We start from the raw sequence: 56289 nt of genomic DNA on the forward strand, positions 1-56289 counted from the left end.
AAACGGGCTACGCGCAAACAGTATTCGGCTGAAGAGAAGATCCGGATTGTACTGGATGGGTTGCGCGGCGAGGACAGTATTGATGAGCTGTGCCGTCGTGAGAGAACATCTCAGGGCCTTTATTATAAATGGTTCAAGGACTTCATGGAAGCTGGAAAGTAACGGCATGCCGGTGACACAGCGCGTGCAGCGACAAGCGACAAGGTTAAAAACCTTCGCCGCGAAGCCCGTGACCTGAAGGAGGTTGTGGCAGAGTAAACGCTTGAGCTTCGGCTGCTCAAAAAAAGCATGGTTGGAGATGGGGCGACGACGAATGAGATACCCCGCATCTGAGAAGCTGGAGATCATTCGGTTGGTCGAAGAAAGTCATCTCTCGGCACGCCGGACATTGGCCAAGCTGGGTATCCCCCGCACCACATTCTATCGCTGGTATGATCGGTATCTACAGCGTGGCGAGGCCGGTCTGCATGACCAATCTCCCAAACCTAAGCATGTCTGGAACCGGGTGCTCATCGAAGTGAAGCGCAAGGTCGTGGATCTTGCTCTGAAAGAAACGGAACTGTCACCGCGCGAGCTGACTGTCACGTTCACCGACCAAGAGCGCAGCTTTGTGTCGGAATCCACAGTGTACCGCACGCTAAAGGCGCATGACTTGATTACCAGCCCTGCTTTCATCGTGCTGAAAGCCGCGAATGAATTTGAGCATAAGACAACGGCCATCAACCAGCTTTGGCAAACCGATTTTACCTATCTGAAGGTTCTGGGTTGGTGCTGGTTCTATCTCAGTATTGTTCTGGACGATTTCAGATTCATGTCGCCCATAAACCACGCCTACTTAGCGACAATGGGTCCAGCTATGTCTCGAGCAATTTAGCTGAATGGCTACAAGGCAAGGGTATGAAGCAATCACGCGGTGCGCCATATCATTTTCAGACTCAAGGCAAAATTGAACGATGGCATCGAACCTTGAAGAACCGGATCTTGCTGGAGAACTACTTCCTGCCGGGCGATCTCAAAGCCCAGATTGAAGCCTTCGTCGATCACTACAACCATCAGCGCTACCACGGGAGTCTCAACAACGTCACACCTACTGACATCTACTTCGGACGGGACAAGGCCATTCTGAAGCAACGAGAAAGGATCAAACAGAAGACCTTCGAAACGCGATGCTTGCGTCAAAGAAAACGCGCCGCATAATCACACCAACCAGATGAGCAGAACACTCTCTTAGGTTAGGAAGCTCTTGGTTCCAATAATTTTGACGACGGACACGTTATGGATGAATCGAAAGAAAAGAGTATCGGGGGGAGCGCTGCCTTTTGGATTACCAAGAGAGTGGCTGATCTTTTTGTTTCTTTCGCTTTGCTACCGTTGGGGTGCTTTGCATGCTTAATTCTGCTTATTCTTAACCCATTTCTGAACCCGGGTTCGTTGTTCTTTTCTCAAACGCGTGTTGGTAAGCGAGGGCAACTGTTTAACATATACAAATTCCGTACGATGATAGGCGATGCCGCTGAGTACAAATTTGCCGTTGATGAGACGAATCGGATCACGCCTTTTGGGCGCTTTATGAGGCAGTTTCGGATCGATGAACTGCCTCAGGCCTTGAATGTCCTGAAAGGTGAAATGAGCTTCATCGGGCCAAGACCTGAACAGCCAAATTTCGTTGAGCAATATAGAGTGCAGATCAAATCCTATGATCATCGGCATCTCATTCGGCCTGGAATTACTGGATTGGCGCAAGTTGAAATGGGCTACACCTATGATGAACACGGCACCAAAGGAAAACTGAAGTACGACCTTCAGTACTTGAAAAAAAGCGGATTTCGGATGGAATTCTATATAATTTGGGAAACCTTGATTACGATTTTTACTGGGTTTGGTGCAAAATGACCTCCGATAAGGCGCGGATTCTATTGACTGGTGGACTCGGCTATATAGGGTCTCATACCTACCTGGCACTTCTCGAAGCCGGATATGAAGTAACCATCATTGACAACTTTCATAATTCAAGTCGGTTGGTTCTAGAACGGCTCGCACATTTGGGTGGCGAATCTGTAGATTTTGTCGAATGCGACGTGCGGAACAAACAGCACATCACACAGTTATTCAAAGATCGTAACTTCAAGGCGGTCGTGCATTTCGCGGCTTGGAAGGCTGTCGGAGAATCCGTCGAGCAATCGATCGCTTACTTTGGAAATAACATTGGAGGTTTACTCAACCTTCTAGATGTCATGGCACAATTTGATGTGAAACGTATGGTTTTCTCTTCCAGTGCTACTGTTTATGGAGAGCCTCAGTATTTGCCGATCGATGAAGCACATCCAACAAGCTCGACCAATCCATATGGCTATACGAAGAAGTCATCTGAAGAAATTTTGGGTCAGGTCAAAGACAGTAATCCTGAATGGAATTTTGGTATCTTGAGATATTTTAATCCTGTTGGAGCTCATCGGAGTGGTGAAATTGGTGAAAGCCCATTGGGGAAACCGGCAAATTTAGTTCCGTTCGTTGGTGACGTTGCGGTTGGCAAGCGGGACAAAGTGGTCGTTTTTGGCAGTGATTTTGATACTCCCGATGGAACGGGTGTAAGGGACTACATCCACATTGAAGATTTGGCAGAAGGTCATGTCGCTTCGCTAAATTTGCTTCTTCACAAAGATCAATCACACACAGTGAATCTCGGAACGGGAAAGGGGCTCTCTGTTCTTGAAGTGATCGAAACCTACAGCCGTGTTAGCGGTCAAGAAATTCCATTTACTATTGGTGATCGAAGGGCTGGCGATATTGCCCAATGTTACGCCAATTGTGATGCAGCTAAATCAGTCCTCGGTTTCGAGGCAAAACGATCTATTGAAGAGATGTGTCGTTCGAGCTGGCAATGGGTTTCCAAAAACTACGTTGCAGTTGGAAATACAACAGAAGATACAATCTAGTATGTTTTCAAAGACGCAAAACCATTTTAGATCAAGATATCCGTACGCTTATTCTATGGCTAAGTCGGCCATAAAAGTCAGCGGAGCGGTGTTTTCTCGTCCCCGAACATTACCATCAGATACATTTGTATTCGGCTCAAGCTTTGATGAGAGCTTTTTTGGCTATCACGATAGCCTGCCACGCAACGACAAGGGCGTGCTTTTTTCAAGGGATAAGGGATGGACAATCGTTTGTCGTAGCGGCTGAAGTCTCCGAGACAATCTGTGAAATTCAAACGAGCGCAACGAACTGGCAGCAAGGCAACCGATGTCAATGGGTCTCCGATACCCGCTTTGTTTTTAACGATATCAAGTCGGACCGGAACATTTCTGGTTTTCCGCATAATTTAGAAGCAGAGGCTACTTTAGAACTTGCGTCGCCCGTATTGTCCAAACTGTCCGTCGTCAGAATTATTGGAACCAAGAGTGGCGTAAGCTAAGAGAGTTTTCTGTCCATATGGTGTGATACCTTAAGTTGCCTCTATTCAGCCGCCTCCAGGTAATCCTCCATTGGTGGGCAAGTACAGACCAAATTCCGATCGCCGTAGACGTTGTCGACGCGGTTGACGGGCGGCCAGTATTTGTCGACGCGGAACGCACCAGCGGGGAAGCAGCCTTGTTCGCGCGTATAGGGGCGGTCCCAATCGCCGACGAGGTCTTCGACTGTATGCGGGGCATTCTTGAGCGCGTTGTTCTCCCCGTCGATATTGCCCTCTTCGATTTCGGCAATCTCTGCACGGATCGACAGCATCGCATCGCAAAAGCGATCAAGCTCTGCTTTATTCTCGGATTCCGTCGGCTCCACCATCAGGGTGCCCGCCACGGGCCAGCTCATCGTAGGCGCGTGGAATCCGCTGTCGATCAAGCGTTTGGCGATATCGTCGACTGTCACGTGAGCGCTGTCGGCGAAGGGACGCGTGTCCAAAATGCACTCATGCGCGATGCGGCCCGTCGGTCCGGTGAACATGATGTCGAATGCGCCTTCGAGCCGCTTCGCGATGTAGTTGGCGTTCAAGATTGCGATGCGTGTGGCTTGGGTCAGCCCCTCCCCGCCCATCATTAAGCAATAGGCCCAGCTGATCGGCAACAAAGACGGTGAACCAAAGGCCGCAGCCGAGACCGCCCCTTCACCACCGTTCGGATCACCGGGCAAATGCGCAATCAAGTGGTCTTTCACCCCAATCGGACCCATGCCGGGGCCACCACCGCCGTGCGGGATGCAGAAGGTTTTATGCAGATTGAGGTGGCTCACGTCGCCGCCCAGATCGCCAGGGCGCGACAAGCCAACCATTGCGTTCATGTTCGCGCCATCAATGTACACCTGACCGCCGTGGTCATGGGTGATCTTTGTCACCTCGGTCGCGGTTTCCTCAAACACGCCGTGGGTCGAGGGGTATGTAATCATGCAGCCAGCAAGGTTCTCTGAATGCATCTCAGCCTTCGCGCGGAAATCGTCCAGATCAATGTCGCCATTTTCAGCCGATTTGATTGGGACAACTTTCCAACCCACCATTTGAGCCGAAGCGGGGTTGGTCCCATGTGCAGACATCGGGATCAGGCAAACGTTTCGATGCCCCTGCCCCTGCGCCTGGTGATAAGACGCAATCGTCAAAAGCCCCGCATATTCACCCTGCGCGCCAGAGTTCGGCTGCATCGAAATCGCGTCATAACCTGTGATGTCACAAAGCTTCACCGACAGATCATCGATCATCTCATGATACCCTGCGGCCTGATCTTTGGGCGCATAAGGGTGAAGTAGCGAAAACTCACGCCAACTCACCGGCATCATTTCAGCGGCGGAGTTCAACTTCATCGTGCAGGAGCCTAACGGGATCATCGCGCGGTCCAGCGCAAGATCACGATCCGCCAAGCGCCGCATGTAGCGCATCATCTCTGTTTCCGCGCGGTTCATGTGGAAGACCTCGTGGGTCAGGTAATCCGACGTCCGGATGAGCTTTTCGGGCATGGAATAATGCGGCGTGTAGTCCTTATCCTCACGATCCACACCGAACGCCCGCCAAACAGCCTCCAAAGTTGCTGGCCGTGTCCGTTCGTCCAAGGTGATGCCCACCTTCGTCTTGCCGACCGCGCGCAGGTTGATCCCCTCATCCACGGCAGATTTCATCACCGCTTGCTGGAGCGGGCCAACCTCGACCGTGATGGTGTCAAAGAACACCTTGGGTCGAACGTCAAAACCTGCGTTCTTCAAGCCCTCGGCCAGCCGTGCGGTTTTCCGATGGATACGCTGCGCGATAGCCTTGAGGCCTTGAGGTCCGTGGAAGACCGCATAGAATCCGGCCATCACCGCCAACAGCGCCTGTGCGGTGCAGACGTTCGACGTCGCCTTTTCGCGGCGGATGTGCTGTTCGCGGGTTTGCAGCGACAGACGGTAGGCGCGGTTGCCATGTGCATCAATCGACACGCCGACAATCCGCCCAGGCATATTGCGGCCATAGGCAGATTTCGTCGCCATGTACGCCGCGTGCGGTCCGCCGTATCCAATCGGAACACCAAAGCGCTGCGTGCTGCCTACTGCAATATCAGCCCCCATCGCGCCCGGCTCTTTCAACAGCGTAAGCGACAGAGGATCGGCGGAGATGATACCAATCGCCTTTTGCTCTTGCAGGGCTGCCATCTCATCGGTGAAATCGCGCAGGTGCCCGTAGGTCCCGGGATATTGGAAGATCGCGCCAAAGACCGCGCTGGCGTCCAGATCGTCCGGCGCCCCGACGATGATTTCTATCCCCAACGGGGCCGCGCGGGTTTTCATCACCGCGATGTTTTGCGGATGGCAGTTCTCATCAACGAAGAAGGCTTTAACCTTTGATTTCGACACCCGCTGGGCCATCGTCATTGCTTCCGCGCAAGCGGTTGCTTCGTCGAGAAGGGAAGCGTTGGCAATCTCCAACCCTGTCAGATCACACACCATTGTCTGGAAGTTCAAAAGCGCCTCCAAACGCCCCTGCGAAATCTCCGGCTGATACGGCGTGTAGGCCGTGTACCACGCGGGGTTTTCGAGGATGTTCCGCTGGATCGCGGGCGGCGTGACTGTGCCGTGATACCCCTGCCCGATGAGCGAGGTAAGAACCTTGTTCTTGGACGCTGTGACACGCATGTGGTGCAGCAATTCCCGCTCTGACTTTGCCTTGCCAAAATCCAGCGGCTCTTTCTGCCGGATTTGCTTCGGCAACGTGTCATCGATCAGTGCGTCCAGACTTTCTGCACCGACCACTTTCAACATCTCCTCCATCTCCGCAGGGGATGGGCCGATGTGACGGCGGTTGGCAAAGTCGTAGGGCAGATAATTTGTTGGCTCAAATGTCATGACACGTCTCCCGAATGCGCGTTATTCGACCATTGCTTTGTAAGCGGCTTCATCCATGTACTCGTCCATTTGAGACGGGTCGGACGGCTTGATTTTGAAGAACCAGCCTTCTTCCATCGGATCGTCGTTCACCTTCGCAGGTTCATCGGCCAAGGCTTCGTTAACTTCGACGATCTCACCATCGAGTGGCGCCAAAATGTCGGAGGCAGCTTTGACCGATTCGATCACCACAACCTCATCGTCTTTCGACACTTCGGTGCCGGTTTCTGGCAGTTCAACAAAAACAATGTCGCCCAGCTGCGTTGCCGCGTGTTCTGTGATCCCGACGATGATCAGATCGCCGTCGTGCTTCAGCCATTCGTGCTCTTCTGTGAATTTCATGGGGGTCCCCTCCTGTCTTATCGTTTGAAATTTGCAGGTGTGAACGGCAGCGCCGTCACGGTGAGCGGAAGGCGTTTGCCCCTCAGCTCACCATATACTGTTGTGCCAATCGCAGATTGCGCCTTGGGAACGTATCCCATCGCAACGGGCCGCTCGACCGTGGGGCCAAACCCGCCGGAGGTGATCTGACCGATCTGATCTGTGCTGTCTGCGCTGGCAAAAAGTGGAACGCCTTCGCGCATCGGAGCGCGGCCTTCGGGCAACAAGCCGACGCGCTTGCGCGCAGGCCCGTCGTCAAACTCTCTCAAGATGCGGTTCGCACCGGGGAAGCCCTCTGCCCGCACACCACCCGTACGGCGGACCTTCTGAATGGCCCAGGTCAGCCCAGCCTCAACTGGCGACGTCCCTTCATCAATGTCGTGACCATAAAGGCAAAGCCCCGCCTCCAGCCGCAAGGAATCCCGCGCGCCAAGGCCAATCGCCTCCACATCCTCTTGCGCCAGCAACGCTGCGGTCAGTTGTACCGCCTGCGCCTCTGGCACCGAAATCTCATAACCATCCTCGCCTGTATAGCCAGAACGGGACACCCAGCACTCTACGCCCACCAACTCCACAGTCGCCACATCCATGAAGGCCATATCAGCGACCACTGGGCTGAGACAGCTCAAAGCTGCCTCAGCCGATGGCCCTTGCACCGCAATCAGCGCTCGATTCGTGATTGGTGTGACGGTCAAAGCTGGCTCCAACGCCGCTTTCAACCGCGCAATGTCGGCGTCTTTGCAGGCAGCGTTCAACACCATGAACATGTGGTCGCCGCGGTTGGCGAACATCAGATCGTCTTCGATCCCGCCCGCCTCATTCGTGAAGAACCCATAACGCTGACGCCCTTCGGCCAAATCGATTGCATTCACGGGGATCAGCGCCTCAATAGCTTCGGCCACCACAGAATAGGGCGCACCATCTATTCGGACTTGTCCCATATGGCTGACATCAAAAAGACCGGCCTTCGTTCGCGTCTGGACATGCTCTTTCATCACGCCAAGGCTGTACTGAACGGGCATCTCATAACCCGCAAACGGCACCATCTTGGCGCCCAACCCGACATGCAGGTCAAAAAGCGGTGTGCGCAACAGATCAGACATCTGTCTCTCCTAATTCGCTCGCAGTGACCTGAGATCGGGGCGAGGCATCCATTTGCGCAAGTAGCCTTGCGCAGCGATGCCCCCTCTGTCCTTTTGCCTGAGATCGTTATCCCTTCGGCGCGCGCTTTTGCGTCTCTCCAGAGTCTTACGTCACCGCACCGGTCCATTGGCCTGAGAGATTACCGGGGCGGTTGCTCCTTCGGCACGGACGATTCCGTTCTCCCGATGCGATAAACGTTTCGTATCGGAAACATATTTCCCAAGCAAGTCACCTTTGATTGAACCGCACCAATTTTCCATCAAAGTTTCCCTAAGGGAAGGACCTAGAAATCATCAACAATCCAAGACCCATCCGGCTTTTTCCTTTGAAAACAGAAGACTTAGAAAAAAAACGTTGTGCAATTCAAAAATCGGGGGAACACTGCTCGTATCAATAAATGCGAGTCTCTTGGGTGGGATGACAGCGTTCGATTAGAAACCGAACCACCGATCAACAGCACGACAGACGTTTCAACGTCCCGGGCCGTCTTGGCCAGTAAGCTGTTTATTCTTACCTTTCCAGACCAACGCATACGTAAAAACAGAGAGGGTATAATGACTAAACTTACCGGTATTCTGGCTGTTGCGGCGCTGATGTCGTCCACAGCTATTGTGAATGCGGAAACGCTCCGTTGGGCGCGCGCTGGTGACGCGCTGACGCTGGACCCACATTCCCAGAACGAAGGCCCATCCCATACGATGCGCCACCAGATGTATGAGCCGCTGATCATCCGTGACACAGCAGGCAACTTCGTTCCAACACTGGCCACAGACTGGGCACCAAGTCCTGATGATCCGAACGTCTGGGTCTTCAACCTGCGCCAAGGCGTAAAATTCCACGACGGTGCTGACTTCAACTCCGAAGACGTGGTGTTCAGCATCAACCGTGCGAAACAGCCAAACTCCGACATGAAAGAGCTTTTGAACTCGATTGTCGAAGTGCGTGCAACAGGCGACTATCAGGTTGAGTTCGTCACAGATGGCCCGAACCCGATCCTACCATCCAACCTTACAAACCTCTTCATGATGGACAAAGGTTGGACTGAAGCGAATAACACCGTGAACGTGCAGGACTTTGAAGGTGGTGAGATCACCTATGCCACAACAAACGTCAACGGCACGGGTGCGTACACCCTCGTCAGCCGCGAACCAGACGTGAAAACCGTCATGGCGCGCAATGAGAACTATTGGGGCATTGATGAGTACCCAATGGAAGTCAGCGAAATCGTCTACACCCCTATTCAGAACGCAGCGACCCGTGTTGCAGCACTTCTGTCCGGTGAGGTGAATTTCCTGCAGGACATGCCAGTGCAAGACTTGGCACGTGTTGATGAAGCCGACGGACTGGTAGTCAAAAAGGCCCCTCAAAACCGCGTCATCTTCTTTGGTATGAACCAAGGTGCTGCGGATCTTGAGGCTGACGACGTGGAGGGTGCAAACCCACTCGCAGATCTGCGCGTGCGCAAAGCAATGTCCATGGCCATCAACCGCGATGCGATCCAGCAAGTCGTGATGCGCGGCCAGTCAGAGCCTGCAGGCATGATCGCACCGCCATTCGTTAACGGCTGGACTGCTGAGATGGACGGAGAAAGCTCCACTGATGTTGAAGGCGCAAAGGCGCTGATGGCTGAAGCAGGTTATGGTGATGGTTTCTCCATCCGTCTCGACTGCCCGAACGACCGCTACATCAACGATGAAGCCATCTGTCAGGCGGCTGTTGGTATGCTAGGTCAAATCGGGATCACAGTGAACTTGGAAGCCATTCCAAAGGCGCAGCACTTCCCGAAGATCACAGACAGCAAGACAGACTTCTACATGCTGGGCTGGGGTGTTCCGACATACGACTCCGAATACATCTTCAACTTCCTCGTTCATGGTCGTGAAGAAAGCATCGGGTCTTGGAACGGCACAGGCTACGACAACGACGAGATCGACGTTTTGATCGAGTCACTGGCCTCCAACACCGATCTCGATCAGCGGAACGCAGATATTGCCACGATCTGGCGTGCGGTTCAGGACGATCAGCTTTACATCCCAATCCACCACCAGGTGTTGAACTGGGGTATGGCTGAAAACGTCGGCGTCGAAGTTGACGCAGAAGACCAGCCGCGCGTGAAGTTCTTCACTATGAACTAAAACAAGACCGTTGGCCGCATCATTAATGGTGCGGCCAGCGTTTTCTATTGGCTTGACGGGGCCCTGCCCCCCACGGACAATGAAGGGCGACGTTGCTTTCATTCATCCTTAAACGCATCGGCCAGTCTGTCTTGGTGTTAATCATCACAGGCGCCATCGCCTTTTCTATGTTCCGATTTGTGGGCGACCCGATCGACAACATGCTGGGCCAAGAACGTACCCTTGAAGACGTAGAGCGATTGCGCGCACAGCTCGGGCTCGATCAGTCCGTCTTCGTCCAATATTTCAAGTTTTTGCAGGGGGCCATCCAAGGCAATTTTGGCGTCAGCTATCGTCAGGGGCGCGAAGTCTCGGAAATCCTGCTCGAACGCGCACCTGCAACGCTGGAACTTGCCGCCGTCTCCGCCATCTTCGCGGTGGTCGTGGGCATCGCACTTGGCGTCTTCACGGCGATCCGGCGCAATGGCTTTACCGCCAACTTCATCATGTCGGCGTCACTCATCGGCGTCTCGCTTCCCACATTCTTGATCGGCATCTTGCTCATCTACCTCTTCTCCGTTGAACTCGGCTGGCTTCCCAGCTTCGGACGGGGGGAGGTCGTGGACCTCGGCGGCTGGACGACAGGCTTTTTCACGGAGAGCGGGTTAAAAGCCCTGATCCTGCCGTCGATCACCCTCGGGCTTTACCAGATGACACTCATCATGCGGCTGGTCAGGTCCGAAATGCTCGAAGTCCTCCGACAAGACTACATCCGCTTCGCCCGCGCCCGTGGCTTGGCCGAACGCACGATCAACTTCCGCCATGCACTGAAAAACACGATGGTCCCCGTGATTACGATTATCGGCTTGCAACTGGGTGCGATCATCGCTTTCGCCATTATCACGGAAACCGTATTCCAATGGCCGGGCCTTGGCCTGCTTTTCATCAACGCGATCCAGTTCGTCGACATCCCCGTGATGGCTGCCTACCTCATGCTGATCTCTGTGATGTTCGTGATGATCAACCTGCTGGTGGACATCCTTTATGCCTTCATTGACCCCCGCTTGAGGGTATCGACCTGATGACTGATCAAACCGCCCCAACACCCCCGACCCGCCTGCGCCGTGCGCTAGACAGTGACCTGTTCTACGCCTTCAAACGCTCGCTGATTGCGATGGTCTCCACCTTTGTTGCGCTGCTGCTGATCCTGTCCGCGGTATTCGCGCCACTGGTCGCCACGTCGAACCCGTTCGACCCATCGACGCTAAACCTGATGAACGGCTTCTCCGCCCCGATGGAGCCGAATGCGTTTACCGGAGAAACCTTTCTCATGGGCACCGATGACCAAGGGCGGGACGTCTATTCCACCATCCTCTACGGGATGCGCATATCGCTCTTCGTGGGGTTCGCTGCGGTGCTCTTGGCCGTTGTGCTTGGCATCATCCTTGGACTGCTGGCGGGTTACTTTGGTGGCTGGACTGACAGCATCATCATGCGCGCCGCTGACGTGCAACTGACCTTCCCATCCATCCTCGTTGCTATGTTGATCTTTGGGATCGCCAAAGGCATCACGCCGGTCGAATACCGCGACCAAATGGCGATCTGGGTGCTGATCCTCGCCATCGGCCTGTCGGACTGGGTGCAATTCGCCCGCGTGGTGCGCGGTGCGACGCTGGTTGAGAAATCCAAAGACTACGTCGCCGCTGCCCGCCTCATCGGGCGCAAACCTTTCGCAATCATGCTGCGGCATATCCTGCCCAATATCCTGTCACCTGTGCTGGTCATCGCGACAATCTCCCTCGCCCTTGCGATCATCGCCGAAGCCACACTCAGCTTCTTGGGCGTCGGAGCACCACCAACCCAACCCTCCCTTGGCACACTCATCCGCATCGGCCAAGGTTTCCTCTTCTCGGGCGAATGGTGGATCCTCTTCTTCCCCGCCTGCACGCTTCTGGCCCTCGCCCTCTCCGTCAACCTGCTGGGCGACTGGCTCCGCGACGCGCTGAACCCGAGGCTGAAATGACCGAACCCGTCCTCTCCATCCGCAACCTCACGGTTGAAATTCCCACCCGTCACGGGCTTTTCAAACCTGTGCGCAACGTCAGCTACGATATTCATCCCGGTGAAATCCGTGGTGTCGTGGGGGAAAGCGGCGCTGGTAAGTCGATGACCGGCAACGCGGTCATTGGCCTGCTCGACGATCCAGCGAAAATTGCTGAGGGCGAGATCTGGCTCAACGGACGCCGCATCGACAACGTCAGCACTGCAGAGAAACGCGCGATCCGGGGCAAAGAGATAGGCATGATCTTCCAAGATCCGCTGACCTCCCTCAACCCACTCTTCACCATCGGCGAACAACTGGTGGAAACGATCCAGCTCCACCTCAACGTGTCGGCGTCGGAGGCAAAGGCGCGTGCCCTCGCCCTCCTCGACCGCGTATCTATCCCAAACCCGAAAGAGCGTTTCAACCAATACCCGCACCAATTCTCCGGCGGGATGCGTCAGCGGGTGGTGATCGCACTAGCGCTCTGCTCCGAACCCTCCGTCATCGTCGCGGACGAGCCGACAACCGCGCTCGACGTCTCGATCCAAGCGCAAGTGCTCGACCTCATCAAAGAGCTGGCCGAAGAACGCAAAGTGGGTGTGATCTTTGTCACCCACGACATGGGCGTCATCGCCGACACGACCGAAGAAGTCACAGTGATGTACGCGGGCGAGGTTGTGGAAAGCGGACCGACCGATCAAATCCTTAGCCACCCAATCCACGAATACACCAAATCCTTGATCTCTGCCGTGCCGCGGCCGCAAGTGAAGGTCCACCGCTTCCCGCAAGTCAGCTACGGCGGGCGGGAGACGACGTTCAAGATCGAAGACCTCGCCCGCAACTGGGACAGGTCGAAATCCTCGAAAACGGGGACACTGGTTGAGGTGCAAGGCGTTACCAAAAAGTTTGTTGAGAAATCCGCGATCCTGCCGTCGATGCGCAAATACTTCACCGCCGTCGACAACGTCTCCTTCGATATCAAAGATGGGGAGGTGTTCGGCCTCGTCGGGGAAAGCGGCTCCGGCAAATCCACCGTCGCCCGCATGATCGCCACGCTCTATGACACAGACGGCGGCAGCATCTTGTTTGACAGTGATGAAATCACGAAGATGGATGCTGATGCGCTGACGGCCTATCGCAACGAAATCCAGATGATCTTCCAAGACCCGTATTCAAGTCTCAATCCACGGATGAAGGTCGAACAGATCGTGGGTGAGCCGTTGAGCCACCTGAAGCTCCTGCCCAAAGACCAGATCAGGGGCCGCGTGTTGGAGCTTTTGGACCGTCTGGGCTTAGGTGAAGAGGCTGGCGTCAAATATCCGCATGAGTTTTCTGGCGGTCAACGACAGCGTATTTCTATCGCGCGCGCGCTTGCCACTCAGCCGCGCTTTCTCATCTGCGATGAGCCAACCAGCGCTTTGGATGTGTCAATCCAAGCGCAGATCCTCAACATCCTGAAAGACTTGCAAGAGCATCTGGGTCTCACCATGCTCTTCATCAGCCACGATCTGCCTGTGGTTCGCCAGATGTGCGACCGCGTCGGTGTGATGAAGCAGGGCCAGCTTGTGGAAGTGCAAGAAACCGAAAGCCTCTTCAACAACCCGCAACACCCCTATACGGTGCAACTCTTGGAATTAATGCCAAGGCTCGCGCAGTTGGAGGCTTAGAGGGCCTCGCCACGCCTGACGGCAGCTTCGACGGTAGCGATATCCTCTGCGCTTAGACCATAATCCCGCGCTGCAACCTCCGCGCTGAGGTACCCGCGCGCCAGATCGCGTTTAACCAAAGCCACATCACGCTCCGCCGGATCGCCGTAACCCGCGCCGCCAGGGAAGGCCATCATCACTTTGCGGCCATGTGGGACGAACTGTTTGCCTTTCACATGCATCGCTGTACCGTCGTCTTGTGCGATGGTTGTGGGCGCCCCTTCGTGACCGCCGCGCCGCCCTTTGGCGGGATGCTGACCACGGTCGAACATGGCTTGGATATCGAACTCATGCCCCACCATCGCGCCCACTACCATAAACTGACCTAGCCCGCCACGGGTCTTGCCCGCGCCACCGCTGTCAGGACGCAACTCCTTGCGCCAGATGATGACAGGGCCCGCGTGTTCCGTCGCCTCAATCGGCATCGTCATCACGCCGGAAGGGAAAGCCGTGGCATTCAGCCCGTCATACTCAGGCCGCGCCCCTGATCCGCCAGAATTGAAGGTGAGTACTTCTGACCGCCGCGCATCGAGCGGGACGGGTGCATCGGTGCGAGGACGCAAAGACACTTGGAAATTGCACAGACATCCGGCCCCTTCCGCAGGCACCAAACCCGGCACGATCTTGTCAAAAGCGTTGAACACAGCATCCGGCACGAAATGCCCGACGATATGACGCAAGGCGACTGGGGCCGGATGCACCGCGTTCACAATCGTCCCTTCTGGCGCCGTCACCTCAAACGGCGCGAGCGAGGCGGCATTGTTCGGGATCTCAGGTGCGATTGCGACTTTGAGCGCGTAGCAGGCATAAGCCTTGGTATAAACGAGCGGACAATTGATGCCCTTCTTGTCCACCCCGCTCGTGCCCGTGAAATCCGTGAAGATCCGGTCCTCTTCCACCGACACAGTCACCTTCAAAGTGATGGGCTTCTGAAAACCGTCAACGGTCAATTTGCCCTCGGCACTGGTCCTCGGTAGTTTGTTGATCGCTTCCAAAGTCGCGCGGTGGGAATTGTCGAAGATGAACGCCGCAATCCCTTCCAGGTCGTCGAGCGCGAATTCCCCCATCATGTCAATGAGCCGCCGATGGCCAATCTCATTGCACGTCGCCAAGGCGTAAACGTCACCGATCAACTGATCCGGCTCCCGCACGTTGCCACGAATAATCCGCGTTAGGGTCTCATCCACCGCGCCCCGCTCGGCAAATTTCATGATCGGGATGTAGAGTCCTTCTTCATAGACACTCTGCGCGTCCGCCCCAAAGCCACGCCCGCCGATATCCACGATATGCGCGGTGCAAGCCAAGAAGCCAACGAGCGTCCCCTTGTGAAAGGACGGTGTGACCATCGTGATGTCATGCAGATGACCCGTCCCCTCCCACGGATCGTTGGTGATATAAACATCGCCTTCGAACATGTTGTGCCGCCCGATCCGACGAATGAAATGCGCCACAGCGTCGGCCATCGCGTTCACATGGCCAGGTGTGCCTGTGACCGCCTGTGCCAGCATTTTGCCCGTCACATCATAGACCCCTGCCGACAGATCACCCGCCTCGCGGACAGAGGTTGAAAAGGCCGTCCGTACAAGTGCCTGCGCCTGTTCCTCCACGATGGAGATCAGCCGGTTCCACATCACCTGAAAGGCGATGGTTGATGTTTGCTCTGGCATGACCCTACCCTTTCACCTTGATGTCGATACAGCCGTCCGGCTGCCGGATGGCCTGCCTGCTGGCTGGCACAATGATCGTCGTCTCCGCCTCCACCACTGCGGCGGGGCCGGCGACTGTATCACCGGAGCCCATCCCGTCCCGCGCCACCTCTGCCGCGTCGGCAAAGGCCCCGCTTGCAGGGTCGAAAACGGGTCGCTTCGTGTCTGACGCGGCGGATGCGCCACCTGCCACCTCTGTGATGCGGCTCACATCTTCCGGCGGGGTCGTGGCGTTGACCGACCAGACGGTGATCTCTATATCCATACCCGCAACTGGGCGCCCGAAAAGCTTCGTATAGTCTTCCTCAAACCGCGCTTCGAACACCTCGGCCACGGGGGTCATCGCCTGATCCTCCGTCAGATCAATCGGGATTTCCCAACCTTGGCCGGTGTAACGCATGTAGACCTTGAACCCGCTCAGGATCGGCGCGTCAGCATCGCAGGTGCGCACAAACCCCGTCGCCTCCGCCTTAAGCTCCGTGAGCAGGGTCTTAATCGCCTCAGAATCAAAGTCGCTCAACTTCATGTAGACGGAGCGGTTCGCCTCAAAACTGAACGGGGCGCGCAGGAATCCGATGGCGGATCCAACCCCCGCCCCCGGCGGCACCAGCAAGCGGTCGACGCCCAGCTTTTCACACAGCCGGCCGGCGTGAAGCGGGGCCGCACCGCCAAAGGCTATCATCGTGTAGTCTGATAGGTCTTCGCCATTCTCGACCGCGTGCACCCGCGCGGCGTTGGCCATGTTTTCATCGACCACTTCGGCCACGCCAAAGGCGGCTTCAACAGGGCCCATCTCCAAAAGATCGCCCACATGCTCGGTCAAGGCGGAACGCGACGCATCTGGATGGAGCGTGATCGACCCGCCCGCGAAGTTGTCAGGGTCGAGCTTTCCCAAAACAAGATCAGCATCCGTAACGGCGGGCCGTGCGCCACCGCGCCCATAACAAGCCGGACCCGGCTCTGATCCCGCACTCTCCGGCCCCACGCGGATTTGGCGCAGCGCATCCACATGCGCCAGCGACCCACCACCGGCGCCAATCTCCACCATATCAATCACAGGGATCGAAATCGGCATCCCCGACCCTTTCTTGAACCGATAGGTCCGCGCCACTTCGAACACGCGGGATGTCTTGGGCGTCTGATTTTTGATGAGGCATATCTTCGCCGTCGTCCCACCCATGTCGAAAGACAACACCTTATCCAACCCGTAACGCGCCGCGATATGGGCCGCAAAAACCGCACCACCGGCCGGACCAGATTCAACCAACCGCACGGGAAACTCCGCCGCATTCTGCAAGGAAATAATCCCGCCGGCTGAATGCATCAGGAAAATCCGACATCTGACGCCCTCGGCACGCAAGCGATCCTCCAACCGACCAAGGTAGGAGGCCATCAGCGGCTTGATATAGGCATTGGCGACAACGGTGTTGAACCGCTCATACTCCCGCATCTGCGGGCTGACTTCGGAGGAGATTGAGACTGACACATCCGGCAACCGTTTAGCCAGAATGTCGCGGATCATCTCCTCATGTTTCAGATTCAGATAGGAATGGATGAGGCCCACCGCAACAGAGGTGAAACCAGCCTCCGCTATCTGATCGACCACGGCTTCCACATCCGCTGGATCAAGGTCGATCATCACCTCGCCCTTGGCGTTCACCCGCTCCTCCACCACAAACCGCATTTGGCGCGGGAGGAGTGGTTCCGGCAAGGTCAAGTTCAGATCATATTGCTCAAACCGGCTTTCAGTGCGCATCTCAATCACGTCGCGGAAACCCTTCGTCGTGATCAGCGCGGTCTTCGCTCCGCGCCGTTCGATGAGCGCGTTGGTGGCCAACGTCGTGCCGTGAATGATCTGCTCAATGTCAGAGGTTTTCACGCCAGCCTTCGCGCAAACCTGATGCATCCCGTCAATGATCGCGTCTTCCGGCGCGGCGTAAGTTGTCAGCACTTTGGTGGAAAAGACATCCCCTGCAACCTCAAGCACAACGTCCGTAAACGTCCCACCAATATCGACGCCAAGGCGGATGGTTTGCGACGGCATGGGAATCTCCTAACGGGTGGTCTTGGAGTGAGTGTCACAACTCCGTCAGGTAAATTCAAATCGAAAAGAAAGCCGGGGCACAGAAAGCGACCTGGCGGATTTCTTAGAAAACTAAGTCTGCTTCGGTCAGGGTGAATGCAGTGGCAGACACGACTGTCACTTCAGCCTCTCAACCACGATCGTTCTCGAAGCTGACAACATCCGTGGTGTCATCGACCTGTTCGATGTCGACATCGCCCAGCCGTCCACATTGTCCAACCGCGACAAGTCGATCATGTCGATCCCATCTTCCCAATCGGTGATGGTGCCCCCACGCGAGTTGTCGTTGAAGAGGAACGTGTCAGCATCGGCACCTCTGGTCAGCGTGTCCTTGCCACCAGTGGAGGCGAGCACATCTTCACCCGCGCCACCGTTCATGGTGTTTTTGCCATGACTGCCTTCCAACCAGTCATTGCCAGCACCACCTGACATATCGTCCCTGCCACCGCCACCAAAGAAGAGGTCGTCCCCTGCGCCGCCGTTGATTTCATCATACCCTCTGCGGCCATGAATATTGTCAGCCCCATCACCCCCTGTGATAACGTCATTCGCACTCCCCGGTGTGATAGCTTCGGTCACACGACCGTCTGACCCTTCTGTTTGAGCTGGGTCGGGCTCCCCCGCATCGCCATAGATGACGATACGATCATTTCCATCTCCTGGATCGACATTTTGAACACCTGAACCGATAACCAAACGTTCATTTTCTTCACGTCCAACGATCTCTGTTTTCAAGGTTAGTCTCCGTCAATTTTGTTGGCCCTCAAGCGGCTTGCATGGGGCAGGACGCTAGGGGTGCGCAAAGTGACGAAAAAGATCGCGGCAAAATCTGGGCAGGAACGCGCGTTCACCTGCCATCGGTCAGCGGTTTCCCACTGTCAATCGGTGACCTAAAGAAATTGTAAAATTGGTTAACTATAGGTTTTATTGAACTAACTTTATGTTGTTTTTAAATCATAAACGGTCTGCACCCATTCCTTGTACCGGCCCTTTACCGCCAACAAAAAGCGCTCAAATAAGCAGCAGTTTGAACAGTTGCTTAGTGAGCTAACTATGGTCGCCAAATTGAGAACAGTCATAGGCGAAAATTTTCCATAAATTTGGCAAATTATCGCGGACCGTAATTGGCAAATGCCGCAATGGCCTCGGCAATCTCAGCCTCGGATAGCAGAACTACTTCACCTGCTGCCCGCGCCAGCAGGTACGACTGCGCCAAAACCTCAAGCTCTCCCATGCGCCACATCGCTTTGGTGAAATCCTCACCCAGCACCGTCGCGCCGTGGTTTGCCATCAGGCACCCGTGCCGCTCTGCCATTGCCGCGACAACAGCCTCTGACAGCCCTTCGCTCCCAAACCGCGCGTAATCGGCCACCGGCACGTCGGCACCCCCGAAGAGGCCAATCATGTAATGACAAGGCAGGATCGGCTCCCGCAGCATCGACAGCGCCGTGCAATGCACGGGATGTGCATGGACCACCACATGCATATCCGGCCGCGCGTTCAACAGATCGCGGTGAAACCGCCATTCCGACGATGGCTTATGTAGCCCCCAAACCTGCCCCGTCTCCAGCGACACACGCACGATGTCTATCGACGCCAACTGCTCATAAGGAATCCCCGACGGCGTTATCAGCATCTCCTCCCCCACACGGGCGGAGATATTGCCGGAGGTGCCTTGATTGATCCCTTCGGTATTCATCCGCAAGCAAGCATCAATGATCGCTTGCCGAACCTCGGTCGTGTTCTCGTACATCAGGCCCCCGCCAGATCAGGGAACATCGCGGCAAGGGCGGCCTCCGTTGGTTCGCACACGCCGCGCTCCGTGATCAGGCCCGTCACCAGATCCGCAGGCGTTACGTCGAAGGCAGGGTTCGCAACCTGAGCGCCATCGGGTGTGATCTGCACCTCCGTCACCTCACCCGCCGCGTTCTTGCCCCAGAAGATGTGACTGATCTCCCGCCCGTCGCGTTCCTCAATCGGGATCTCCTTGCGGCCATCCCGCGCCGTCCAGTCAATCGTGGACGATGGCAGCGCCACGTAAAATGGGACGCCATTGGCCGTCGCCGCGAGCGCTTTCAGATAGGTTCCGATCTTGTTACACACGTCCCCCGCCCGCGTGGTGCGGTCCGTGCCCACGATCACCATATCGACCTGCCCGTGCTGCATCAGATGCCCGCCCGCATTATCGACGATGTAGGTGTGGGGGATGCCGTGGCTCCCCAGCTCCCATGAGGTGAGCGAGCCTTGGTTCCGTGGCCGCGTCTCATCCACCCACGTGTGGATTGGGATACCCGCGTTATGCGCGTGATACATGGGAGAGGTCGCCGTGCCCCAATCTACCGTCGCGATCCAGCCCGCGTTGCAATGGGTCAAAAGGTTGACCGGCTCTCCTGCCGGTTTCTTAGCGGCAATCTCCTTGATGATCTCCAGTCCATGCACGCCGATCATGCGGTTCGTCTCCACATCCGCATCGGCCAGATCATGGGCAAATTGCAACGCGGCGGCAAAACGCTTCGTCTCCGGCAGTTGCATCACCACCGCCCGCGCCCGATCTAAAGCCCACTTGAGGTTGATCGCCGTCGGCCGCGTTGCATAAAGAACCGAATAGGCATCCTCAAACGACCGATCCGTCGGGTCGTGCTGCATCGCAAAGGCCACACCATAGGCCGCTGTCGCCCCGATCAAAGGCGCCCCCCGCACTCGCAGCTCATAAATCGCCGAGGCATAGTCATGCAGCGATCCAAGCTGCTGCGTCACGAACTCATGCGGCAACCATCGCTGGTCGATAATCTCCAACGCCGCCTCTGCCTCGTTCCACCAGAGCGACCGGTAATGTACACCATCAACTTTCATAAGAATCCTCTATGGTTGTGATCACAGTAGAAGGGGACGACCAAGATTCGCTAGGGGTGAAGAATTCCATTCTTTCGCGACGCCCGACGTGCAATCTAAATCGCCAAAGTCGTTTTGAGGTCAACCTTCCAACACAGCGTCTGCGATGGCGGCACCGCACGTCTTAGTATCGGCAGGACCACCAAGATCAGGCGTACGCAGGCCTTCTTCCGACAATACCCGCTCTATCGCCGTAATGATCGCGGCACTGGCCTCAGTCGCGCCGAGATGCTCCAACATCATGGCCGCAGCCCAGATTTGACCAACTGGGTTGGCAATGCCTTGGCCCGCGATATCTGGTACCGACCCCTGCGCAGGTTCAAACAATGAAGGGAATTTTCCTTCAGGGTTGATATTGTCAGACGGCGCAATCCCAATGGTGCCGGTACACGCCGGACCGATATCAGAGAGGATATCCCCAAAGAGGTTCGAAGCAACGACAACGTCAAACCAATCAGGATGAAGCACGAACTGAGCGGTCAGAATATCGGTATGATATTTGTCTACCTTGATGCTGGGATACTGTGTCGCCATCTCCGCGACTCGCTCATCCCAAAAAGGCATGGTGACAGAAATCCCGTTGGACTTGGTTGCGGAGGAAAGATGCTTGCCGCGCTTTTCAGCCAGATCGAACGCGTACTTCAAAATGCGATCGACACCAACACGGCTTATCACGATCTCTTGTATGACAATCTCACGGTCCGTTCCTGGAAACATCTTGCCGCCAATGGATGAATAATCACCCTCGGTATTCTCGCGCACGATCATCATGTCGATATCTCCCGGCGTGCGCCCCGCCAAAGGCAGCGGAACACCTGGCATTGCGCGGGCGGGACGCAGGCTGACATACGGGTCAAATCCGCGACGGAACTGGATCAACGAGCCTCAAAGCGATGTATGATCTGGCACAACATGAGGCCAACCAACAGCGCCAAAGAACAATGCATCGCAGCCAATCAGGTGATCCTTCCAATCATCGGGGAGCATTTGCCCGTGTTTGGACTAATACGCGGCTGACGCGAAATCGTGATCTTGAAAATTAAAGCCGAGGTCGAAGCGCCGCGCGGCAGCCTCAAAAACACGCACGCCTTCTGGCGTGGTTTCTTTCCCAATCCCATCACCTGGAATAACAGCAATCTTCCAACTGTTCTTTGCCATATCTCCGCTCTTCCTGCTTTATCGGCGTATATTGAACCTTTGCGAATAACAACGCGGCGCGCCCAATGCGTCCAAGGCTTCAACCGTTCCACATGCTCTCCCTCCACCTTGCACCCTGCCCCAACGTCAGCTACATAATCCCCAATCCGTCGGGGGGCCAATTGGCTGAGAGGTAGCGATACCGACCCGTCGAACCTGATCCGGGCAATTCCGGCGTAGGGAACGGGTGATAGTGCGAGACCAACCGCCCCCCATCCGCAAACCTTTCGTCCGATGCGCCCCTGCGAGGGAGGCCGCTATGGTCGCAAAGGCACTGACAATCGCAGGCTCTGACAGCGGTGGCGGCGCAGGGATTCAAGCTGATCTCAAAGCGTTCAGCGCCAATGGCGTCTTTGGCACTTCCGCCCTCACTGCGATCACGGCGCAAAACACCGTCGGCGTCACCGCCGTCCACGCCGTCCCCATCGATGTGGTGGCCGCACAAATCGAAGCTGTGCTGACTGACATCCGGCCCGATGCCATCAAGATCGGGATGCTCTTCTCTCCCGACCTTATTGAGACGGTGGTGAACGCGCTTGAAGGCTACAACGGCCCAATCGTCCTCGACCCAGTGATGATCGCCAAATCTGGCGATGCGCTTTTGCAGGACGAAGCGATTGACGCGCTCAAGATACTGATGCTGCCGCGTGCTGACCTGCTCACACCCAACCTCCCCGAAGCCGCGCGCCTGCTGGACCAGTCCGAGGCAACGACGGAGGAGGCGGCCAAAGCGCAAGCCGCAGCGCTCCGCACTCTAGGCCCTGACGCGGTGCTGATGAAAGGCGGCCATGCGGCGGGGGACACCTGCACCGACGTCCTGCTCACAGGCGACGGCCAGCACGCCTTCACCGCCCCCCGCATCCACACGCGCAACACGCATGGGACGGGCTGCACCTACTCCTCCACCATCGCGGCGAATCTTGCGAAAGGCATAGCAATGCCCGCAGCGGTGGAGACGGCGCATGGCTACCTCCATACCGCGATCAAAACCGCGGATGAGATTGAAATCGGCGCGGGCCGCGGCCCCGTGCACCACTTCCACGCAATGTGGGGCTGACGTGTCGCAAGTGACCATCATCGGTGGCGGTGTTGCCGGATTGTGCGTTGCGCAGACGCTGCTGTCACGCGGCGCAGAGGTCACCATCTATGACGGTGGCGGCGCCCCTGGCCCCCATGCCTGTTCTTGGTGGGCTGGCGGAATGCTCGCCCCGTTCTGTGAAGGCGAAAGCGCGGAAGAACCCGTGATCCGCCTCGGGCAAGAGGCCGTAAAATGGTGGGATAAACACACAGGCGCCGTGACACGGAAGGGATCACTGGTCCTCTCCCCCACGCGGGATGAGGCGGACTTGCGCCGTTTTGCCCGCCGCACCACCGAGCATAGAGAGCTTGATGCCGACACCATCGCAACCCTTGAACCTGACCTTGCAGGCCGGTTCACCAAGGGGCTTTTCTTTGAGACAGAGGCGCATCTCAATCCACGCGCGGCCCTGAGCACGCTGCGCAAGGAACTCATGCTTTCAGGCGCGCTTTTCGTGTCCAAGAATGCTGAGCCAAAGACATTTGCGGAGATGGGTCTGACGATCGATTGCCGTGGCTACGCCGCAAAAGAACACCTCACCGACCTACGTGGCGTGAAGGGGGAGATGCTGGTCCTGTCCTGCCCTGAGGTGAAGCTCAACCGACCCATACGCCTTCTGCACCCGCGGATGCCAGTTTACATCGTCCCGCGGGGCGACGGGGTCTTCATGCTCGGTGCGACGCAGATCGAAGCTACTGCCAGCAAGAAGGTGACTGCGCGGTCGATGTTGGAACTCCTCTCTACCGCCTACGCGCTGAACCCCGCCTTTGGGGAGGCGGAAATCCTCGAAACCGGCGTCGACAACCGCCCTGCCTTCCCCGATAATCTGCCGCGCATACGGCGCAACGGGAATCTCATTTGCGCCAACGGATTGTTCCGGCATGGCTTCCTTTTGGCCCCTGCACTTGCCCGCATGGTGGCAGAGGTGATCTTTGACGATGCGACACCGGAGGTAATGGATGAACCTGCTGCTTAACGGCACGCCAATCACGTCCGAGGCTAACGCGTTAGACACCGTTTTGGCAGAGAATGGCTATGCCGAAGCGACCGTGGCCACGGCCGTGAATGGGAACTTTGTGCCCGTGACCCTTCGCGCCACCCACACCCTCACCGACGGCGACCAGATTGAGGTTCTGGCACCGATGCAGGGGGGCTAAGCGATGCGTGATTTCTATAGTGTCACCCTCGACAACGGTTTCATGCTGGGCACGGCCCAATACCCGTCGCCTGCAATTCTGGCAGATGCGTTCAAACGCTCTGGCGCGTCCGTGGCGACTGTCTCCCTGCGCCGCGAAAGCGGGCAGGACCGCGCGGGGCAAGACTTCTGGACGCTCGTTAAAGACCTTGGCGTCCATATCCTGCCCAACACCGCAGGCTGTCACACGGTCAAAGAAGCCGTGACCACCGCACATATGGCGCGGGAGGTGTTTGGCACCAAATGGATCAAGCTCGAAGTCATCGGGGAGGAGGACACGCTGCAACCAGACGTGTTCGGTCTGACCGAAGCTGCGCGGATCTTGTCGGAAGACGGTTTCGAAGTCTTCCCCTACTGCACCGAAGACCTCGTCGTCGCAGGCAAGCTCGTCGATGCGGGCTGCAAAGTTCTGATGCCGTGGGGCGCGCCCATTGGTTCGGGCCAAGGCTTAAACAACGTCTTCGGCCTCCGCGCGATGCGCGCGCACTTTCCTGACATTCCGCTGGTAGTCGACGCTGGCCTCGGACTGCCTAGCCACGCCACGCAGGCGATGGAGCTGGGCTACGACGCCGTTCTGCTGAACACCGCCGTTGCCAAAGCCGGTGATCCGGCACTGATGGCCGAAGCTTTCGCCACTGCGATCATAGCAGGCGTGCAGGCCCGTGAAAGCGATCCAATGGAGCCCCGCGACATGGCCGCGCCATCCACTCCTGTGATCGGAAAGGCGTTTTTGTCGTGATGAGCTTTCAAATCAGCGCCACGTCCCTGACCCTGTATGGGGGACGTTCCGGTAAAGCCGGATATGGGGGACCTGCTCAATGACCCTCGACCGATTCTACCCCAACTTCGGCAGCACCGACTGGCTCCGCCGTCTGCTACCCCTTGGTATCAAGCTCGTGCAACTGCGCATCAAAGACATGCCAGAGGACCAACTCCGCCAAGAAATCCGCACGGCCCGCGATCTCTGCCGCGACGCAGGCGCGACGCTTATCATCAACGACCATTGGCAGGTCGCGATAGAGGAAGGCTGCGACTATATCCACCTAGGACAAGAAGACCTCGACCAGGCCGACATCGACGCCATCCGCAAAGCGGGCCTCAAGCTCGGCATCAGCACCCATGATAAAGCCGAGTTGCGCCGCGCGATGGCACTTGAACCCGATTACATCGCCCTCGGCCCGATCTACCCGACCATCCTGAAAAAGATGAAATGGCATGAACAGGGGCTCGAAAAGCTGACTACTTGGAAAGAGATCATTGGCAACACCCCCCTCATCGCCATCGGCGGCATGTCTGTCGAACGGGCGCAAGGCGCGTTCGATCATGGCGCAGACGTGGTCAGCGCCGTCACCGACATCACCCTCAATCCAGACCCCGAACAACGGGTCAGAGACTGGATCGCCGCCACCAGATGACCCGCTACGCCCGCCAGATGATCCTCCCCCAAGTGGGACAGGACGGTCAGACCAAACTGACTGCGGCGCACGCGCTCGTCATCGGCGCGGGCGGCCTCGGCCATCCGCTCGCGCAGTATCTCACCGGCGCAGGCGTCGGTCAGATCACCATCATCGATCCTGATAGGGTCGAACTGTCGAACCTGCACCGCCAAACGCTGTTTACAGAAGACGACACAGGCAAAGCCAAGGCCCAGACCCTGTGCCGCCGGCTGCAAGCGCTCAATGCTGATGTCACGTTCCGCCCGATCACTGGGGCGCTCAACCCAGACACTGCGCCAGAGCTGGTGGAAGAAGCCGACATCGTGCTCGATTGCGCCGACAGCTTCGCGGCGAGCTACATCGCCTCTGATGAATGCCTCACCCAAAGCAAACCACTGATCTCCGCCTCCACCCTCGGTGTCACGGGTTATGTTGGCGGGTTCTGTGGGACTGCCCCATCGCTCCGCGCCGTTTTCCCCGACCTGCCCCAAAGCCTCGCCACCTGCGCCACGGCGGGTGTCATGGGCCCAGTCGTGGGGACGCTTGGCGCGATGCAGGCGCAGATGGCGCTGAACACGCTTCTGGGCCTCGCGCCCTCCCCCCTCGGCCAGATGATGCAAGTGGACTTCGCCATGCTCCGCACCTCTACCTTCCGCTTTGACAACGCGCCCGAACCAACGGACGCCCTCAACTTCATATCCCACAAAAATTTGACAAATAACAATTTTATTGTGGAATTGCGCGACACGGACGAGGCCCCAACCCCAATCACACCCACTGCCCTCCGCCATCAAGTCAGCGACTTCGACAGTACCCGCCCAACACCGGCACAAGGCCAACGGGCGGTTCTCGCCTGCCGCTCTGGCCTCCGCGCATGGCAAGCGGCCCGCAAATTGCAGTCCTACTGGGACGGCGACATCCAATTGATCGCCATGGGCGATAGAGACACCAACCAAGGAACCCCATCATGAAACTCACCACCCTCACAGCGGCCCTCGCCCTGACAGCCGCCCCTGCCCTCGCGCAGGACAAGATGACGCTAATGCTCGACTGGTTCATCAATCCAGACCACGGGCCGATCATTGTGGCGGAAGAGCTGGGCTACTTCGCAGATCAAGGGCTAGAGGTCGAAGTCATCGCTCCCGCCGACCCGTCCGACCCACCAAAAATGGTCGCTGCGGGCCAAGCGGAACTTGCTATCTCCTATCAGCCACAGCTTCACCTGCAGATTCATGAAGGCTTACCACTTCAACGGGTCGGCACGCTGGTGGCCACACCGCTCAACTGTCTGCTGGCGCTCGAAGACGGGCCGATCCAGACACCGGCTGACCTGAAAGGCAAAAAAGTTGGCTTCTCCGTCTCCGGCGTGGAAGAGGCTGTGCTGGGCGCGATCCTTGCGACCTATGACCTGACGCTTGATGATATCGAGCTTATCAACGTCAACTGGTCGCTCTCGCCCTCGCTCATGTCCGGCCAAGTCGACGCCGTCATCGGCGCGTTCCGTAACTTTGAGCTGAACCAAATGGACATCGAAGGCGTTGCGGGCAACTGCTTTTACGTCGAGGAAGAGGGCCTGCCCTCCTACGATGAGCTGATCTACGTCGCCAATACCGAGACGATGGACAAAGACATGATCGCCCGCTTCCTCGCGGCGACAGAATTCGCCACCCAATACATCGTCAACCACCCGGAAGAGAGCTGGGACATCTTCGCGGGCACATCCGCTGAACTGCAAGACGAACTCAACGCCCGTGCATGGGTCGATACCTTGCCGCGCTTTGCCCTGCGCCCAACCGCCATGGACGAAGGCCGCTATGAAGCGTTTGAGGCGTTCCTATTCGAAGCTGGCCTGATCCCCGCGATCAACGACGTCTCAAAGATCACGATTGATGTGACCGCGAAATGACAACTGACTATGGCAAAACCTTCGCCGCGCTGAGGGACGGCGCGGGACAGGCGTGGGACGATTACACCCACCACGCTTTTGTCGAAGGCTTGCGCGACGGTACCCTGCCCCGCGCGTCCTTCCTACACTACCTCGTGCAAGACTACGTGTTCCTGATCCACTTCTCCCGCGCATGGTCGCTGGCGGTCGTGAAGTCAGAGACGTTGGAAGAAATGAAGGTCTGCGCCGGCACCGTCGATGCACTGGTGAACCACGAAATGGCGCTGCACATCAAAACTTGCGCGGCGGAAGGCATCGATGAAGAGACCCTCTTCAACGCGGCCGAAGAAGCCGAAAACCTTGCCTACACCCGCTATGTGATGGACGCGGGTCTTCAAGGGGACTTTCTTGATCTGTTGGCTGCCCTCGCCCCCTGCGTCTTTGGCTATGGTGAGATTGGCGCGCGTCTGGGGTCAGATCATGACGACCGTACGCCCTACAAAGACTGGATTAACGCTTACGCCGGTAAAGAATACCAAGAGGTTTGCGGCACCGTCGGGCAGATGTGTGACCTGGCATTTACCCGGCGGATCGGGGATAGGCCGCAAACCTCACCCCGCTGGTCTCACTTACAATCGCGGTTCGCTAAAGCGACGGAACTTGAGGTGAGCTTTTGGGACATGGGGCTGCGCGGCGCGTGACCCAGGCCCCCGCCATAACGCTGCGCGGCAGTCATGTGATCGACGGACAATCCTTGTTCGAAGACATCACGCTGACCCTGCCCGCGGCAGAATGGACCTGCCTTCTAGGGCCTTCGGGCGTGGGCAAGTCAACGATTTTGCGGCTGATTCTTGGATTGGACACCGCCGGCACCTTTACCGGGGCGATTGAAGTCTCTGATGGCGCACCCTTGCACGACCGGATCAGCTATATGGCGCAGTCCGATCTGCTGCTGCCGTGGCTCACAGTGTTGGAAAACACAGTGATAGGTGCCCGTTTACGGGGTGAAAAACCCGATATGGACCGCGCGCAAGCGCTGCTCACCCGCGTCGGTCTGTCTGAGCATCAAACCAAGAAGCCTGCGGCCCTGTCCGGCGGTATGCGCCAACGCGCCGCCATTGCCCGCACATTGATGGAGAATCGCCCCATCGTGCTTTTGGATGAGCCTTTCTCAGCCCTCGACGCCGGCACACGGGCCGACATGCAGGAGCTCGCGGCAGAGGTGCTTTGGGGCAAAACCGTCTTGCTTGTGACCCACGACCCCGGCGAAGCGGCCCGTATGGCCCACCAGATCGTCCTCCTGACGCCGTCAGAGGCGAAACAGTGGTCGGTACCCTCTACACCGCCAATACGGGCTGTAGACGCCTCAAAGACACTCGCAGCGCAATCTGAACTCTTGGCCCATATGCGGGGGTTTCGGGCATGAGGTGGCTCTACGGCGGCGCTGCGATGCTCTTAGGGCTGGTTCTGTGGCAAGGATTGGTCTGGATGACGGGCGTGCCGAAGTTCATCCTCCCCTCCCCTCTGCAAGTGGTGGAGGCGAGCTTCAAAAGCCGCGCCCTGATCGCGGAACATGCGATCGTCACGATAACCGAAGTCGTTATTGGCCTCCTGATCGGCGTAGTGCTTGGCGGGCTGACAGCCATCCAACTGGCCAGTTCACAGACCCTACAAAGGCTGTTGTTGCCGATCCTTGTATTCACGCAAGCGGTCCCCGTCTTCGCTCTCGCCCCGATCCTAACGCTTTGGTTCGGCTATGGCATGACCTCCAAAATCGTCATGGCCGTTCTGATCATTTACTTTCCAGTCACATCTGCCTTCCATGATGGTCTGCGCAGCACGGACAAAGGTATGGTGGACCTTGCCCGCACAATGGGCGCGACGGACCGCCAGATCATGCAGCGCATCCGCATTCCCCATGCCCTGCCTTCGCTGGCGACAGGTCTCCGCCTCGCAGCCGTCTATGCGCCCATCGGCGCAGTCATTGGCGAATGGGTCGGGTCGTCCAAGGGCTTGGGTTATCTGATGCTACTCGCTAGTGGGCGGGTAAAGATCGATCTGATGTTCGCCAGCCTGATCACGCTCGCGATCATCACCGTCATACTGCACATCGCGGTGGGTGCACTGGCCGACAGGCTTGCCAAATACAGCGAAGGCAGAGCCGCCTGATTTTCGTTTCGCTGCGAAACTCCGCATCCATCTCCGCCAGTTTCTCTTTGCTTGGTGGGTCGAGCCTGCGTTTAGCCATTTGTTTGATCTCCTTCAGGGTTCATCATTCGTTGGTCACGCCACCACGTGCTCAAAAGCACCTCTTTCACCTCCGCCCGTGTGCGGTCGAAGGTCTCGCGCCCGCGCACGTATGTGTTGCGGTTGAAGTCGCGATAATCGGCCTCGTAAATGCCGTTCATGTTCTCACGAGCCTGCCCAACCATAGCGGTCATTTCCTGACGGTAAGTTGTCATGAAGTCACCGAAATAAGCCTAATGACGTTGGCCAGATCGGTTTGTTGGCTGCCGTCAAAGCGGGTCACAATGGCACGCACCGCGTCCCATTCGAAGGTCATCCCCGACAGACCTTGTTGCCTGCGGACGGAGTTTTCCCCTTCTTCAATGGAAGCAAATGTGCTGTAGAGCATGTCAAAGAAACGACCGGTTCTGTCGAACTCCAGGAACGAGGCGCCAAGCGGGACCAGTAGGATGTCTGCGGCCGCGAAGGGATGCGTGATGTGCGGCAGTCGTTTGCGAAGGCGGGGTTGGTCATGGACAAGGAAACCTCCTGCCCCGGAGTGCATGTTTATGTGAGGGATGCCTAAGCCCGAACTCAAGCCGAAGGCTGCCCGTCGCGGCCTTAACCGCCCGCCATCTGTTCTTCCCTTTGCCGTCGGACCAAGGCGCGTTTTGAAGTGATGGAGGCCACGATTACGCCTATCGTCACCAGCGAGATGATGATCGTGGAGAGCGCGTTGATCTCTGGCGTCACGCCGAGGCGGACGGACGAGAAGATTTTGATTGGCAAGGTGGTGGACGATGGGCCGGCGGTGAAGCTTGCGATCACAAGGTCGTCGAGCGAAAGGGTGAACGCCAAGAGCCAGCCGGAGAAGACCGCAGGCGCAATGATTGGCAAGGTCACGCTTTTGAAGGCATCCCAGCCGGTGCAGCCAAGGTCATAGGCCGCCTCTTCCAGCGATTGATCAAAGCTTGCCATGCGGGAGCTGACGACGACGCTGACGTAGCACATGGAAAACGTCGCATGGGCGAGGACGATGGTGGTGACACCACGGTCGAGCCCGATGGAGATGAAGAGCAGCAGCAGCGACAGGCCGGTGATCACCTCCGGCATCACCAGCGGCGCATAGATCATGCCGGAAAAGAGCATCCGGCCGAGGAAACGGCCAGACCGGACCAAGACAAACGCCGCCATCGTGCCGAGGATCGTGGCGATGGTGGAGGAGATGAAGCCCACCCGCAGCGTGACCCACGCGGCATCAAGGAAGGCTTCGTTTTGGAACAATTCCCCATACCATTTGGTGGAAAACCCCGCCCAGACCGTCACCAGTTTTGAGGCGTTGAAGCTGTAGACGATCAGGATGATCATCGGGATATAGAGGAACGCGAAGCCCAATGTCAGCGAAACCACGTTGAAGGAGGTCATGCGTCTCAATTGCCCGCCTCCCGCTGTTTTTGTTCGTTCCGCTGGAAGAGGATGATGGGAACAATCAGAATGAGCAGCAGGATGATCGCCACGGTAGAAGCAACCGGCCAGTCGCGGTTGGAGAAGAATTCTTCCCACAGCACCTTGCCGATCATCAGCGTGTCAGAGCCACCCAAGAGCGACGGGATCACGAATTCCCCCAAGGCGGGGATGAAGACAAGGAAACAGCCCGCAATCACGCCAGGTTTGGAAAGGGGTGCGGTGACGGACCAAAAGGCTTGCAGGCGGGCGCAGCCAAGGTCTTCTGCCGCTTCCAGAAGCGTGCCGTCAAGCTTTTCCAGCGTAGCATAGATCGGCAGGACCATGAACGGCAGGTAGGTGTAAGTGATGCCTACGTAGACGGCGATTTCTGTGTTCAGAAGCTGGATCGGTTCGGATGTGATGCCGAGCGCGATGAGGACTTTGTTCAAGTAACCTTCGTTCGCGAGAATGCCGATCCAGGCGTAGACGCGGATCAGAAAGCTGGTCCAGAACGGTAGGATGATAAGCAGCATCAGGGTGGGGCGCCAATGCTCTGGCGCGCTGGCCATGCCGTAGGCGATAGGGAAACCGACGAGTAGGGTGAAGAACGTCGACAGCGTCGCGATTTGCAGGCTCGAGAGGTAGGCTTTCCAATAAAGATCGTCGTCTGTGAGGAACCAGAAGTTTTCAAGGTCGAGTTGCGACCAAAACTCCTTGAACCCTTCCCATCCGGTAGAGAGGTCCAGTTGCGGTGTGTAGGGTGGGATGGAGAGGGCGTAGTCCGAAAGCGAGATTTTCAGCACGATCCCAAAAGGCACCAAGAACAAGAGCAGGAGCCAAAGGTAGGGTATGCCGATTAAGAGCCTGCGCATCAGTCCCTCAACACGATGCCAGCAGTGTCAGACCATGACAGCCAAACGGGGTCTTCCCATGTGATGTCACGGCGGGCGATGCGGCGGTTGTTGGCGGTTTGGGATTTGATGATTTGGCCGTTCGGCAGTTCGACGTGATAGGTCGACATGTTGCCAAGGTAAGCAATGTCGAGCACTTTGCCTTTAAGCTTGTTGGCGGCCTCAGGCTCGTCCTTGCTGATGGAGACCTTTTCGGGCCGGATCACGAAACTGGCGGGGTCGCCTTGGGTTACACGCGCACCGATCATGCCTTTGATCGGGGCTGCGCCTTCGGCCCATGACAGCTCCGCCTCGTCGCCGTTGATTGCGGTGGTGGTGCCGGTTACGATGCTGACGTCGCCGATAAAGTCCGCGACATAGAGGGAGTTGGGTGTTTCATAGATGCGGTCAGGCGTGTCGACCTGTTTCAAAAGGCCATTGTCCATCACAGCGATGCGGCTCGCGACGGTCATCGCCTCTTCCTGATCGTGGGTGACGATGACAAAGGTGGTGCCGGTCGTCTCCTGAATGTCCATTAGTTCGAATTGGGTTTCTTGACGCAGTTTCTTGTCGAGCGCGCCCAGGGGTTCATCCAGTAGTAGCAGTTTCGGGGCCTTGGCCAGCGCACGGGCCAGCGCCACGCGTTGTTTCTGTCCGCCAGAGATTTGATGCGGTTTGCGCTTGGCGTATTTTTGCAGCTGCACAAGGCGCAGCATCTCATCCACGCGGCCCTGAATCTCAGACTTCGGCATGGGGGAGCGGTGCAGGCCAAAGGCGATGTTGTCAGCAACCGAAAGATGCGGGAACAGCGCATAGGATTGGAACATCATGTTCACTGCGCGTTTGTTGGCAGGGATGCCCGCCATGTTTTGCCCGTCGATGGAGATGGCGCCTTGGGTGGCTTCCTCAAACCCGCCGAGCATCCGCATCAAGGTGGTCTTGCCGCAACCGGATGGCCCCAACAGGGCAAAGAATTCCCGCGGGTAAATCTTGAGGTCGATGTCGTCGATGGCGGTGAAATCGCCAAACTTCTTTGTCACCCCATCAAGGGAAATCAGCGGTTTGGCAGTTGCGTCTTCCCACGGAGCGAAGACTTCTTTCTCAGCTGGCATTGGGGTCCCCACAAAAGTGGTCAGCGCCCGCCAAGGCGCTGACCAGCAATCAAGCGATTAGGTGCCTGATTTGATCTTTGTCCACAGACGCGTGACGGTCCGCTGTACGCGGGCAGGGTACGGCGTTGTGGTGAAGAGTTTGCCAAGCGTTTCCTCATCGGGGTACACCGCTGGGTATTCCAGAATTTCCTGATCGATGAATTCTTGCGCGGCAAGGTTGCCGCTGGCGTACCAGACATAGTTTGTCGCGGCGGCTGCGTTTTCAGCGTTCAGGATGAAGTTGATAAACTTATGCGCGGCATCTGGGTTTGGGGCGTCCGCAGGGATCGCCATTTGGTCAAACCACATTTGTGCGCCTTGGACCGGGATCGAATAGTCGATCTCATGACCGTTTTCGGCTTCAGCCGCGCGGAACTGCGCCAAGAAGACGTCGCCAGACCAGCCGACGGCCACGCAGATTTCGCCATTGGCGAGCGCGTTGATGTATTCAGAGCTGTGGAACTTCTGGATGTATGGGCGGATGCCTGCAAAAACGGCTTCAGCCTTAGCGATGACGTCTGGGTCATGGCTGTCTGGGTCTTCGCCGATGTAGTTTAGCGCAGCTGGGATTAACTCCGTCGGTGCATCAAGGAACTGCACGCCGCATTCCGCGAGCTTTTCCATGTTCGCCGGATCAAAGACCAAGTCCCAGTTGTCAAATGGCGCATCTTCGCCAAGGATTTCGGTGACTTTGCCGATGTTATAGCCGATGCCTGTGGTGCCCCACATATAGTTGATGGAGTATTCGCCACCTGGGTCATACTCATCTGTGCGGGCTTGGATATCACCCCAAAGGTTGCCGTGGTTTGGCAGTTTGGAGATGTCCAGTTTCTGGAACACGCCTGCTTCGATCTGGCGCTGCAGGAAGGTGCCGGAGGGCACAACCACGTCATAGCCGGAGGACCCAGCCAGCAGTTTCGTCTCTAGCACTTCGTTGCTGTCGAAGACGTCGTAGATCAGTTCGATGCCTGTTTCGGCTTCGAACTGCTCAAGCAGGGCTTCGTCGATATAATCAGACCAGTTGTAAACGCGGACTTCTTCCGCGGTGGCAGCAGTAGCTGCCAAGCCGAGTGCGAGCACTGGCAATGTGTAAGATACCTTCATCTCGTTCTCCCATTGGATGACACGGTAGTGTTGAACGGAATTTGGGTTCTGGCAAGCGATTCCGTTTTGTTCCGCCGGCTTACTTGATTTGAAATCGCGCATTTGGTCATTTTCTGAGCGGCACGACAGTGGTAAGCCCGTTTGGTAATGACGACAGGCACGCCTCATTCCGTTTCGCGATCGGTCCTGCTCTTCGGGGCGACGGGGACAATAGGGCGTGCTGTCTTGGCGGAGCTTTTGGTGCAGGGCCATGATGTCACCGTTGTCGGTCGCACACCGATTGAGGGCGCGTGGTTTGTCGCGGCGGATGTGACAAAGCTGGACGACCTGAATCACTATATCCCCGTGCGGCCCTATGATGCGGTGATTTCTTGCCTTGCATCGCGGACGGGCGTGCCAAGTGATGCTTGGGCGATTGATCATGACGCGCATCAGGGAATTTTGACTTTCGCTAAAGCGCGGGGGATTGGGCAGTTTGTGCTGTTGTCTGCCATTTGTGTGCAACGGCCGAAATTGGCGTTTCAAAAAGCCAAGCTGAAGTTTGAGGCGCGTTTGAAAGAAAGCGTCCTGCGCTATTCCATCGTACGGCCCACGGCCTATTTCAAATCGCTGTCGGGGCAGGTGGCGCGGGTGCGGGCGGGCAAGCCGTTTCTTGTGTTTCGCGAAGGAAAGCTGACCGCGTGCAAACCGATCAGTGATCGCGATCTGGCTGCATACATGGTGCGGTGTTTGTGGGATGATGAATTGCAAAACCAAGTTCTGCCCATTGGTGGACCGGGGCCTGCGATCACGCCGCTGGATCAAGTGGCAATGTTGGAAAACGTCTTGGGCGAACCTGTGAAGGTGCGGCGTGTGCCCATAGCCATGATAAGTGCCATCATCGGGTTATTGAGCTTTGCGGGTCTCGTCAGTGGCCGTGCCCGCGACAAGGCGGAGCTTGCGAAGATCGGGCGCTATTACGCGACGGAGTCGATGCTGGTCTATGATGCTAAGGCGGGTCGCTATGATGCGGATGCTACGCTGGAGACGGGTTCAGACACTTTGCAACAGCACTATGCGGATTTGGTCGCTGGGCGGACAACAGTTGATCTGGGCGAGCACGCGATGTTCTAGCTGATGGCTCGTTCGGGCGTTGCTCTGTTGCCGAGCAGTTCGACCAGTGTGGCACTGATTATGAGGACTGCGCCCAACACCTCGATCCAGCCGAACGGATCACCGGCGAGCAGGGCGACGGACCCGAAGCCCACCAAAACTTCGCTCATCAGCAGGATTCCAATACGGCCAGGTGTCAGCACTTTCGCGGGCCAAATGGTGAGGTAGATCATCGGCAACGCGAAAAGGCCGGTGAGGATCAGGACGGGCCAGAGGGCGGAGAGGTCTGGTATCTCCGCCGTGCCGCCCAAACAAGCCCCGCCGATGAGGAGCGTGACGACGGTCACAAGGACCGCGCCAGTTACAAAAGCGAAGGACAGGTGCAGCGGTGGTGTTTTTTCCAATTGGTAGATTTTGTACGTGCCGATGGTCCAACAAATGCCGGAGGCGAGCGCCAACACGTCGCCCAGATTGATCGCAGACCTGCTGCCAAAACCAATCACGGCGAGAAGGCCGGTGAGCGCCAAGACAATTGCGATGATCCGCGCGGCGGTCAGGCGTTCGCTGAGAAACAGCACGCCGATCGCAGTGCCCCAAATGGGGGTAAGGTAGAAGAAAAGCAGCGCGCGCACCACGTCGGTGAGGATGATCGACGTGCCATAGAAGGAAAACGCGGTGCCTGTGAGTAAGCCCACGAGCGCCAGATTGCCCAGTTGGCTGACAGGATGGCGTTGGATCAGAACCAGTGGCAAAAGCAGCGCAAGGGCGGAGATATAAAGGATCAAACCCGGCCACGCGCCGGTGAAGCCCAACTCCTCAAATGCGCGAATGGGGAGCCAGAATAGGCCCCACAGAGCGCCCCCGATCACGATGCCGATGCTTGCCGCTTTGGGCGATGTTTGTAGCTGGGCCAACCAAGACATGGCGGTAGGTTGATCGCGTTGGGCGGCGAATGTCCAGACGCTTAGGCGACTTGCTGATGCACCTCGATCACGTTGCCTTCGGGGTCTTGGAAGAATACCTGATGCCATTCTTTTGAAAAGGCATTGCCATAGTCGGAATAGGGGATGCCCTTTTCGTCGAGGATTTTGAGGAAGGCGGCAAGGTCATCGGTGCGAAACGCGATATGGCCCTGATCCACCGGATTGATGGTGTGGCCGTTGCGAAAGGCGACGGTCAGGTCACGCTCCGCCAGATGCATCTGCATGGTGTTGTCGGTGGCAAATCGGATTTTCCCATCGAAGCCTTTTTCGCCTTCAGCTTCAGTCCTTGGGAAGTTGTCTTGCGGAATGTCATCAAGGCCAAGCACGTTGGTATAGAAATCATGCATCTCGTCCACATCGCGTGAGACGAAGTTGATGTGATGGAATTCCAATTTCATGTGTAAGGTCCCCGTCGGTCGACTGTTGCCCAAAACCATACTGCGAAACGCGGATCGGGGGCAGTCGCAAAATTGCGGTCGCTTGGGAAAGTGTCATTGGATAGACGGGGGTATGCCTCTTGGGACCGTACGCCTTCATCACGTTGTGCTGATTGTCAGCGACTGTGAGCGGTCCAAGGCGTTTTACACAGAAGTCCTCGGTTTGCCGATTTTGGCGGAGACGTATCGGAAAGAGCGGGCATCCTGGAAGCTCGACCTTGCGCTTGAAAACGGTCAGCTGGAGCTCTTTAGTTTTCGAACCCGCCCGCGCGACCAACGCGGCCAGAAGCCTGTGGTCTCAGGCATCTCGCATTCTCGGTTAATGATCTGGATGCGGAGGTGGACCGTCTGCCGACGCTTGGCATTGCAGTAGAAAATATCCGATGTGACACTTTGACAGGTGGTCGTTTCACATTTTTTGCGGACCCTGACGCGCTATCGATAGAACTTTACGCAATTACACAAGACGAAGGACGCAAAGCATGATCCGACACATTGTTCTGACTAAATTCAAAGATGGCACGTCAGAAGATGCGATCAATGAGATTTATTTCGGACGGCAAGCCCTGACGGAGGTTTTGCCGGGGCCAATGGTGTCGTCGGTGGTCGGTCAGAGAGCCCAGAACAAATCGAGCGTGGCTATATGTACGGCTTCACGATTGATTTCGAAAGTTGGGACGCGCTGAAGACCTATGCAAAGAGCGCCGTTCACCAAGCCTTGGGGTCGCAATTGGTTGCCAATGCGGTCGGAGTGATCGACGGCATTTTGGTGCTCGATATCGAGGTGTAGTCCTCTTGCGATTTATGGAACAGCCAAGCGTCGCGGACGATTTCCTCGATCCCGCTGTGTTCGGCCTCCCAGCCTAGAATGTGCTTGGCGCGGGTGGCGTCAGCCACCAATGTCGCCGGATCACCGGGGCGTTTGTCTATCTCAATGACATCAAATGGCTGGTTTGAAATGCTTTTGACCGCGTGCACAACCTCTCGCACGCTGAGGCCTGATCCGGTGCCAAGGTTGATCGGAGTGAACCCTGCCTGATCTTCGCTCAGAAGTTTTTGCACCGCCGCGATATGGCCGGAAGCGAGATCGCGCACATGTATATAGTCGCGGATGCAGGTGCCGTCGGGTGTCGCGTAGTCGGTTCCAAAAACCTTGATGTCAGGGCGTTGGCCAAGCGCGGCTTGGATCACAAGCGGGATTAGATGGGTTTCGGGGTCATGTCTTTCACCCGTACGGCCTTGGGGATCGGCGCCGCAGGCGTTGAAATAGCGCAGCGCGATCGCTTGTAAGCCTTGGGATGGGACGCAGGCCTCCAACATCATCTCAACCATCACTTTGCTGTCGCCGTAAGGGTTGATCGGTGCGCGGTGCAGCCGCTCATGCAGAAGTGGCACGTCGGTGTTGTTGCCATAGGCCGCGGCGGTGGAGGAGAAGACGAGCTTTCGCACACCCGTGGCTTCCATCGCTTGAAGCAGGGTTAGCGTGCCCGCGACATTGTTTTCAAAGAACGGCAGCGGGGTGATGACGGACTGACCGGCTTCTATCAGAGCGGCGAAATGCACCACGCAGTCGATATTGTGGGTTATCAGCGTCGCCTCAAGTGATGCGCGGTCCGACAGCTCCCCTTCGACAAGCGCTGCCCCGAAGCAGGTGTCGCGATGGCCGGTTGAAAAATTGTCGTAAACGACAGTTTTGTAACCTGCCTCGTTCAACGCCAATGTTGTGTGGGAGCCGATGTAGCCCGCCCCGCCGATGATCAAAATAGTCTGTTGATCTGCCACTTGGTTCAAACTCCGCCCGATACGCTACCAAACGGGGGACTGATACCTATTCAGCGGGCGCAAAGCCAGTGATCAATTGTCTGAGCCCGATGGCCGCGCCAATGTAGATCGCGATGAAGGCGACGGGCGCGCTGAACCCCAATACTGAAAAGGCGGAGATGCCTTGACCGACGCTGCATCCAACCGCCAGGATCGCCCCTGGACCCATCAGAGCTGCGCCAAAGATCTGGCGGCGCAATTCGCGGGGGTCTTCGCAGGCTTCCCAGCGGAAGTGTCCTTTGGAATAGGAGCCAAGGGCTGCCCCAATGACCACACCGAGGACGGAGCCGACGCTGAAGGATAGGGAATTGCCCGAGGCGGTCATGAAATAGAAGATCGTGTCACCAATGGGGGCGGCAAAGGTGTGGGTCTCAATAGGCTCCGCCTCAAACCCGTTAACGCTGACCCAATAGGTGCCGATCCAACCGGATGCGATGGCAAGTCCTACGACAGCACCCCAGACCATGTGTTTGGGAGAGTGGCGCATCTCTGCGCTGGACAGCGCAACGGCCAGCATGACGAGCCCAACGCCCAATCCGGTCACAAGCGGGGCGACGCCCATTTGTGCAAAGAGCTGTGAGAGACCTTGCGGGGACGTTGCATTCTCTTCCACTGGAAACAGCCAGACCCGCGCATGGGCCAAGGGGCCGGACATGACGAAATAGGCGGATAACCCCATGACGAGTACAATGACGAAAGATCGCAAATCTCCGCCGCCAAGCCGCGCCAAGGCGCCGTAGCCACAGTTACCGCTGAGTGCCATACCATAGCCAAACATCAATCCACCGACGATCGTACCCAAGGGGTTCCAAACGCGGTCGAGATAGGCGGTTTGTGAAAGGTCAAAATTTCCAAGGTACAGGGCGACGTGCACTGTGATGATGGCGACTGCAATCGCAATACCCCACATCCGCATGCGTCGGTCATCCGCGCCATAAAGTGTGTCTTCGATGGCGCCCAGCGTACAAAAGCGGCCAACGCGCGCGGCAAGACCAAGCGCGATGCCACCCACCAAGCCGATGAGTGCTGCGATATTGGCCTCTCCCAGAGTTTCCAGCATTTGTTCCCTCCCGGACCAAACGCTGGCGATGCGTCAGGTCAGTCTTTCCTGCAGAACAGGTCGTAGACGACCTCCATGATTTGCTTTGGGCGGTTATCTGTCAAGCTGTAGTAGATGGCTTTGCCATCACGTCTGGGTGTGACCAACCCTTCGAGCCGGAGCCGCGACAGCTGTTGCGACACGGCCGCTTGACGCGCTGACAACAGTTCCTCCAGTTCCATCACTGATTTCTCACCCGTGGCCAGATGGCACAAAATCATCAACCGACCTTCGTGGCTGATCGCTTTGAGAAAGTTGGACGCGCGCTGCGCGTTCTCCATCATTGCGTCCATATCCTCGGCGCACATGTTGGCGTCGAAGACGGGCAGTCGGGAGTCTGTTTCCCCTTGGGTATCAATCAGCGCTGTCATGAGTTGGGACATAAGTTGTTAACTCCCATGATCCAAGGAAATTTTGGCATTTTCGAAAAGCATCGACAGCAATCCCCAAAAGAAATCTTCGCCCGGGTATCCTTCGATCCGGCCAAGTTCTTGCCCGTTGTCGACAAGAATAAATGTAGGTGTGAAATGAACCCGCTTGGCGAACTCCACATCCGGCGCGTCACCGTGAATGTTGTACTGAAGAAGTGGTGCCGCTTTGCCTTCGACTGTTTTGGGGTAAATTGGCCCGATTTCTTCGTTCCATGTTTCGCACCAATAACAGCCGTATTCTTCGGCCATCAGCAGTTGCGGGTCCGCCAAGGCGGTCATCGGGATCACTCCAATCAGTAAAACGGCGAGTGCTTTGAGCATTTTCAAACTCAACCTCGATTGACGGGTTTCATCACTTTATCATAATCTAATTCTTGAATATCTCAAGGCAAGAGGCGCAACCACCATGTTTGATGTTACGTTCTTTGGGGCGTTGATTGCAGGTTTGCTGTCATTCTTGTCGCCCTGCATCCTGCCGATCGTGCCGTTTTATCTAAGCTATTTGGCGGGTGTTGGCATGAACCAAATCTCGGGAGAGGCTGAGATCACCCGTGCCATTCGGATGCGCGCGTTCGTGTCAGCGATTTGCTTTGCCTTGGGTGTGATCACGGTTTTCTTCGGGTTGGGGGCGACCGCGACGGTCTTTGGCTCGATGGTGCGTGAATACTTTGATGTGCTCCGCTGGATCGCCGCTGCGGTTATTATAGCGATGGGTCTGCATTTCTTGGGCGTGGTCCGGATCGGGTTTCTTTACCGTCAATTCCGTGCAGATGCGGGCAACACCTCAAACGTCAGTTTTGTGGGGGCCTATGTCATCGGCTTGGCCTTCGCCTTTGGGTGGACGCCCTGCGTGGGGCCGGTCCTTGCCGCGATTCTGTTCACAGCTGCGGGGCAGGACACCGCAGGGCAGGGGGCGATGCTCCTTTTCACTTACGGCCTAGGAATGACACTCCCATTTATCGCGGCCGCATTCTTTATCGGTCCGTTCATGCGGTGGATGGCGCGGTTCCGCAGGCATCTGGGCCTGATTGAAAAACTGATGGGTGTGCTGCTCATCATCTTCGGGCTGCTGATCGCCACCAACTCTATCAATGTCATCGGCTTTTGGATGCTCGAGAACTTTTCATGGTTCAGCAACATCGGCTAACTCAAGGAGGTTTCGATATGAAACGTATTCTGACATTTCTGACTATGGTGCTTTTCTCCAACACATTGGCGGCGGCTGAGCTTGGCGACGACGGCCTGCACAAAGCCGACTGGATGCGCGAGACGTTCAAGGATTTGGGCGAAGACCTTGAAGAAGCGACTGCCGAGGGCAAGGGCCTGATGATCATCATCGAACAGCGTGGCTGTATATATTGTAAGAAGATGCACGAGGAAGTCTTCGTCGTGCCTGAGATCGACCAGTACATCCACGACAATTTCTTTGTCGTTCAGATCAATATGTTTGGTGATGTTGAAGTGACGGACTTTGACGGGATGACACTGCCGGAAAAGGAAATGGTGCGGCGTTGGGGGTCGTTGTTCACACCCAGCATCTATTTCTTCCCAGAAGACGTTGATCCTAGCATGACAGCCACACAAGCCGCCGTCGCGCATATGCCGGGCGCGTTTGGCAAGTGGACAACGCTTAACATGCTGACTTGGGTTGTTGAGGAAGGCTACCTTACTGATGAGCCGTTTCAGAAGTACCACGCGCGTATGTTGGAAGAGCAGCTTTAGGGATTTGGCTGCGCTGCAGCGGCCATTTTCTGCACTTGCAACATATCTTAAAATTCAAGTAGTTGAATTTGTTGTTGCAATCAAAGCTCCGTATCCAATAGTCTACCGAACAAGGACGGGCAGTGACTCGCCTAAGGGAGGAACAATGAAACGCTTTATTTTATTCGCAGCAGCGATGGGCATTGGCGTCACAGCAGCGACCGCTGAACCGGTCTCTCCAATGCAAGTTGTGTTCACAGACGGCGCAGTCGAAGAGTCGCTAACAGGTGTGGCGGGTGATCCCGTAGCCGGGCGCGATGTCTTTGCCAATCGTAAGCTTGGCAACTGTTTGGCCTGTCACATGAACGAAGACTGGTCCGAGCAAAGCTTCCACGGCGAAGTTGGCCCGCCCATGGATGGCGTGGCAGAGCGGTGGTCCACGGCGGAACTACGTGGGATTGTGGCGAACTCTAAAGAAATGTTCCCAAATACAATCATGCCGTCCTTCTATCGCAATGCGGGCTACACGCGGACGCTGAAGAAATTTGAGGGGAAAACCATCCTCTCGGCGCAACAAGTAGAAGACGTTGTCGCATACTTACAGACCCTGACCTACGAGTAAGGGCAGGGGACAAGGAGAAAATCATGGATCTTACAAGACGCAAAGTTCTCACGATCGGGACAGGCGTATTCGCAGCGTCGGCTTTGGCCGGTCTGCCTGCTTTTGCAAGCGCGACAGATGACGCGATTGCAGCGCTGACAGGTGGTGCTGATTTGGGTGAGGGCGCAATTACACTCACGGCGCCTGAAATCGCAGAGAACGGCAACACGGTTCCAATTAGCGTAGTCGCACCTGGTGCGGTCGCAATCACATTGTTCGCCGACGGCAACCCCGTCCCGAGTGTGGCAACCTTCAATTTTGGCCCATTGAGCGCATCCCGCAGCGCGGCAACCCGTATCCGTCTGGCAAAGACGCAAAACGTTGTTGCAGTTGCGAAGATGGAAGACGGCTCATTCCAGATGGCGAAGTCTGAAGTCAAAGTCACAATCGGCGGCTGTGGCGGCTAACCAAAGTTTAGGAGAACAAGAAAATGGCAAGTGGAGTTAAACCCCGTGTACGGGTCCCGAAAACAGCGTCAGCCGGTGAAGCAATCACAATCAAGACGCTTATCAGCCACAAGATGGAAAGCGGTCAGCGCAAAGATGGCGATGGCAACGTGATCCCACGGTCCATCATCAATCGCTTTGTTGTCGACTTTAACGGTGAGAACGTCATCGACGTCACTATTGAGCCTGCAATCTCGACAAACCCATTCTTTGAGTTTGATGCGGTTGTGCCAGAGAGCGGCGAATTCAAGTTCACTTGGTACGACGACGACGGGTCTGTCTACGAAGACGCGAAATCAATCGAGGTATCCTAAATACCTCAATCGACTGGGAGGAGTCGTCATATGAAAACCATAGTCAAAGCCGTGATTGGAACGATGCTTTTGGGGTCCACTGCGTTTGCACAGGACGACAGCGCATTGATGACAAACGGTGATGCCATCCTGACCGAAGCCAGCGCGCCGGAGCATATGGAGTTTGTCGATGCGATCTATTCAGGCTGGCGGTTCCGTTCTGCGGAAACGCAAGCACTGCAGATGGATGATTTCGACAATCCGGGCTTTATCTTCATCGATCAGGCGATTGATCTTTGGGATGCGGTGGATGGATCAGAAGGGAAGTCCTGTTCATCTTGCCACTCTGACGTCGAAGAATTTGTTGGTCTCCGCGCCTCCCTCCCGCGCGTGGAAGACGGCAAGTTGGTGACGTTGGAAGATCTCATCAACCGCAGCCGTGTGGAGCATATGGGTGCTGAGCCTTGGAAATGGTCCGGATCGCAGATGACAGCCATGACCGGTTTGATCGGTCTGCAGTCGCGCGGTATGCCAATTGATGTTCAGATCGATGGGGAGGCCGCTGCGTTCTGGGAGCAGGGTAAAGACATTTATTATCAACGGGTTGGTCAACTTGATATGGCATGTGCCAATTGTCACGAAGATAACTATGGTGTCATGATCCGTGCAGACCACCTGAGTCAAGGACAGATCAACGGCTTCCCAACGTATCGCTTGAAGAACGCGAAACTCAATTCGATCCACGGTCGTTTCAAAGGTTGCATGAGCAACATTCGTGCGACGCCATTTGCCGAGGGTGGGGATGAGTTCAAAGCACTTGAGCTTTACATCGCTTCGCGCGGTGCAGGACTGGTCGTCGAAACACCGTCCGTTCGCAACTAATCAAACAAAGTCAGGCTCGGACATTCGTACTGGGCCTTTCTGCCGAATAAAATATTCAATTATGCGCATATGTCTAAAGGAGAGAACTTAGCATGATTTCCCGTCGGGATTTTCTTCAAGTAGGGATGGCCGCCTCCGCCATCGTCGGTGCATCAGGTTTTGGTAACTGGGCCCGACTTGCCGCGCAGCAAACCTTGACGCAGGATCAACTGCTTGAGTTTGACACCTTCGGGAATGTCTCGCTGATCCATATCACTGACATTCATGGTCAGTTGAACCCGATTTATTTCCGTGAGCCTTCTGTCAATCTTGGGGTGGGGGAGAATAAGGGAAAGGTGCCACATGTGACCGGCGCCGATTTCCGCAAGCTTTATGGCATCGCCGATGGCACCCTGAGCCATTATGCGCTGTCCTCTGGCGACTTTTCTTCTCTGGCGCAGGCTTACGGGCGCGTCGGCGGGTTGGACCACGTGGCGACTGTCATCAAGGCGATCCGTGCGGATCGGCCTGACGCGATTTTGCTCGATGGTGGTGATACGTGGCACGGCTCTTACACCTGTTTGAAAACGGGTGCGCAGGACATGTTCAACGTGATGAACATGTTGGCGCCCGATGCGATGACCTTCCATTGGGAGTTTACGCTGGGCAGCGACCGCCTGACCGAACTGTTGGAACAGTTGCCGTTTGATGCGCTTGGCCAGAACATTTTTGACGCCGAATGGGACGAACCAGCAGAGCTTTTCGCGCCTTACCGGATGTTTGAACGGGGCGGCACCAAGATTGCCGTGATCGGTCAAGCCTTCCCTTATATGCCCATCGCCAACCCCGGTTGGATGTTCCCTGAATATGCCTTTGGCATCCGGGATGAGAACATGGCCGCGATGGTGGATGAGGTACGCGCCGCCGGTGCTGAATGTGTTGTCGTGCTGAGCCACAACGGTTTTGACGTCGACAAGAAGATGGCGAGTGTGGTTCCTGGAATTGATGTGATCCTGTCGGGTCACACGCATGACGCCCTGCCGGAGCCTGCGCTCGTTGGGCAGACGATCATTGTGCCGTCTGGGTCCAACGGCAAGTTTGTCAGCCGTGTTGACCTCGACATTCGGGACGGTCGGATGATGGGGTATCGCACCAAGCTGATCCCGATCTTCTCTGACGTGATTACACCCGATGCGGAAACCCGTGCTGTGATCGATGCAGAACGCGCGCCTTTCGAGGCTGAGATGTCAGAGGTGATCGGTCAAACCGATAGCCTTCTGTACCGTCGTGGCAACTTCAACGGCACTTGGGATGATCTGATTTGCGACGCGCTTCTAAGCGAACGCGATGCAGAGATTGCTTTGAGCCCTGGCGTCCGGTGGGGACCATCACTGGTGCCCGGTCAGGACATCACGCGGGAAGATATTTTCGGCGTGACCTCCATGACATACGGAGAAGCCTATCGCACTGAAATGACAGGGGAATTCCTGAAGGTCGTGCTGGAGGATGTCGCCGACAACATCTTCAACCCTGATCCTTACTATCAGCAGGGCGGCGATATGGTGCGTACTGGTGGGCTTGGCTACACCATCGACGTGTCAAAACCCCAAGGGGAGCGGATCACCAACCTGACGCTTTTGAGCACGGGTGAGGCGATCGACCCGTCGCGGTCTTACGTTGTTGCGGGATGGGCGAGCGTCAATCCTGACACCGAGGGCCCACAAATCTGGGATGTCGTCGAAAGTCACATCCGCAAACTCGGTACGGTCACAGTTCAAGAAAACAACAGCGTCGAAGTCATCGGCGTCTAGCATTTTTGTTTGGAGACACTTCATCATGGATGAAAAGTTCACACCTTCGCGCCGGGCCTTTTTAAGGGGCAGCGCAGCAATGGCAGCAGGCACCGTCGCAGGTGCCGCCGCCGCTCAACAAACGCCGGATCCGCTGATTATGGAGCTTCAGGATTGGGCGTCCTACACGGGCGTCGGCGTCGATGAGGTGCCTTATGGCTTACCCATCGAATTCGAACGCCATGTCGTGCGCCGCAATGTGGAATGGCTGACGGCTTCACCAATCTCGTCCATCAACTTCACACCCATTCATGCGCTCGATGGCACGATCACGCCGCAAGGCTGCGCTTTTGAGCGTCATCACTCTGGCGCGATTGAACTGCGCAAAGAAGATTATCGGTTGATGATCAATGGTTTGGTCGACAAACCTCTGGTTTTTACTTACGAGGATATCGAGCGGTTCCCACGCGAAAACCATGTCTATTTCTGCGAATGTGCCGCGAACACGGGCATGGAATGGGCTGGTGCGCAGCTCAACGGTGCGCAGTTCACCCACGGCATGATCCATAACATGGAATACACCGGCGTTCCGCTTCGCGCGTTGTTGCAAGAAGCGGGTGCCGACATCTCTGCCGATAAATGGGTCTATGTTGAAGGGGCGGATGCCTCTTCCAACGGTCGGTCAATCCCTATGGAGAAGGCGTTGGACGATGTTCTGGTGGCCTTTAAGGCCAACGGCGAAGCCCTGCGGATGGAGCATGGCTATCCTGTTCGGCTAGTTGTTCCGGGTTGGGAAGGCAACATGTGGGTCAAATGGCTGCGCCGGATCGAAGTTGTCGATCGCGCGGTTGAGAGCCGTGAAGAAACCTCAAAATACACCGATGTTTATGAGGATGGCACCGCGCGCAAGTGGACATGGGTAATGGATGCAAAATCCGTCATCACGTCGCCGAGCCCGCAGATGCCGATCACACACGGCACAGGGCCCTTGGTCATCTCCGGTCTGGCGTGGTCTGGCCACGGGCAGATTACCCGTGTGGACGTCTCAAAGGACGGCGGCATCACGTGGGAAACCGCCCGTTTGGGCAAGCAAGGCGATACCAAAGCTTTGACCCGTTTCTATCTGGATACGGTTTGGGACGGAAAGCCGTTGCTGCTTCAGGCCCGTGCGATGGATGAAACCGGATACGTCCAACCCACAAAAGAACAGCTGCGTGAGCAGCGCGGTGAGAACGCCGTTTATCACAATAACTGCATACAAACTTGGTACGTCAGCGCAGAAGGGATCGCCGAGAATGTCGAAGTCTCCTAATCTAATCCTCCCCGCACTGGGCGGTACCACGCTGGTGCTTGGTTTGGCTTACGGCTTGTCGTCCCGCGACTATGCGGCCGACCGCATTGAGCAGTTGGAAACCCGCATTCATCAGGTCGAAGGCCACGCCAGTTCTGCGAACGAAAAACTGTCGATGGAAGCAGAGCGTGCGACACAGCTTGAGCTTCAAATCGCTGAAGTGCAGGCCGCCGCAGCAGAGCGTTTGGCCAGCGGCAGCAATTTGACCGCACCCGCGCCTGTGACCGAAGTGGGCTATGGTCTTGGTCGCCCAGCATTGGAAGAAGAAATTGCAGCGTGGGACGTTGATATCCTGCCGGACGGTCGTGGTTTGCCAGAAGGCAGTGGCGACGTTTGGACCGGTGAAGAGGTGTTCGTTGCAAAATGCGCATCATGCCACGGTGATTTTGCAGAAGGTGTCGACAACTGGCCTGTTCTGGCAGGCGGGTTTGACACTTTGGCAGATGAAGATCCCGTAAAAACAGTTGGGTCTTACTGGCCGCATCTCTCTACGGCGTGGGATTACATCTATCGCTCCATGCCATTTGGTGAAGCGGGCACGCTGACACCGGATGAGACCTACGCGATCGTAGCTTACATTCTGTATTCTAACGACATGGTCGATGATGACTTCGAACTCAGTCATGAGAACTTCACCGAAGTCGAGATGCATAACTCCGATGGTTTTGTCGTCGATGACCGGCCCGAGCTTGAGTATGCTGAATGGCGCGCGGAGCCTTGCATGAGCGACTGTAAAGAGCAGGTAGATATCACTATGCGCTCCGTCTTTTTGGTTGAAACACCAATTGAAGGCGGCAGCAACTCCGTCATGAACCACGCGGCTGGGGAAGAGCTGCCATCGTTTACGGTCGATGGTCCGTCTTTCATCCCAGTCTCGGCACCAGAGCCTGTGGAGGAAGAAGCCGAAGCAGAAGTGGTTGAAGCGTCGACTGAGGCTGATGACGGTGCTGCGCTTGCTGCGGCTGGTGAAAAGCTTTTCAAACGCTGTTCCTCTTGCCACCAAGTTGGGGCAGGGGCGACGAACCGGTCTGGTCCACAATTGAACGGCATCATCGGGCGCACCATCGGGGGCGTGGACGGGTTCCGTTATTCCAACGTCTTCAAAGCCGCGGCGGATGAAGGCCGTGTTTGGGACGACGAGAGCCTTGCGGCCTTCATCGCCGATCCGAGGGGATACTTCGCAGGCACCAAGATGGCGTTCCGCGGACTTCCATCTGAAGAAGATCAGATGGCCCTCATTGCCTACCTCGAGGCGGCAGGTGAATAGGGTGCGGTCAACGCTTTCATATCTCGGCGTTGTTCTGGCGTTCGTAGGTGGGGCAAGCCTTGCTTCGGCGGACGGTCATGGCGATCCTGATGAGGGGCAGAAGGTTTTCCGTCGCTGCTCAAGCTGTCACATGATTGGCGACGATGCCGTTAATCGTGCAGGGCCTGTCCTGACCGGAGTGGTCGGGGCGCACGTCGGGCGGGTTGAAGGCTTCCGCTATTCCAATGCGTTCAAAGTAGCGGGTGAAAGCGGTGCGGTTTGGGATGAGGCGAGCCTTGATGCCTTTCTCGAAAACCCGCGCGAGTATCTGAAAGGGAACCGCATGGCGTTCCGCGGACTGCCGGATGCCGAAAACCGTGCCAACGTCATCGCCTATCTGCGTACGTTCTCAGAAGGGGCTGAGGCTGCAGCAGTAGAAGCAGGCTTCATGGTCGCGCCGGAGGTTTTGGCAATCGTGGGTGACGTTGAATATGGCGAATACCTCGCCAGTGAATGCAAGACTTGCCATCAGGCAAGCGGCGGTGATGACGGCATCCCCAATGTCGTTGGTTTGGGCACCGACATCTTTGTCACCGCTATGCACGCTTATCGCACCAAAAACAGAGACAATCCGGTCATGCAACTGATTGCAGGCCGATTGAACGATGAAGAGATTGCGGCGTTGGCCGCTTATTTTGAAGACCTAGAAAACTAGGCTTCGTCATTAGGGAGGAAGAACATTGTCATTCAACCGAAGAAAGTTTTTGGGAACATCCGTTGCCGCGTCTGCAACATTGGCTGCGCCAATGTCCTACGCGGCAGGGCACGGTAAACCGCATGTTGTTGTGGTTGGCGGCGGTGCAGGCGGTGCGACCGCTGCGCGCTACATCGCCAATGACAGCAACGGTGATATCGCGGTCACGCTGATTGAACCCACACGGACCTACTACACTTGCTTCTTTTCGAACCTGTATCTTGGCGGGTTCAAAGAGATCGAGGACATCGGCCATAGCTACGGTGGTCTTGCCGCAAGCGGCGTTAACGTTGTGCATGATTGGGCTGTCGGCGTTGATCGTGACGCGAAAACTGTCAGCCTTGCTGGTGGCGGTGAAGTGTCCTACGACAAGCTGATCCTAAGCCCTGGTATCGACTTTGTGGACGGGGCCGTTGAAGGTTGGGATCTGTCCGCCCAAAACGCGATGCCGCATGCCTATAAAGCAGGATCGCAGACTGAGCTTTTGAAAGCCCAACTGATGGCGATGCCAGAAGGCGGCACATTCGCGATGGTTGCCCCACCGAACCCTTACCGCTGCCCTCCTGGGCCATATGAGCGGGTGTCGATGGTGGCCCACTACTTGAAAGAGAACAATCCAACAGCCAAAATCATCGTGGCTGACCCGAAGGAGAAATTCTCCAAAATGGGTCTTTTCCAGGAAGGTTGGGCGAACCACTACGAAGGCATGATCGACTGGATCGGTGCGGACTTCGGTGGCGGCAATGTGTCGGTTGATCCATCTGCGATGACGGTCACGATCGACGGTGAAGTCACCAATGTCGACGTCTGTAACGTTATCCCAGCGATGAAAGCTGGACGGATCGCTGACCTTGCAGGCGTGACCGATGGCAATTGGGCGCCCGTGAACGCAATCGACATGTCCACCAAAGCGGACGCTGATGTCTATGTGCTGGGTGACTCGTCCCAACAGGGCGACATGCCGAAATCTGGCTTCTCTGCCAACAGTCAGGCGAAGGTCTGTGCGAACGCTGTTCGCGGGGCCCTGACAGGCAGCCGTGTCTTCCCAGCGAAATTCTCAAACACATGCTGGTCGCTGATCAACACCAACGACGGTGTAAAGGTTGGTGCGACATACGAAGCAACAGATGAGAAAATCGCAAAAGTGGATGGCTTCATCTCCGCGACAGGCGAAACCGCAGAGGTGCGCCAAGCGACTTATGAAGAGTCAGAGGGTTGGTACTCTGGCATCACCGCAGACATGTTTGGCTAATCCGGCCCTGCAGTGAACCGTCTCGGGCTGCAGTGCGGCCCGAGACATAAAATGAAGGAACTCAAGATGAAGAAAGCTTTCTTAACGTTGGCACTGTGCTCATTCGCGACACAAGGACAGTCCGAAAGCCCGATCTTGACGCCCTTCGATGGCTCCTTCGAGGATGCAACATTTGCGGTTGAAACCGTGATCGTAGGGCGTGGCCTTGTTATCGATTTTGTCAGCCATGTGGGTGACATGCTCAATCGGACGGGCGAAGACGTCGGCAGCGATACGGCGATTTTTGAGAAGGCAGATATCTTTCTGTTCTGCTCCGCCGTGGTGTCCCGCGCTGTGATGGAAGCCGATCCCGCAAACATTCAGCATTGCCCTTATGGTGTCTTTGTGACCGAGGTGGACGGGGAGGTCATGATTGGCCACCGCGGTTACCCAGATGGCGCGATGCAGCAGGTCGAGGACTTGCTCCAAGACATCGTTGAAGAGGCAGGCGCGTTTTAATGGACTACACCTCATTCTTTGCCGAACAACTTTCCAATCTTCGGCAGGAAGGTAACTATCGCGAGTTCGCGGAACTGGAACGTCACCGTGGGGCGTTCCCGTCAGCGACGTGTCACAATGGCCCAGGCGATGTGACGATCTGGTGTTCGAACGACTACCTTGGGATGGGTCAACATCCCAAGGTGATCGGCGCGATGCATGATGCGCTGGACCGCACAGGAGCCGGGGCTGGCGGCACGCGCAATATCTCTGGCACAACGCATGACCATGTGTTGCTGGAGGCAGAGCTGGCCGATCTGCACGGCAAAGAAGCAGCACTTCTGTTCACCTCAGGCTATGTGTCCAACTGGGCGGCACTTGGAACCTTGGCCTCAAAAATTCCGAACTGTGTCGTTCTGTCGGACGCTTTGAACCATGCCTCCATGATCGAAGGCATTCGCCATTCTCGCGCGCAAAAGCTCATTTGGAAGCACAACGATCTTGCCGATCTGGAGGCGAAACTGGCGGCACTGCCCGCGAACCAGCCAAAGCTGATTGCGTTTGAAAGCGTCTATTCGATGGATGGGGATATCGCCCCGATTAAAGAGATTTGCGACCTTGCCGATCGGTATGGCGCGATGACCTATCTTGATGAGGTGCATGCGGTTGGGCTTTACGGTCCACGCGGTGGTGGTATCGCGGAACGCGAAGGTCTGATGGATCGCCTGACCGTCATTGAAGGTACGCTTGGCAAAGCCTTTGGCGTTGTCGGTGGCTACATCGCCGCCTCCGCCGAATTATGTGATTTTGTCCGCTCCTTCGCGAGCGGGTTTATTTTTACAACAGCCCTCCCACCTGCTGTTGCGGCTGGCGCGGCCGCCTCGATCCGCCATTTGAAAGAAAGCGGTGTTGAGCGGTCAGCGCAGCAGGTCCGCGTGGCCGAGGTACGCGAACGGCTGGATGCCATCGGGCTGCCGCACATCGACAACCCAAGCCACATCATCCCTGTGATGGTGGGTGACCCGATGAAATGTAAATTCATCTCTGACACGTTGTTGAAGGACTACGGGATCTATATTCAGCCGATCAATTATCCGACGGTGCCCAAAGGGACTGAACGCTTGCGCATCACACCGTCACCCGTTCATACGGCGGCGGATATCGAAAAATTGCTGACAGCGCTCGAAGAACTCTGGACCCAATGTGAGCTGGCCCGTAAACTTATGGTGGCGCAGTAGCTATTGAGGCTTATAGGCTGTGTTTTCGCGCCAACCATTGAATCCTGATTGCAGCACAAGGACGTTTTCACGTCCCAATACGCGCAATCCAAACAAGGCTTGTGCGGATAAGGCCCCTGTGTTGCAAAAAAGGACAACTTTGCTGTCTGTTGGAACCGCGTCGATCTGACTGAAGATGTCCCGCCATTCGATATGCTGCGCGCCGGGGATTGTGCTTTGCTCAAACTCCTCAAACGTTCGCGTGTCGATAAAGGTCACAACGTTGAAGATCTCCTCCGTCAATTGTTCGGGGCGGATGATCCCTGCGTCGTAGGTGGCAAATTCTGAATAGTCTTGCATCGCGTCTTGGACAGGATCGGCAAGAGCGAGCGTTGCCAGTGGCGTGAGTAGCATCGCGACGATGAGGCGCATAAGAATTAATTCCATTCTTCTTGGGCCGCGATGTAGAGTGCTTGGGATTGCTCTGGCGTAATCACCGGAAGACCACGTTCCAGCCACCCAACCGCGTGGCCATTTCCAAACATTCCTTCGGAGACATCTGCGACACCTTTAATCCCATTCCGTTCAAAGATTTCGGTGACATATGCCGTGCGGCCCCCGGTGGCACAAATCAGCGCGATTTGAAAGGGATCATATTATTCCAAGATCGCTTGTAGCTGACTTGCGAATGCGGGTGTGTGCATCGAGACGGGCCAAGCCCCCTCCGCGACACCACTTTCCTGCCATTCCGCTGGTCGGCGAATGTCGAGCAAGACAAGCTCCCCCGATGCGACCATACGGGCGGCGTCAGGGGCGCTGATGATTGGCGTTTCCGCGTGGGCAGTCAAGGTCGATCCAACCATGACCACCAATGCCAATAGAATGCGTCTAAGCCCTAGCAATCCTGACACGTTTTCAGACCAAATATCCGATGGATTGGGCAAAAGCTTACAAAAGCTGTGCCAACAAAGATCACCCCAAGATAGCCCCAAGCACCAATTGTTCTAATTGCAGCCAACGCGATCAGGAGTGCGTCCAGAACGAAACGGGCGATCCGGTCCAGATTTCCGACATTGCGTGTCATCATGTGTTCCTTTCCAAGAAATAGATACGGCAATCATGCAAGCGGTCTGCTTTTCATCTGTGACATTGTCACACAGCAGTGCAACTAACTGTCATTCTCAAGCAGAATTGTATTACTCAAACTCCATCTGTTCATAGACGCGCCCAGCGTTACGGGTGGCGAGTTCTTCATATGTGTCTAGGTGGGAATAGGGCGTCTGATCGACATAGTAGGCGTCCGCAAGACCGCCGCCGTTGTCCAAATGCTCCCCTATTTTTTCGCGTAAGTAAACAAGGTAATCGTGCGTGTAGCGGCGCACCTGATCCATATTCGTGGGCGTGCCGTGGCCTGGGATGACGTAGGTCACGCCGAGAGGTTCGAACGCGGTTTCCCATGTTTCGATCCAATCGAGCGCGATGGTGTCTTCAAAGATTGGCAGCATCCGTTGGTGGAAGGCTATGTCGCCTGCGATCACAATGCTTTGTTTTGGCAACCAGACCTGCGTGTCACCGGGGCCGTGCGCAGGGCCGAGATATAGAACTTCGATCCGGTAGTCGCCCATTTCGATGATGCGCTTGTCTTCAAACGTCTCCGTCGGGCCTTGCAGGAACGTGCCTTCGGCTTTGTCGCGATTGTACCGCTTCATGCCTTCAAGGATCATATGCCCGCGCTCTTCAAATTCATGGGCGGCATCGACATGCGCAAGGATCGGAACACCCTGTTCCGCCCAGTAGGAATTGCCAAGCATGGCGTGCCCTTGACCGTTCTCATCAATCACCAGTTTGACGGGCTGGTCGGTGATGGCTTTGATCTCCTCATGGAGCGCTTCGGCAAGGATGTAGGCCGCGCCACCGTTCACCACGACCACGCCGTCGCCCGTGATGATGAAGCTGAGGTTGTTGTTGTGTCCCGTGTTTTCATAGGTCGGTGGGGCGGTCGCCCCAATCGCAGACCAGACATTCGGGATCACTTCGATTGGCTTAGAGTAGAGCGGGGAGGCAGGGTATTGATCCGCGATATCCTCGCTCGCCATGCTCTGCTGCGCCAAGAGCATAAAGGCGATGAGCCACCGCATTAGCCAGCCTCCACAAAGCGGTAGCCGTCACCGTCACGGTCGACCTGACCAATGCCGCCGTTTGGCAAGTGAAACCCAATCAATGTCATCTGTTCGGCGGTCAGCCGGTCGAACAGCATTTTGCGGGTGTCGATGGCTTGAGCGGCGTCCTGATCTGACCCGCTTTCCCATTCCGGTTTGCGGAAGGCGACATGGTGGTTACCAATCGCATCGCCCACGACCAATGCGGCCTCACTTCCTTGGCGGACTTCAAAAGCCATGTGGCCAGGTGTGTGCCCATATGTGGCGGTGGCCATGATGCCCGGCAAAACCTCTTCACCATCGTCAAAAAGGACAACAGTGTCTTCGATGGCTTCCATCCGGCGTTTGGCCCCAACAGCAAAGGCGGCGCGCGCCTCCCCAATGGCGTTGACGGTTTCAGGGTTCCACCAGTAATCCCATTCCGCAAGGCCCATCATATAGGTCGCGTCGTAAAACAACGGCTCATCAAAATCATCGAGCAGACCCCAGATGTGATCGGGGTGGGCATGAGTGAAGAGGACATGGGTGATATCCTCCGGCGCGAGGCCGATGGCGTCCAGACTGTCGACAATCATGCCTGCGGTGGGCATGAAGTCAGGACCGGATCCCACATCAAAGAGCACGTTATTCGTACCATCGCGGTAGAGCGCGAGGTTGCATTCAGGCTCCAACCGTTCTGCAGACAGGTTGTAGTCCGCCAAGATCGGGGCCAGCTCATCCTTTGGCATCGGCTCAAAAATGAAATCGCCGGGCAGCATCAGGCTTCCGTCGCTCAACGTGGTGAGTGTTGCCGAGCCGATGGCAAGCTCCGCCGTTGCAAATCGTGGCAGGATGCCAAACCATGGGGCCAATGCGGCGCCTTGGATTAGGTTGCGGCGTGATAAGGTCATGGTACCCTCCCATTAAATTCTCGTATGTGAATATGAATGTATTTTAGGGCTAAGGCAAGAAACAGCGACTGGTAGAAGGTGTGAAACGGCAATGCAAGGGTTGACCAAAGCAGGCGATTGGACGGAGCGGTTTCAAGGCACGAAATCCTTGCCTGAGACTGTGCGCCACCGTTTGCGTGGTGTCGCCAAGTCCCGCATCTACAAAAAGGACCAACAGGTCTTTGGACCCGACAATGTGCCCGACAGCCTGCTGTTCCTCTATGAGGGGACGATCCGCGTCTCCCAAACCTCACATAGTGGGCGCGATATTGTGCTCTACCGCGTCGATGCAGGCGAAAGCTGTGTTCTGACGACGGCCTGCATGCTCGCGGAAGAGGCTTATAACGCCGAAGGTATTGCTGAGACGGACATCAGAGTTGTCGTTTTGCCGAAACCATCTTTCGACCGCCTAGTTGCAGAGGAACCCGCCTTTCGCACCTTCGTTTTCGCGGCCTATTCACGCCGGCTGATTGATCTGTTGCGGGTGGTGGATGATGTGGCTTTTGGCCGGATTGATGTACGATTGGCGGAACGTTTGCTGACTTTGGCAGGCGGAAAGCCAGAGATTTCGGCGACGCATCAGCAAATCGCTAGCGAACTTGGTACCGCGCGGGAGGTTATTTCTCGCGTGCTGCATGATTTTCAAAAGCGGGGGCTGATCGCCCAATTCCGTGGAAAGATTGCAATTTCTGATGAAGCGACGCTGCGCGCGCTGTCAGAAAACTAAGAAAAACTCCAAGGAATCCCTCCTAAGGTGACATTGTCACTGAAGCCGCGCGGCGCCTCACCTATTTCGGTCTCAGGCGCGGTGGCCCGTGATGCACCACAGGACATCGCCACCCCTTTGAACAGATCGTCGCCGTTACTGTGGGGCGATCCTTCCAACAAGGAGTTTGGATTTGGAAACCCTCTTTACACCACTCACGGCGTTTGGCGGCGGTCTGTTGATCGGCTTGGGCGCGGTCATGTTGAAATACGGTCTTGGCCGTATTCTTGGCGCGTCTGGCGTTCTCGCCGGCGTTGTTTTCCCCTCTTCGCGGGAAGATTTTGCATGGCGGGCTGCGCTTGTTGTGGGAGTGCTGCTGTCGCCATTAGCGCTATTCGCTTTCACTGGGTCAATGCCTGTTGTTGATGTGCCTATCAGCCCGCTGATGATTGTCGTCGGCGGTGTGTTCGTTGGCTTTGGCACCAGCTTGGGATCAGGCTGCACCTCCGGTCACGGGGTCTGTGGTTTGCCGCGTCTGTCGGTTCGGTCGCTCGTCGCAGTGCCGAC

56 protein-coding genes, 5 pseudogenes and 2 riboswitches (1 of these 63 only partly in view) are annotated in these 56289 nt (G+C 56.4%); of the genes and pseudogenes, 36 read left to right on the forward strand and 25 right to left on the reverse strand.

All coding sequences use genetic code 11. The features are described 5' to 3' along the window. The 3 genes and pseudogenes from ACTF5F_RS05055 to galE (ACTF5F_RS05065) all read left to right on the forward strand — a co-directional run. Window positions 1-1197: pseudogene (locus ACTF5F_RS05055) on the forward strand (helix-turn-helix domain-containing protein); the annotation flags it as partial. Window positions 1198-1275: 78 nt separating this feature from the next. Continuing rightward, window positions 1276-1893 carry a sugar transferase gene (locus ACTF5F_RS05060; protein WP_438955794.1) on the forward strand — a complete coding sequence of 206 codons (618 nt, stop codon included), beginning with the start codon at window positions 1276-1278 and terminating at the stop codon, window positions 1891-1893. After that, window positions 1890-2936, forward strand: coding sequence for a UDP-glucose 4-epimerase GalE (gene galE / locus ACTF5F_RS05065; RefSeq protein WP_438955795.1), 1047 nt, complete (start codon window positions 1890-1892; stop codon window positions 2934-2936). Before ACTF5F_RS05060 ends, galE (ACTF5F_RS05065) begins: the two co-directional genes overlap by 4 nt. Before the next feature lie 520 nt (window positions 2937-3456). On the opposite strand, the gene gcvP is transcribed toward galE (ACTF5F_RS05065), so the two are convergent. Genes gcvP through gcvT form a run of 3 tightly spaced genes read right to left on the reverse strand, consistent with a single transcriptional unit; the run spans window position 3457 to window position 7823 of the window. Then, window positions 3457-6300: an aminomethyl-transferring glycine dehydrogenase gene (gene gcvP / locus ACTF5F_RS05070; RefSeq protein WP_438955796.1), complete on the reverse strand. Its 2844-nt coding sequence runs from the start codon at window positions 6298-6300 to the stop codon at window positions 3457-3459. Window positions 6301-6321: 21 nt separating this feature from the next. After that, the gene (gene gcvH, locus ACTF5F_RS05075; RefSeq protein ID WP_438955797.1) at window positions 6322-6681 is read right to left on the reverse strand and encodes a glycine cleavage system protein GcvH; all 360 of its coding nucleotides are present in this window, start codon (window positions 6679-6681) and stop codon (window positions 6322-6324) included. Window positions 6682-6698: 17 nt separating this feature from the next. Further along, window positions 6699-7823, reverse strand: a complete 1125-nt coding sequence (gcvT, locus tag ACTF5F_RS05080) for a glycine cleavage system aminomethyltransferase GcvT (protein ID WP_438955798.1) — start codon at window positions 7821-7823, stop codon at window positions 6699-6701. Window positions 7824-7972: 149 nt separating this feature from the next. Then, a riboswitch (glycine riboswitch) is annotated at window positions 7973-8058 on the reverse strand. Window positions 8059-8417: 359 nt separating this feature from the next. Between gcvT and ACTF5F_RS05085 the strand changes: the two genes are divergently transcribed. The 4 genes from ACTF5F_RS05085 to ACTF5F_RS05100 all read left to right on the forward strand — a co-directional run bounded on the left by ACTF5F_RS05085 (window position 8418) and on the right by ACTF5F_RS05100 (window position 13688). Continuing rightward, window positions 8418-9998 (forward strand): ABC transporter substrate-binding protein, encoded by a 1581-nt coding sequence (locus ACTF5F_RS05085; RefSeq protein ID WP_438955799.1) that lies wholly within the window; start codon window positions 8418-8420, stop codon window positions 9996-9998. Window positions 9999-10090: 92 nt separating this feature from the next. Then, window positions 10091-11059 carry an ABC transporter permease gene (locus ACTF5F_RS05090; protein ID WP_438955800.1) on the forward strand — a complete coding sequence of 323 codons (969 nt, stop codon included), beginning with the start codon at window positions 10091-10093 and terminating at the stop codon, window positions 11057-11059. Beyond that, window positions 11059-12000, forward strand: coding sequence for an ABC transporter permease (locus tag ACTF5F_RS05095; protein ID WP_438955801.1), 942 nt, complete (start codon window positions 11059-11061; stop codon window positions 11998-12000). The genes ACTF5F_RS05090 and ACTF5F_RS05095 overlap by 1 nt, the downstream gene beginning before the upstream one ends. Next, on the forward strand, window positions 11997-13688 hold the full coding sequence (locus ACTF5F_RS05100; protein ID WP_438955802.1) for a dipeptide ABC transporter ATP-binding protein: 1692 nt from the start codon (window positions 11997-11999) through the stop codon (window positions 13686-13688). The genes ACTF5F_RS05095 and ACTF5F_RS05100 overlap by 4 nt, the downstream gene beginning before the upstream one ends. On the opposite strand, the gene ACTF5F_RS05105 is transcribed toward ACTF5F_RS05100, so the two are convergent. The 6 genes and pseudogenes from ACTF5F_RS05105 to ACTF5F_RS05130 all read right to left on the reverse strand — a co-directional run bounded on the left by ACTF5F_RS05105 (window position 13685) and on the right by ACTF5F_RS05130 (window position 21566). Then, window positions 13685-15394: a hydantoinase B/oxoprolinase family protein gene (locus tag ACTF5F_RS05105; protein WP_438955803.1), complete on the reverse strand. Its 1710-nt coding sequence runs from the start codon at window positions 15392-15394 to the stop codon at window positions 13685-13687. The genes ACTF5F_RS05100 and ACTF5F_RS05105 overlap by 4 nt on opposite strands. A 4-nt stretch (window positions 15395-15398) precedes the next feature. After that, window positions 15399-17477, reverse strand: a complete 2079-nt coding sequence (locus ACTF5F_RS05110; RefSeq protein WP_438955804.1) for a hydantoinase/oxoprolinase family protein — start codon at window positions 17475-17477, stop codon at window positions 15399-15401. 156 nt (window positions 17478-17633) lie between these two features. Next, window positions 17634-18251, reverse strand: a complete 618-nt coding sequence (locus ACTF5F_RS05115) for a calcium-binding protein (protein ID WP_438955805.1) — start codon at window positions 18249-18251, stop codon at window positions 17634-17636. Between the two features lie 373 nt (window positions 18252-18624). Further along, on the reverse strand, window positions 18625-19269 hold the full coding sequence (locus ACTF5F_RS05120) for a class II aldolase/adducin family protein (RefSeq protein WP_438955806.1): 645 nt from the start codon (window positions 19267-19269) through the stop codon (window positions 18625-18627). Then, window positions 19269-20369 carry an S-methyl-5-thioribose-1-phosphate isomerase gene (gene mtnA / locus ACTF5F_RS05125; RefSeq protein ID WP_438955807.1) on the reverse strand — a complete coding sequence of 367 codons (1101 nt, stop codon included), beginning with the start codon at window positions 20367-20369 and terminating at the stop codon, window positions 19269-19271. Before mtnA ends, ACTF5F_RS05120 begins: the two co-directional genes overlap by 1 nt. Window positions 20370-20489: 120 nt before the next feature. Next, window positions 20490-21566, reverse strand: a pseudogene (locus ACTF5F_RS05130) (tartrate dehydrogenase). 140 nt (window positions 21567-21706) lie between these two features. Next, window positions 21707-21805, forward strand: a riboswitch (TPP riboswitch). 59 nt (window positions 21806-21864) lie between these two features. On the opposite strand from ACTF5F_RS05130, the gene thiD reads away from it, so the two are divergent. The 10 genes from thiD to ACTF5F_RS05180 all read left to right on the forward strand — a co-directional run bounded on the left by thiD (window position 21865) and on the right by ACTF5F_RS05180 (window position 29368). Continuing rightward, window positions 21865-22662, forward strand: coding sequence for a bifunctional hydroxymethylpyrimidine kinase/phosphomethylpyrimidine kinase (gene thiD / locus ACTF5F_RS05135; RefSeq protein WP_438955808.1), 798 nt, complete (start codon window positions 21865-21867; stop codon window positions 22660-22662). 1 nt (window position 22663) lies between these two features. Then, window positions 22664-23659 carry a glycine oxidase ThiO gene (gene thiO / locus ACTF5F_RS05140; RefSeq protein ID WP_438955809.1) on the forward strand — a complete coding sequence of 332 codons (996 nt, stop codon included), beginning with the start codon at window positions 22664-22666 and terminating at the stop codon, window positions 23657-23659. Continuing rightward, a complete protein-coding gene (gene thiS / locus ACTF5F_RS05145; protein ID WP_438955810.1) occupies window positions 23643-23840 on the forward strand; it encodes a sulfur carrier protein ThiS in 198 nt (65 codons plus the stop codon). The genes thiO and thiS overlap by 17 nt, the downstream gene beginning before the upstream one ends. Window positions 23841-23843: 3 nt before the next feature. Further along, window positions 23844-24617, forward strand: coding sequence for a thiazole synthase (locus ACTF5F_RS05150; protein WP_438955811.1), 774 nt, complete (start codon window positions 23844-23846; stop codon window positions 24615-24617). 79 nt (window positions 24618-24696) lie between these two features. Further along, the gene (locus ACTF5F_RS05155; protein ID WP_438955812.1) at window positions 24697-25293 is read left to right on the forward strand and encodes a thiamine phosphate synthase; all 597 of its coding nucleotides are present in this window, start codon (window positions 24697-24699) and stop codon (window positions 25291-25293) included. Continuing rightward, entirely contained in the window at window positions 25290-26285 is a 996-nt protein-coding gene (locus tag ACTF5F_RS05160; protein WP_438955813.1) for a HesA/MoeB/ThiF family protein, read from the forward strand. The genes ACTF5F_RS05155 and ACTF5F_RS05160 overlap by 4 nt, the downstream gene beginning before the upstream one ends. After that, on the forward strand, window positions 26282-27220 hold the full coding sequence (locus ACTF5F_RS05165) for an ABC transporter substrate-binding protein (protein WP_438955814.1): 939 nt from the start codon (window positions 26282-26284) through the stop codon (window positions 27218-27220). Before ACTF5F_RS05160 ends, ACTF5F_RS05165 begins: the two co-directional genes overlap by 4 nt. Continuing rightward, window positions 27217-27900, forward strand: coding sequence for a thiaminase II (gene tenA / locus ACTF5F_RS05170; protein ID WP_438955815.1), 684 nt, complete (start codon window positions 27217-27219; stop codon window positions 27898-27900). Before ACTF5F_RS05165 ends, tenA begins: the two co-directional genes overlap by 4 nt. Further along, window positions 27897-28625 carry an ABC transporter ATP-binding protein gene (locus ACTF5F_RS05175; RefSeq protein ID WP_438955816.1) on the forward strand — a complete coding sequence of 243 codons (729 nt, stop codon included), beginning with the start codon at window positions 27897-27899 and terminating at the stop codon, window positions 28623-28625. Before tenA ends, ACTF5F_RS05175 begins: the two co-directional genes overlap by 4 nt. Further along, complete coding sequence (locus ACTF5F_RS05180; protein WP_438955817.1) at window positions 28622-29368, forward strand: ABC transporter permease; 747 nt, start codon at window positions 28622-28624, stop codon at window positions 29366-29368. The genes ACTF5F_RS05175 and ACTF5F_RS05180 overlap by 4 nt, the downstream gene beginning before the upstream one ends. A 71-nt stretch (window positions 29369-29439) precedes the next feature. Here ACTF5F_RS05180 and ACTF5F_RS05185 read toward each other — a convergent pair. From ACTF5F_RS05185 to ACTF5F_RS05205, 5 genes and pseudogenes are all read right to left on the reverse strand, one after another. Beyond that, a pseudogene (locus ACTF5F_RS05185) lies at window positions 29440-29909 on the reverse strand (AAA family ATPase); the annotation flags it as partial. 137 nt (window positions 29910-30046) lie between these two features. Continuing rightward, the gene (locus tag ACTF5F_RS05190) at window positions 30047-30859 is read right to left on the reverse strand and encodes an ABC transporter permease (protein ID WP_438955818.1); all 813 of its coding nucleotides are present in this window, start codon (window positions 30857-30859) and stop codon (window positions 30047-30049) included. Continuing rightward, window positions 30856-31743, reverse strand: a complete 888-nt coding sequence (locus ACTF5F_RS05195) for an ABC transporter permease subunit (protein WP_438955819.1) — start codon at window positions 31741-31743, stop codon at window positions 30856-30858. The genes ACTF5F_RS05190 and ACTF5F_RS05195 overlap by 4 nt, the downstream gene beginning before the upstream one ends. Beyond that, window positions 31743-32873, reverse strand: coding sequence for an ABC transporter ATP-binding protein (locus tag ACTF5F_RS05200; RefSeq protein ID WP_438955820.1), 1131 nt, complete (start codon window positions 32871-32873; stop codon window positions 31743-31745). The genes ACTF5F_RS05195 and ACTF5F_RS05200 overlap by 1 nt, the downstream gene beginning before the upstream one ends. 57 nt (window positions 32874-32930) lie before the next feature. Beyond that, entirely contained in the window at window positions 32931-34016 is a 1086-nt protein-coding gene (locus ACTF5F_RS05205) for a polyamine ABC transporter substrate-binding protein (protein ID WP_438955821.1), read from the reverse strand. 147 nt (window positions 34017-34163) lie between these two features. Here ACTF5F_RS05205 and ACTF5F_RS05210 point away from each other — a divergent pair, with 147 nt between their 5' ends. After that, window positions 34164-35129: an NAD(P)H-binding protein gene (locus tag ACTF5F_RS05210; protein WP_438955822.1), complete on the forward strand. Its 966-nt coding sequence runs from the start codon at window positions 34164-34166 to the stop codon at window positions 35127-35129. Here the strand turns inward: ACTF5F_RS05210 and ACTF5F_RS05215 are convergent. After that, window positions 35126-36031 carry a DMT family transporter gene (locus ACTF5F_RS05215; RefSeq protein ID WP_438955823.1) on the reverse strand — a complete coding sequence of 302 codons (906 nt, stop codon included), beginning with the start codon at window positions 36029-36031 and terminating at the stop codon, window positions 35126-35128. The two genes, ACTF5F_RS05210 and ACTF5F_RS05215, sit on opposite strands and share 4 nt — an antisense overlap. Window positions 36032-36072: 41 nt before the next feature. Continuing rightward, a complete protein-coding gene (locus ACTF5F_RS05220; protein WP_438955824.1) occupies window positions 36073-36489 on the reverse strand; it encodes a VOC family protein in 417 nt (138 codons plus the stop codon). 112 nt (window positions 36490-36601) lie between these two features. Here ACTF5F_RS05220 and gloA2 point away from each other — a divergent pair. The 3 genes and pseudogenes from gloA2 (at window position 36602) to ACTF5F_RS05235 (ending at window position 37318) form a co-directional block, all read left to right on the forward strand. Further along, window positions 36602-37014 (forward strand): annotated as a pseudogene (gene gloA2 / locus ACTF5F_RS05225) (SMU1112c/YaeR family gloxylase I-like metalloprotein). Continuing rightward, window positions 37011-37214 carry a hypothetical protein gene (locus ACTF5F_RS05230; RefSeq protein ID WP_438955946.1) on the forward strand — a complete coding sequence of 68 codons (204 nt, stop codon included), beginning with the start codon at window positions 37011-37013 and terminating at the stop codon, window positions 37212-37214. The pseudogene gloA2 and the gene ACTF5F_RS05230 overlap by 4 nt, the downstream one beginning before the upstream one ends. Next, window positions 37172-37318: a hypothetical protein gene (locus ACTF5F_RS05235; RefSeq protein WP_438955825.1), complete on the forward strand. Its 147-nt coding sequence runs from the start codon at window positions 37172-37174 to the stop codon at window positions 37316-37318. The genes ACTF5F_RS05230 and ACTF5F_RS05235 overlap by 43 nt, the downstream gene beginning before the upstream one ends. Window positions 37319-37332: 14 nt before the next feature. Here ACTF5F_RS05235 and galE (ACTF5F_RS05240) read toward each other — a convergent pair. From galE (ACTF5F_RS05240) to ACTF5F_RS05255, 4 genes and pseudogenes are all read right to left on the reverse strand, one after another. After that, window positions 37333-38310, reverse strand: a pseudogene (gene galE, locus ACTF5F_RS05240) (UDP-glucose 4-epimerase GalE); the annotation flags it as partial. A 46-nt stretch (window positions 38311-38356) separates the two neighbouring features. After that, window positions 38357-39409 carry a YeeE/YedE family protein gene (locus ACTF5F_RS05245; protein WP_438955826.1) on the reverse strand — a complete coding sequence of 351 codons (1053 nt, stop codon included), beginning with the start codon at window positions 39407-39409 and terminating at the stop codon, window positions 38357-38359. A gap of 38 nt (window positions 39410-39447) precedes the next feature. Continuing rightward, window positions 39448-39831 (reverse strand): ArsR/SmtB family transcription factor, encoded by a 384-nt coding sequence (locus ACTF5F_RS05250; RefSeq protein ID WP_438955827.1) that lies wholly within the window; start codon window positions 39829-39831, stop codon window positions 39448-39450. A gap of 6 nt (window positions 39832-39837) precedes the next feature. Beyond that, a complete protein-coding gene (locus ACTF5F_RS05255) occupies window positions 39838-40200 on the reverse strand; it encodes a hypothetical protein (RefSeq protein ID WP_438955828.1) in 363 nt (120 codons plus the stop codon). A gap of 85 nt (window positions 40201-40285) precedes the next feature. Here ACTF5F_RS05255 and ACTF5F_RS05260 point away from each other — a divergent pair, with 85 nt between their 5' ends. The 13 genes from ACTF5F_RS05260 to hemA all read left to right on the forward strand — a co-directional run bounded on the left by ACTF5F_RS05260 (window position 40286) and on the right by hemA (window position 51949). Further along, the gene (locus ACTF5F_RS05260) at window positions 40286-41026 is read left to right on the forward strand and encodes a cytochrome c biogenesis CcdA family protein (RefSeq protein WP_438955829.1); all 741 of its coding nucleotides are present in this window, start codon (window positions 40286-40288) and stop codon (window positions 41024-41026) included. Between the two features lie 17 nt (window positions 41027-41043). Beyond that, on the forward strand, window positions 41044-41601 hold the full coding sequence (locus ACTF5F_RS05265; protein ID WP_438955830.1) for a thioredoxin family protein: 558 nt from the start codon (window positions 41044-41046) through the stop codon (window positions 41599-41601). Window positions 41602-41746: 145 nt separating this feature from the next. Beyond that, complete coding sequence (gene soxX / locus ACTF5F_RS05270) at window positions 41747-42202, forward strand: sulfur oxidation c-type cytochrome SoxX (RefSeq protein WP_438955831.1); 456 nt, start codon at window positions 41747-41749, stop codon at window positions 42200-42202. Window positions 42203-42225: 23 nt separating this feature from the next. Beyond that, a complete protein-coding gene (gene soxY, locus ACTF5F_RS05275; RefSeq protein WP_438955832.1) occupies window positions 42226-42648 on the forward strand; it encodes a thiosulfate oxidation carrier protein SoxY in 423 nt (140 codons plus the stop codon). A 23-nt stretch (window positions 42649-42671) separates the two neighbouring features. Further along, window positions 42672-43001 carry a thiosulfate oxidation carrier complex protein SoxZ gene (gene soxZ / locus ACTF5F_RS05280; protein WP_438955833.1) on the forward strand — a complete coding sequence of 110 codons (330 nt, stop codon included), beginning with the start codon at window positions 42672-42674 and terminating at the stop codon, window positions 42999-43001. Window positions 43002-43031: 30 nt separating this feature from the next. Then, on the forward strand, window positions 43032-43862 hold the full coding sequence (gene soxA, locus ACTF5F_RS05285) for a sulfur oxidation c-type cytochrome SoxA (RefSeq protein WP_438955834.1): 831 nt from the start codon (window positions 43032-43034) through the stop codon (window positions 43860-43862). A gap of 92 nt (window positions 43863-43954) precedes the next feature. Continuing rightward, window positions 43955-45652 carry a thiosulfohydrolase SoxB gene (gene soxB, locus ACTF5F_RS05290; RefSeq protein ID WP_438955835.1) on the forward strand — a complete coding sequence of 566 codons (1698 nt, stop codon included), beginning with the start codon at window positions 43955-43957 and terminating at the stop codon, window positions 45650-45652. A gap of 25 nt (window positions 45653-45677) precedes the next feature. Then, complete coding sequence (soxC, locus tag ACTF5F_RS05295; protein ID WP_438955836.1) at window positions 45678-46943, forward strand: sulfite dehydrogenase; 1266 nt, start codon at window positions 45678-45680, stop codon at window positions 46941-46943. After that, on the forward strand, window positions 46927-48249 hold the full coding sequence (locus tag ACTF5F_RS05300; protein ID WP_438955837.1) for a c-type cytochrome: 1323 nt from the start codon (window positions 46927-46929) through the stop codon (window positions 48247-48249). Before soxC ends, ACTF5F_RS05300 begins: the two co-directional genes overlap by 17 nt. A gap of 1 nt (window position 48250) precedes the next feature. Then, window positions 48251-48943, forward strand: coding sequence for a c-type cytochrome (locus tag ACTF5F_RS05305; RefSeq protein ID WP_438955838.1), 693 nt, complete (start codon window positions 48251-48253; stop codon window positions 48941-48943). Between the two features lie 25 nt (window positions 48944-48968). Beyond that, on the forward strand, window positions 48969-50234 hold the full coding sequence (locus ACTF5F_RS05310) for an FCSD flavin-binding domain-containing protein (RefSeq protein ID WP_438955839.1): 1266 nt from the start codon (window positions 48969-48971) through the stop codon (window positions 50232-50234). 66 nt (window positions 50235-50300) lie between these two features. Further along, complete coding sequence (locus tag ACTF5F_RS05315) at window positions 50301-50732, forward strand: DUF302 domain-containing protein (protein ID WP_438955840.1); 432 nt, start codon at window positions 50301-50303, stop codon at window positions 50730-50732. Then, complete coding sequence (gene hemA / locus ACTF5F_RS05320; protein WP_438955841.1) at window positions 50732-51949, forward strand: 5-aminolevulinate synthase; 1218 nt, start codon at window positions 50732-50734, stop codon at window positions 51947-51949. The genes ACTF5F_RS05315 and hemA overlap by 1 nt, the downstream gene beginning before the upstream one ends. Here the strand turns inward: hemA and ACTF5F_RS05325 are convergent, their stop codons facing one another. The 5 genes from ACTF5F_RS05325 to ACTF5F_RS05345 all read right to left on the reverse strand — a co-directional run bounded on the left by ACTF5F_RS05325 (window position 51950) and on the right by ACTF5F_RS05345 (window position 54977). Beyond that, entirely contained in the window at window positions 51950-52375 is a 426-nt protein-coding gene (locus ACTF5F_RS05325; protein WP_438955842.1) for a rhodanese-like domain-containing protein, read from the reverse strand. Window positions 52376-52584: 209 nt separating this feature from the next. Continuing rightward, window positions 52585-52791 carry a hypothetical protein gene (locus ACTF5F_RS05330; RefSeq protein WP_438955843.1) on the reverse strand — a complete coding sequence of 69 codons (207 nt, stop codon included), beginning with the start codon at window positions 52789-52791 and terminating at the stop codon, window positions 52585-52587. Window positions 52792-52823: 32 nt separating this feature from the next. Continuing rightward, the gene (locus ACTF5F_RS05335; RefSeq protein WP_438955844.1) at window positions 52824-53015 is read right to left on the reverse strand and encodes a YgaP family membrane protein; all 192 of its coding nucleotides are present in this window, start codon (window positions 53013-53015) and stop codon (window positions 52824-52826) included. Between the two features lie 109 nt (window positions 53016-53124). Beyond that, complete coding sequence (locus ACTF5F_RS05340) at window positions 53125-54066, reverse strand: MBL fold metallo-hydrolase (RefSeq protein WP_438955845.1); 942 nt, start codon at window positions 54064-54066, stop codon at window positions 53125-53127. Next, the gene (locus tag ACTF5F_RS05345) at window positions 54066-54977 is read right to left on the reverse strand and encodes an MBL fold metallo-hydrolase (RefSeq protein WP_438955846.1); all 912 of its coding nucleotides are present in this window, start codon (window positions 54975-54977) and stop codon (window positions 54066-54068) included. Before ACTF5F_RS05345 ends, ACTF5F_RS05340 begins: the two co-directional genes overlap by 1 nt. Before the next feature lie 91 nt (window positions 54978-55068). Here ACTF5F_RS05345 and ACTF5F_RS05350 point away from each other — a divergent pair, with 91 nt between their 5' ends. Together ACTF5F_RS05350 and ACTF5F_RS05355 are read left to right on the forward strand one after the other, a co-directional pair. After that, window positions 55069-55743 carry a Crp/Fnr family transcriptional regulator gene (locus ACTF5F_RS05350; RefSeq protein ID WP_438955847.1) on the forward strand — a complete coding sequence of 225 codons (675 nt, stop codon included), beginning with the start codon at window positions 55069-55071 and terminating at the stop codon, window positions 55741-55743. 172 nt (window positions 55744-55915) lie between these two features. After that, a protein-coding gene (locus ACTF5F_RS05355) for a YeeE/YedE family protein (RefSeq protein ID WP_438955848.1) crosses the window boundary here: on the forward strand, window positions 55916-56289 show its 5' portion. Its footprint extends 64 nt past the window's final position; 374 of the gene's 438 nt are visible here — the first part of the coding sequence; the start codon lies at window positions 55916-55918; the stop codon falls past the right edge of the window.

The sequence above is a fragment of the Cognatiyoonia sp. genome (genome assembly GCF_965661665.1).
In the GTDB taxonomy this organism is placed as follows: domain Bacteria; phylum Pseudomonadota; class Alphaproteobacteria; order Rhodobacterales; family Rhodobacteraceae; genus Cognatiyoonia.

Coding starts and splice junctions, on each gene's coding strand:
- ACTF5F_RS05195 (WP_438955819.1), bottom strand. CDS start 31,743: ATGCGCAGGCTCTTAATCGGCATACCCTACCTTTGGCTCCTGCTCTTG.
- gcvH (WP_438955797.1), bottom strand. CDS start 6,681: ATGAAATTCACAGAAGAGCACGAATGGCTGAAGCACGACGGCGATCTG.
- soxA (WP_438955834.1), top strand. CDS start 43,032: ATGAAAACCATAGTCAAAGCCGTGATTGGAACGATGCTTTTGGGGTCC.
- ACTF5F_RS05265 (WP_438955830.1), top strand. CDS start 41,044: ATGAAACGTATTCTGACATTTCTGACTATGGTGCTTTTCTCCAACACA.
- mtnA (WP_438955807.1), bottom strand. CDS start 20,369: ATGAAAGTTGATGGTGTACATTACCGGTCGCTCTGGTGGAACGAGGCA.
- galE (WP_438955795.1), top strand. CDS start 1,890: ATGACCTCCGATAAGGCGCGGATTCTATTGACTGGTGGACTCGGCTAT.
- ACTF5F_RS05245 (WP_438955826.1), bottom strand. CDS start 39,409: ATGCTGGAAACTCTGGGAGAGGCCAATATCGCAGCACTCATCGGCTTG.
- ACTF5F_RS05255 (WP_438955828.1), bottom strand. CDS start 40,200: ATGCTCAAAGCACTCGCCGTTTTACTGATTGGAGTGATCCCGATGACC.
- ACTF5F_RS05315 (WP_438955840.1), top strand. CDS start 50,301: ATGAAGAAAGCTTTCTTAACGTTGGCACTGTGCTCATTCGCGACACAA.
- ACTF5F_RS05300 (WP_438955837.1), top strand. CDS start 46,927: ATGTCGAAGTCTCCTAATCTAATCCTCCCCGCACTGGGCGGTACCACG.
- ACTF5F_RS05350 (WP_438955847.1), top strand. CDS start 55,069: ATGCAAGGGTTGACCAAAGCAGGCGATTGGACGGAGCGGTTTCAAGGC.
- ACTF5F_RS05220 (WP_438955824.1), bottom strand. CDS start 36,489: ATGAAATTGGAATTCCATCACATCAACTTCGTCTCACGCGATGTGGAC.
- tenA (WP_438955815.1), top strand. CDS start 27,217: ATGACAACTGACTATGGCAAAACCTTCGCCGCGCTGAGGGACGGCGCG.
- ACTF5F_RS05160 (WP_438955813.1), top strand. CDS start 25,290: ATGACCCGCTACGCCCGCCAGATGATCCTCCCCCAAGTGGGACAGGAC.
- ACTF5F_RS05335 (WP_438955844.1), bottom strand. CDS start 53,015: ATGATGACACGCAATGTCGGAAATCTGGACCGGATCGCCCGTTTCGTT.
- ACTF5F_RS05260 (WP_438955829.1), top strand. CDS start 40,286: ATGTTTGATGTTACGTTCTTTGGGGCGTTGATTGCAGGTTTGCTGTCA.
- ACTF5F_RS05235 (WP_438955825.1), top strand. CDS start 37,172: ATGTACGGCTTCACGATTGATTTCGAAAGTTGGGACGCGCTGAAGACC.
- ACTF5F_RS05155 (WP_438955812.1), top strand. CDS start 24,697: ATGACCCTCGACCGATTCTACCCCAACTTCGGCAGCACCGACTGGCTC.
- ACTF5F_RS05340 (WP_438955845.1), bottom strand. CDS start 54,066: ATGCGGTGGCTCATCGCCTTTATGCTCTTGGCGCAGCAGAGCATGGCG.
- gcvP (WP_438955796.1), bottom strand. CDS start 6,300: ATGACATTTGAGCCAACAAATTATCTGCCCTACGACTTTGCCAACCGC.
- ACTF5F_RS05215 (WP_438955823.1), bottom strand. CDS start 36,031: ATGTCTTGGTTGGCCCAGCTACAAACATCGCCCAAAGCGGCAAGCATC.
- gcvT (WP_438955798.1), bottom strand. CDS start 7,823: ATGTCTGATCTGTTGCGCACACCGCTTTTTGACCTGCATGTCGGGTTG.
- ACTF5F_RS05120 (WP_438955806.1), bottom strand. CDS start 19,269: ATGTACGAGAACACGACCGAGGTTCGGCAAGCGATCATTGATGCTTGC.
- ACTF5F_RS05100 (WP_438955802.1), top strand. CDS start 11,997: ATGACCGAACCCGTCCTCTCCATCCGCAACCTCACGGTTGAAATTCCC.
- ACTF5F_RS05110 (WP_438955804.1), bottom strand. CDS start 17,477: ATGCCGTCGCAAACCATCCGCCTTGGCGTCGATATTGGTGGGACGTTT.
- ACTF5F_RS05060 (WP_438955794.1), top strand. CDS start 1,276: ATGGATGAATCGAAAGAAAAGAGTATCGGGGGGAGCGCTGCCTTTTGG.
- ACTF5F_RS05205 (WP_438955821.1), bottom strand. CDS start 34,016: ATGAAGGTATCTTACACATTGCCAGTGCTCGCACTCGGCTTGGCAGCT.
- soxZ (WP_438955833.1), top strand. CDS start 42,672: ATGGCAAGTGGAGTTAAACCCCGTGTACGGGTCCCGAAAACAGCGTCA.
- ACTF5F_RS05345 (WP_438955846.1), bottom strand. CDS start 54,977: ATGACCTTATCACGCCGCAACCTAATCCAAGGCGCCGCATTGGCCCCA.
- ACTF5F_RS05200 (WP_438955820.1), bottom strand. CDS start 32,873: ATGCCAGCTGAGAAAGAAGTCTTCGCTCCGTGGGAAGACGCAACTGCC.
- hemA (WP_438955841.1), top strand. CDS start 50,732: ATGGACTACACCTCATTCTTTGCCGAACAACTTTCCAATCTTCGGCAG.
- ACTF5F_RS05230 (WP_438955946.1), top strand. CDS start 37,011: ATGATCCGACACATTGTTCTGACTAAATTCAAAGATGGCACGTCAGAA.
- ACTF5F_RS05180 (WP_438955817.1), top strand. CDS start 28,622: ATGAGGTGGCTCTACGGCGGCGCTGCGATGCTCTTAGGGCTGGTTCTG.
- soxX (WP_438955831.1), top strand. CDS start 41,747: ATGAAACGCTTTATTTTATTCGCAGCAGCGATGGGCATTGGCGTCACA.
- soxC (WP_438955836.1), top strand. CDS start 45,678: ATGGATGAAAAGTTCACACCTTCGCGCCGGGCCTTTTTAAGGGGCAGC.
- soxY (WP_438955832.1), top strand. CDS start 42,226: ATGGATCTTACAAGACGCAAAGTTCTCACGATCGGGACAGGCGTATTC.
- ACTF5F_RS05210 (WP_438955822.1), top strand. CDS start 34,164: ATGACGACAGGCACGCCTCATTCCGTTTCGCGATCGGTCCTGCTCTTC.
- ACTF5F_RS05095 (WP_438955801.1), top strand. CDS start 11,059: ATGACTGATCAAACCGCCCCAACACCCCCGACCCGCCTGCGCCGTGCG.
- ACTF5F_RS05330 (WP_438955843.1), bottom strand. CDS start 52,791: ATGGTTGGATCGACCTTGACTGCCCACGCGGAAACGCCAATCATCAGC.
- thiD (WP_438955808.1), top strand. CDS start 21,865: ATGGTCGCAAAGGCACTGACAATCGCAGGCTCTGACAGCGGTGGCGGC.
- ACTF5F_RS05085 (WP_438955799.1), top strand. CDS start 8,418: ATGACTAAACTTACCGGTATTCTGGCTGTTGCGGCGCTGATGTCGTCC.
- ACTF5F_RS05105 (WP_438955803.1), bottom strand. CDS start 15,394: ATGCCAGAGCAAACATCAACCATCGCCTTTCAGGTGATGTGGAACCGG.
- ACTF5F_RS05165 (WP_438955814.1), top strand. CDS start 26,282: ATGAAACTCACCACCCTCACAGCGGCCCTCGCCCTGACAGCCGCCCCT.
- ACTF5F_RS05150 (WP_438955811.1), top strand. CDS start 23,844: ATGCGTGATTTCTATAGTGTCACCCTCGACAACGGTTTCATGCTGGGC.
- soxB (WP_438955835.1), top strand. CDS start 43,955: ATGATTTCCCGTCGGGATTTTCTTCAAGTAGGGATGGCCGCCTCCGCC.
- ACTF5F_RS05250 (WP_438955827.1), bottom strand. CDS start 39,831: ATGTCCCAACTCATGACAGCGCTGATTGATACCCAAGGGGAAACAGAC.
- ACTF5F_RS05325 (WP_438955842.1), bottom strand. CDS start 52,375: ATGGAATTAATTCTTATGCGCCTCATCGTCGCGATGCTACTCACGCCA.
- thiS (WP_438955810.1), top strand. CDS start 23,643: ATGAACCTGCTGCTTAACGGCACGCCAATCACGTCCGAGGCTAACGCG.